Origin of the sequence: Actinomyces sp. 594, assembly GCF_019325145.1 — a bacterium.
In the GTDB taxonomy this organism is placed as follows: domain Bacteria; phylum Actinomycetota; class Actinomycetes; order Actinomycetales; family Actinomycetaceae; genus Actinomyces.
Window position 1 is genome coordinate 56,460 of sequence record NZ_PIZC01000045.1, and the last position, 57,671, is coordinate 114,130.

At 68.9% G+C, this 57,671-nt stretch carries 43 protein-coding genes and 1 pseudogene (1 of these 44 only partly in view); 21 read left to right on the top strand and 23 right to left on the bottom strand.

All coding sequences use genetic code 11. From position 1 onward, the window contains the following. From GZ998_RS07415 to GZ998_RS07455, 9 genes are all read left to right on the top strand, one after another. Window positions 1-418: ABC transporter permease (locus GZ998_RS07415; protein WP_219109473.1), on the top strand; the 418-nt coding region annotated here is incomplete at its 5' end. A 70-nt stretch (window positions 419-488) separates the two neighbouring features. Beyond that, window positions 489-1,205 (top strand): ABC transporter ATP-binding protein, encoded by a 717-nt coding sequence (locus GZ998_RS07420; RefSeq protein WP_162678699.1) that lies wholly within the window; start codon window positions 489-491, stop codon window positions 1,203-1,205. Continuing rightward, window positions 1,202-1,747, top strand: a complete 546-nt coding sequence (locus GZ998_RS07425) for an FMN-binding protein (protein WP_162678672.1) — start codon at window positions 1,202-1,204, stop codon at window positions 1,745-1,747. The genes GZ998_RS07420 and GZ998_RS07425 overlap by 4 nt, the downstream gene beginning before the upstream one ends. Window positions 1,748-1,889: 142 nt before the next feature. Next, window positions 1,890-2,363, top strand: coding sequence for a YbjN domain-containing protein (locus GZ998_RS07430; protein WP_161924455.1), 474 nt, complete (start codon window positions 1,890-1,892; stop codon window positions 2,361-2,363). Beyond that, window positions 2,360-3,046: a YbjN domain-containing protein gene (locus GZ998_RS07435; RefSeq protein WP_219109474.1), complete on the top strand. Its 687-nt coding sequence runs from the start codon at window positions 2,360-2,362 to the stop codon at window positions 3,044-3,046. The genes GZ998_RS07430 and GZ998_RS07435 overlap by 4 nt, the downstream gene beginning before the upstream one ends. Beyond that, entirely contained in the window at window positions 3,043-4,113 is a 1,071-nt protein-coding gene (miaA, locus tag GZ998_RS07440) for a tRNA (adenosine(37)-N6)-dimethylallyltransferase MiaA (RefSeq protein ID WP_219109475.1), read from the top strand. The genes GZ998_RS07435 and miaA overlap by 4 nt, the downstream gene beginning before the upstream one ends. A 25-nt stretch (window positions 4,114-4,138) precedes the next feature. Continuing rightward, window positions 4,139-5,113, top strand: a complete 975-nt coding sequence (locus GZ998_RS07445) for a diaminopimelate epimerase (protein ID WP_219109476.1) — start codon at window positions 4,139-4,141, stop codon at window positions 5,111-5,113. A 194-nt stretch (window positions 5,114-5,307) separates the two neighbouring features. After that, complete coding sequence (clpX, locus tag GZ998_RS07450) at window positions 5,308-6,600, top strand: ATP-dependent Clp protease ATP-binding subunit ClpX (RefSeq protein WP_162678675.1); 1,293 nt, start codon at window positions 5,308-5,310, stop codon at window positions 6,598-6,600. Then, window positions 6,597-6,983, top strand: coding sequence for a chorismate mutase (locus GZ998_RS07455; RefSeq protein ID WP_161924451.1), 387 nt, complete (start codon window positions 6,597-6,599; stop codon window positions 6,981-6,983). Before clpX ends, GZ998_RS07455 begins: the two co-directional genes overlap by 4 nt. 88 nt (window positions 6,984-7,071) lie before the next feature. Here the strand turns inward: GZ998_RS07455 and GZ998_RS07460 are convergent, their stop codons facing one another. From GZ998_RS07460 to valS, 7 genes and pseudogenes are all read right to left on the bottom strand, one after another. Continuing rightward, window positions 7,072-7,644, bottom strand: a complete 573-nt coding sequence (locus GZ998_RS07460; protein WP_219109477.1) for a hypothetical protein — start codon at window positions 7,642-7,644, stop codon at window positions 7,072-7,074. Window positions 7,645-7,658: 14 nt separating this feature from the next. Continuing rightward, window positions 7,659-8,840 carry a hypothetical protein gene (locus GZ998_RS07465; protein ID WP_219109478.1) on the bottom strand — a complete coding sequence of 394 codons (1,182 nt, stop codon included), beginning with the start codon at window positions 8,838-8,840 and terminating at the stop codon, window positions 7,659-7,661. Continuing rightward, window positions 8,837-9,571: pseudogene (locus GZ998_RS07470) on the bottom strand (ATP-binding cassette domain-containing protein). The gene GZ998_RS07465 and the pseudogene GZ998_RS07470 overlap by 4 nt, the downstream one beginning before the upstream one ends. A gap of 720 nt (window positions 9,572-10,291) precedes the next feature. Continuing rightward, entirely contained in the window at window positions 10,292-12,130 is a 1,839-nt protein-coding gene (locus tag GZ998_RS07480; RefSeq protein ID WP_219109506.1) for an AMP-dependent synthetase/ligase, read from the bottom strand. Window positions 12,131-12,252: 122 nt separating this feature from the next. Then, window positions 12,253-14,136 (bottom strand): long-chain fatty acid--CoA ligase, encoded by a 1,884-nt coding sequence (locus GZ998_RS07485; RefSeq protein ID WP_162678701.1) that lies wholly within the window; start codon window positions 14,134-14,136, stop codon window positions 12,253-12,255. A gap of 157 nt (window positions 14,137-14,293) precedes the next feature. After that, the gene (locus tag GZ998_RS07490; RefSeq protein ID WP_219109481.1) at window positions 14,294-16,231 is read right to left on the bottom strand and encodes a long-chain fatty acid--CoA ligase; all 1,938 of its coding nucleotides are present in this window, start codon (window positions 16,229-16,231) and stop codon (window positions 14,294-14,296) included. A 255-nt stretch (window positions 16,232-16,486) separates the two neighbouring features. After that, the gene (valS, locus tag GZ998_RS07495; RefSeq protein WP_219109482.1) at window positions 16,487-19,312 is read right to left on the bottom strand and encodes a valine--tRNA ligase; all 2,826 of its coding nucleotides are present in this window, start codon (window positions 19,310-19,312) and stop codon (window positions 16,487-16,489) included. A gap of 258 nt (window positions 19,313-19,570) precedes the next feature. Here valS and GZ998_RS07500 point away from each other — a divergent pair, with 258 nt between their 5' ends. After that, window positions 19,571-20,146 (top strand): hypothetical protein, encoded by a 576-nt coding sequence (locus tag GZ998_RS07500; protein WP_219109483.1) that lies wholly within the window; start codon window positions 19,571-19,573, stop codon window positions 20,144-20,146. 32 nt (window positions 20,147-20,178) lie between these two features. On the opposite strand, the gene GZ998_RS07505 is transcribed toward GZ998_RS07500, so the two are convergent. The 3 genes from GZ998_RS07505 to GZ998_RS07515 are packed head-to-tail and all read right to left on the bottom strand — an operon-like array spanning window position 20,179 to window position 23,981. Further along, a complete protein-coding gene (locus tag GZ998_RS07505; RefSeq protein ID WP_219109484.1) occupies window positions 20,179-20,856 on the bottom strand; it encodes a Wzz/FepE/Etk N-terminal domain-containing protein in 678 nt (225 codons plus the stop codon). 48 nt (window positions 20,857-20,904) lie between these two features. Continuing rightward, complete coding sequence (locus tag GZ998_RS07510) at window positions 20,905-22,119, bottom strand: DegT/DnrJ/EryC1/StrS aminotransferase family protein (protein ID WP_219109485.1); 1,215 nt, start codon at window positions 22,117-22,119, stop codon at window positions 20,905-20,907. Beyond that, entirely contained in the window at window positions 22,116-23,981 is a 1,866-nt protein-coding gene (locus GZ998_RS07515) for a nucleoside-diphosphate sugar epimerase/dehydratase (protein ID WP_219109486.1), read from the bottom strand. Before GZ998_RS07515 ends, GZ998_RS07510 begins: the two co-directional genes overlap by 4 nt. A 285-nt stretch (window positions 23,982-24,266) precedes the next feature. Between GZ998_RS07515 and GZ998_RS07520 the strand changes: the two genes are divergently transcribed. Beyond that, the gene (locus GZ998_RS07520; RefSeq protein ID WP_162678685.1) at window positions 24,267-25,697 is read left to right on the top strand and encodes a lipopolysaccharide biosynthesis protein; all 1,431 of its coding nucleotides are present in this window, start codon (window positions 24,267-24,269) and stop codon (window positions 25,695-25,697) included. A gap of 611 nt (window positions 25,698-26,308) precedes the next feature. Here GZ998_RS07520 and GZ998_RS07525 read toward each other — a convergent pair. From GZ998_RS07525 to proC, 5 genes are all read right to left on the bottom strand, one after another. Beyond that, window positions 26,309-28,036, bottom strand: coding sequence for an O-antigen polysaccharide polymerase Wzy family protein (locus GZ998_RS07525; protein ID WP_162679359.1), 1,728 nt, complete (start codon window positions 28,034-28,036; stop codon window positions 26,309-26,311). Then, complete coding sequence (locus GZ998_RS07530) at window positions 28,033-29,328, bottom strand: glycosyltransferase (protein WP_161924439.1); 1,296 nt, start codon at window positions 29,326-29,328, stop codon at window positions 28,033-28,035. The genes GZ998_RS07525 and GZ998_RS07530 overlap by 4 nt, the downstream gene beginning before the upstream one ends. Continuing rightward, the gene (locus GZ998_RS07535) at window positions 29,328-31,838 is read right to left on the bottom strand and encodes an ATP-grasp domain-containing protein (protein ID WP_162679358.1); all 2,511 of its coding nucleotides are present in this window, start codon (window positions 31,836-31,838) and stop codon (window positions 29,328-29,330) included. Before GZ998_RS07535 ends, GZ998_RS07530 begins: the two co-directional genes overlap by 1 nt. Window positions 31,839-31,891: 53 nt before the next feature. Continuing rightward, entirely contained in the window at window positions 31,892-32,599 is a 708-nt protein-coding gene (locus GZ998_RS07540; protein ID WP_162679357.1) for a sugar transferase, read from the bottom strand. Window positions 32,600-32,826: 227 nt separating this feature from the next. Further along, window positions 32,827-33,660 carry a pyrroline-5-carboxylate reductase gene (gene proC, locus GZ998_RS07545; RefSeq protein WP_162679356.1) on the bottom strand — a complete coding sequence of 278 codons (834 nt, stop codon included), beginning with the start codon at window positions 33,658-33,660 and terminating at the stop codon, window positions 32,827-32,829. A gap of 22 nt (window positions 33,661-33,682) precedes the next feature. On the opposite strand from proC, the gene GZ998_RS07550 reads away from it, so the two are divergent. The 4 genes from GZ998_RS07550 to GZ998_RS07565 all read left to right on the top strand — a co-directional run bounded on the left by GZ998_RS07550 (window position 33,683) and on the right by GZ998_RS07565 (window position 39,631). Beyond that, a complete protein-coding gene (locus GZ998_RS07550; protein WP_219109487.1) occupies window positions 33,683-34,657 on the top strand; it encodes a PfkB family carbohydrate kinase in 975 nt (324 codons plus the stop codon). Window positions 34,658-34,839: 182 nt separating this feature from the next. Beyond that, the gene (locus GZ998_RS07555; protein ID WP_162679354.1) at window positions 34,840-35,439 is read left to right on the top strand and encodes a hypothetical protein; all 600 of its coding nucleotides are present in this window, start codon (window positions 34,840-34,842) and stop codon (window positions 35,437-35,439) included. Between the two features lie 392 nt (window positions 35,440-35,831). Continuing rightward, a complete protein-coding gene (locus GZ998_RS07560; RefSeq protein WP_162679353.1) occupies window positions 35,832-37,586 on the top strand; it encodes an alpha,alpha-phosphotrehalase in 1,755 nt (584 codons plus the stop codon). Window positions 37,587-37,600: 14 nt separating this feature from the next. Beyond that, on the top strand, window positions 37,601-39,631 hold the full coding sequence (locus GZ998_RS07565; RefSeq protein ID WP_219109488.1) for a PTS glucose transporter subunit IIABC: 2,031 nt from the start codon (window positions 37,601-37,603) through the stop codon (window positions 39,629-39,631). An 84-nt stretch (window positions 39,632-39,715) separates the two neighbouring features. Here the strand turns inward: GZ998_RS07565 and GZ998_RS07570 are convergent, their stop codons facing one another. From GZ998_RS07570 to GZ998_RS07605, 8 genes are all read right to left on the bottom strand, one after another. Further along, the gene (locus GZ998_RS07570) at window positions 39,716-40,441 is read right to left on the bottom strand and encodes a GntR family transcriptional regulator (RefSeq protein ID WP_161925386.1); all 726 of its coding nucleotides are present in this window, start codon (window positions 40,439-40,441) and stop codon (window positions 39,716-39,718) included. Between the two features lie 196 nt (window positions 40,442-40,637). Continuing rightward, window positions 40,638-41,438 carry a sirohydrochlorin chelatase gene (locus GZ998_RS07575; protein WP_162679351.1) on the bottom strand — a complete coding sequence of 267 codons (801 nt, stop codon included), beginning with the start codon at window positions 41,436-41,438 and terminating at the stop codon, window positions 40,638-40,640. Then, window positions 41,435-42,322 carry a sulfite exporter TauE/SafE family protein gene (locus GZ998_RS07580; RefSeq protein WP_162679350.1) on the bottom strand — a complete coding sequence of 296 codons (888 nt, stop codon included), beginning with the start codon at window positions 42,320-42,322 and terminating at the stop codon, window positions 41,435-41,437. Before GZ998_RS07580 ends, GZ998_RS07575 begins: the two co-directional genes overlap by 4 nt. 40 nt (window positions 42,323-42,362) lie before the next feature. Beyond that, window positions 42,363-43,175, bottom strand: coding sequence for a uroporphyrinogen-III C-methyltransferase (gene cobA / locus GZ998_RS07585; RefSeq protein ID WP_219109489.1), 813 nt, complete (start codon window positions 43,173-43,175; stop codon window positions 42,363-42,365). Continuing rightward, window positions 43,172-44,524: a sulfate adenylyltransferase subunit 1 gene (locus GZ998_RS07590; RefSeq protein WP_162679348.1), complete on the bottom strand. Its 1,353-nt coding sequence runs from the start codon at window positions 44,522-44,524 to the stop codon at window positions 43,172-43,174. Before GZ998_RS07590 ends, cobA begins: the two co-directional genes overlap by 4 nt. A 73-nt stretch (window positions 44,525-44,597) precedes the next feature. Then, on the bottom strand, window positions 44,598-45,530 hold the full coding sequence (gene cysD, locus GZ998_RS07595; RefSeq protein ID WP_162679347.1) for a sulfate adenylyltransferase subunit CysD: 933 nt from the start codon (window positions 45,528-45,530) through the stop codon (window positions 44,598-44,600). A gap of 54 nt (window positions 45,531-45,584) precedes the next feature. Beyond that, a complete protein-coding gene (locus tag GZ998_RS07600; RefSeq protein WP_162679346.1) occupies window positions 45,585-46,448 on the bottom strand; it encodes a phosphoadenylyl-sulfate reductase in 864 nt (287 codons plus the stop codon). After that, window positions 46,445-48,166, bottom strand: coding sequence for a nitrite/sulfite reductase (locus GZ998_RS07605; protein ID WP_219109490.1), 1,722 nt, complete (start codon window positions 48,164-48,166; stop codon window positions 46,445-46,447). Before GZ998_RS07605 ends, GZ998_RS07600 begins: the two co-directional genes overlap by 4 nt. 789 nt (window positions 48,167-48,955) lie before the next feature. On the opposite strand from GZ998_RS07605, the gene GZ998_RS07610 reads away from it, so the two are divergent. From GZ998_RS07610 to GZ998_RS07635, 6 genes are all read left to right on the top strand, one after another. Next, on the top strand, window positions 48,956-49,723 hold the full coding sequence (locus tag GZ998_RS07610; RefSeq protein ID WP_161924425.1) for an SDR family NAD(P)-dependent oxidoreductase: 768 nt from the start codon (window positions 48,956-48,958) through the stop codon (window positions 49,721-49,723). A gap of 443 nt (window positions 49,724-50,166) precedes the next feature. Continuing rightward, the gene (gene ileS / locus GZ998_RS07615; RefSeq protein WP_219109491.1) at window positions 50,167-53,526 is read left to right on the top strand and encodes an isoleucine--tRNA ligase; all 3,360 of its coding nucleotides are present in this window, start codon (window positions 50,167-50,169) and stop codon (window positions 53,524-53,526) included. A gap of 357 nt (window positions 53,527-53,883) precedes the next feature. After that, on the top strand, window positions 53,884-54,726 hold the full coding sequence (locus GZ998_RS07620) for a glycosyltransferase family 2 protein (protein WP_308807182.1): 843 nt from the start codon (window positions 53,884-53,886) through the stop codon (window positions 54,724-54,726). Beyond that, window positions 54,723-55,667 (top strand): ATP-grasp fold amidoligase family protein, encoded by a 945-nt coding sequence (locus GZ998_RS07625; RefSeq protein ID WP_162679341.1) that lies wholly within the window; start codon window positions 54,723-54,725, stop codon window positions 55,665-55,667. The genes GZ998_RS07620 and GZ998_RS07625 overlap by 4 nt, the downstream gene beginning before the upstream one ends. Further along, complete coding sequence (locus GZ998_RS07630) at window positions 55,667-56,617, top strand: ATP-grasp fold amidoligase family protein (RefSeq protein WP_219109492.1); 951 nt, start codon at window positions 55,667-55,669, stop codon at window positions 56,615-56,617. Before GZ998_RS07625 ends, GZ998_RS07630 begins: the two co-directional genes overlap by 1 nt. Further along, window positions 56,617-57,671 carry the 5' portion of a glycosyltransferase gene (locus tag GZ998_RS07635; protein WP_219109493.1) on the top strand. 1,108 nt of this gene lie beyond the right edge of the window, so 1,055 of the gene's 2,163 nt are visible here — the first part of the coding sequence; it begins with the start codon at window positions 56,617-56,619; its stop codon lies off the right edge, out of view. The genes GZ998_RS07630 and GZ998_RS07635 overlap by 1 nt, the downstream gene beginning before the upstream one ends.

The window sequence follows — 57,671 nt, forward strand, 5'->3', positions numbered from 1 at the left end:
CTCCAGCGGCGACACCCGCATCATCACCATGCTCAACACCCTGTTCTGGGTGGTGGCCGTCGTGGTGCTAGGCCTGACACTCGTGGGCGTATCCACCACCATGACCGTCGTCGTCGCCGAGCGTCGCAACGAGATCGGTCTGCGCAAGGCGCTGGGCGCCTCCGAGGGATCGATCGCGGCCGAGTTCTTCGCCGAGGCCGCCCTGCTGGGCCTGGTCGGCGGCGTGGTCGGTACCGCCATCGGTTACGGCCTGGCCCTCGCCGTCGGCCTGGGTGTATTCGACCGCCCCATCGGCTTCAACTGTTGGCTGGCGGCCGCCTCCCTCGCGCTGACTACGCTGGTGGCCGTCGTCGCCGCATACTCACCGGTGCGCCGCGCCTCGCGCATCGACCCCGCGCTCGTCCTTAGAGAGGAATGACATGACCGACACGCTCGCCGAGCCGCAACCCGGCACGCGGGACTCGCAGACGGACGCGGGGGCCGCTGACATGCTGCTTGAACTGCGGCACGTGTCCAAGATCTACGGCGACCTGCACGCCGTCGATGACCTCAGCCTGCAGGTGCCGCGCGGGCAGTGGCTGTCCGTGGTCGGCTCCTCCGGATCCGGCAAGACCACGCTGATGAACATCATCGGCTGCATGGACACGCCCACCCGCGGCTCCGTGCTGCTGGACGGGCGTGAGCTCGGCCGGCTCAACGCCGCCCAGCTGACCGACATCCGCAAGCACGTCATCGGCCTGGTCTTCCAGCAGTTCCACCTCATCCCACACCTGACCGCCATCGAGAACGTCATGGTCGCCCAGTACTACCACTCCATGACCGATCAGGAGGAGGCCCTGGCAGCCCTGGACAATGTGGGGCTCGCCGACCGCGCCCACCACCTGCCCTCCCAGCTCTCCGGCGGCGAGCAGCAGCGCGTGTGCATCGCCCGGGCGCTGATCAATCACCCCCAACTCGTGCTCGCCGACGAGCCCACCGGAAACCTCGACGAGGCCAACGAGCAACTGGTCCTGGACATCTTCGCCCGCCTGCACAAGGCCGGTACTACCCTGATCGTGGTCACTCACGACGCCCACGTGGCCTCCTGCGGACAGCGGCAGATCCTGCTCAACCACGGCCGGCTGGTGGGGGAGAAGACCAATACTGCCGGCGTCGGCCGCCGGGAGCGCGACATGCTCGACTTCGGCCAGGAGGTGCAGGCATGAACCGTCCCCCGCAGCTCCCGGGCCCGACGGCGCCCGCAGTCCCCGCCCGCCGCGCTCTGGCCGCGGTAGGCGCGGTGCTGGCAACGGCCGGCCTGGCCGGATGCGGCGGCGGGGAGGCGACCCCCGCCCAGGACGAGTACGCCGGTCGCGCCCAGACCCAGAACCCGACGGCCTTCACCACGCCTTCCGCGGGTGACGCCCCTACCCCCTCCGCCACTCCCACCGGCGGCCCGTACGCCGACGGCAAGTACACCGCCAAAGAGTCTTATGGGGTCGTCGAAGGCGTCGTGGAGGAGGACTCGATCGACGTCACCCTCGAACTGGAGGGCGGCTATATCACCGATGTGTCCGTCACCGGTCACGCCCCGACCACCACCTCCAAGAACTACATCGCCGGATTCGTGGAGGAGATTGAGGACGCCGTAGTCGGACGCAGCATCGAGGACGCGCATGTGACTGCCCTGGCCGGGGCCTCCAAGACCTCGGCCGCCTTCAACGACGCCGTCGACGCCATCGCCGCCCAGGCGGCCGAGGCCCACTGACAACGAAACGCGGGGGCTGCGGGAGAGGTTGGGGCTCGGCTTTCCTGTGGTCCTCGTACCTCGTCGGGCCGCTCCCGGTGGGCGGCGCAGCCGTCCGCGAAGCCGCATGGGAAAGACTTGAGTCCCCGGCTAGGCTGGAGTCATGCCGCAGTTCGGATCCGCACACGCCGCCGACGCACCCGCCACCCCGGCGCCCGTCGACGTGGATCGGGTCATGGACTGCGCGCGGCGCCTGGGCCTGCGCTTCTTCCTCGATGATGAGGGTGACGTAGGTATTCCCTGGCGCTACGTGACTGTCCACGCCATCTTCCAGGGCGATCGCGCCCTGCAGCTGCGCGGCGTCTGGCACCGCATCGCCGATACCGAGCACTTGGCAGCGCTGCGCAGCCTGGTAGAGGACTGGAACACCACTCGCATCGGCCCGAAGGCCTACCTGACCGTCGCCGACGGCGGAGTGGTGCGCCTGCACGGGGAGGTCACCTACCCGCTCAGCGCGGGCATGACCGACGCGCAGCTGGACGAATTCGTCTTCACCGGCTGCCGCCTGATAGTCGCACTGATGCGGGAGGCGGAGGATACCTTCCCCGATCCGATCCGCGGAAGGCTGGAGCCATGAGCCGCCGCCCGCGCAGGCGGTGGGCGGATTTCATCGCCCGGCTGTTCGCCGGCTCCTGGGACCAGCACGCCCAGGCCTCCCAGGACGCCCCTTCAGCGGGGCGGGGGAGCGCGCATGGAGCCGAGAGGCGGTTGCGGCGGCCGCAGCCGGTGGAACTGTCAGACCTTGAAATCGACTACCCCGAACGTCCGGCCGCCCCGGACTCGGTCCTGCAGGGTACCGGGAGCGCGACGGATCCGACCCGTGCCGGTGGTGAGCTGACGGCGCCCCTGACGCTGGAGCGAATCGAGGCCGCCCTGACGGGCCCCATGGGGTACGGGGTACGCCGGCACCGCGAGGAGGACCATGTCTGCCTCCTGGGCACGTGGGACGGCTTCCCCTTCGTCATCGAGATCCCAGAGGGGCACCCCGACTGGCTACTGGTCTCCGGCGACTGGGAGAAGCCTGCCGCCGAGGGGGAGCGCGACGAACTGGCGGCCTCCGTCAACGACTGGAACCGCGACAAGTACTTCCCGACCGTGGCCCTGGTGGACACCCCCATAGGCCCCCTGGTACGCGCCACCTACCTGGTGGGCATGGGGCGCGGGGTCACCGACGCCCAGCTGCGCCTCCACCTGGATACCGCCCTATCCGCCTGCACCCAGGCCCTTAGCCAGGTCCGACCGCTGCTGCCGGACCTATGAGTACCAGGCCTGAGCCCGTCTACGCGGCCCCGGCGGCACCGGCGCGAGCGGACGCGGTCGGTGCCGCCGCGGTGGCGCCGGAGGGGAATCATGTGCCGGTGCGGGTGGCCGTGGTGGGTCCCACCGCATCCGGCAAGTCCGCCCTGGCCCTCGATCTGGCCGATGCCCTCGGGGGCGGTGTCGAGATGCTCAACGCCGACGCCTTCCAGCTCTACCGGGGCATGGATATTGGCACGGCGAAGCTGGGGCCGGGTGAGCGCCGCGGCTACCCACATCATCAGCTCGACGTGCTGGATGTGCACCAGGAGGCGAGCGTGGCCGCATACCAGGCTCACGCCCGCGCCGACATACGGGCCACGGTGGCGCGCGGCAACCGCCCGGTCATAGTGGGCGGATCGGGCCTGTACGTGCGTGCGGTAACCGACGCCCTCGACTTCCCGGGCACGAACCCGGGCCTGCGGGCCGCGTTGGAGGAGCGCGCGCGCCAGGAGGGGACGTCCGCGCTGTGGCGCGAGTTGCACGGTGTGGACCCGGCTGCCGCTGAGCGCATCGACCCGGGCAACACGCGCCGTATCGTGCGTGCCCTGGAGGTAGTGCAGCTGACTGGTAGGCCGTTTACCGCCACCCTGCCCCGCTACGCGGACCTGGTGCCCACCGTCCACCTGGCACTGCGCTGGGACCGGGAGGTCCTGGATGCCCGCATCAATGCGCGGGCAGAGGCGATGTTCGCCTCCGGGCTGCTGGAGGAGACCGAGGTGCTGCTTGGGCGCGGCTTGCGCGAGGGGCCGACGGCCCGGCGCGCCATCGGCTATGCCCAGGCCATCGCCGTCCTGGATGGCGCCATTCCGGTGTCCCAGGCTGTGGCCGACACTGCTGCCGCCACTCGTAAGCTCGCCTCGCGTCAGCTCAAGTGGTTCCGCCGTGATCCGCGCGTACAGTGGCTCGACGTCGTCGCCGCCGACGGCACGTGGGCGCCGGGGGAGCACGAGCGCGTACTGGCCCAGGCGCTGCAGCTGGTGCAGGCGGCGGACCGCCGGGGCAGGCCGGAGGGTGGCAGCCGCGGATAGGCGATACAGGCAATAGGGTGTCCCCATGACCATTGCCCCCGGCCTGGCCGGCCGCACGCTGATCAAGGGCCATACAGCCGGCGTAGACCTCCTCCTGCTCGTGGACCCCGAGCGGGAGGTGCCCCTCACTGCAGCCGATGTGGCCGCAGTCTGCAACCGGCACACCGGCCTGGGGGCGGACGGCCTGGTGCGGGTGGTGCGTACCGCATCCCTGCCCGGTACCGCGGCCTTCCGGGATGTTGTCCCCGAGGCCGAGTGGTTCTTGGACTACTACCGCTGCGACGGCGACCCGGTGCGGGGGGCGGCAGCCGCCTACGGCGACGCCTGTCGGCTGCTGGCCGCCGTCCTGGACGCCGAGGGGATCGTGCCGCTGGCGGATGGCTCCGCGCTCACGGTCGGCACTCGGGGCGGGGCCCGCACCGTCACCCGCCTGGCCGAGATGTGGGCCGTGGACGCTGGGCCCGCAAGCCTGGCGGAGGTGGCCGCGCCCGCCGCCGACGCCTCCGCGGAGGGGTGGGACACGGCGGTACGTATCCCCGGGCTTGAGGGCGACCGGGCGGCCCTCAGCCTGGACCTGGCCGGGCGGCACCTCGTGGTCGCGCTGGCAGAGGACAGCGAGCTCGACGCGGTCGCGCCGCCCGATGCGGGTGCGCCCGAGTACACGCCCGCGCCGGAGGCGGCGGCGAGCCTGGAGCTGGTGGTGCCGCTGGGCGAGCGCGTGGATCCGGATACCGGGGACCGGGTGGGCTTGGCGCGCGTGCGCGGGCTGGCGGACGGAACGGGCGGGGCGGTCCCGAGTGCCGAGGCGTGCTGCGCGGTCGCGGTCGCCCTGCATGAGTGGATCGGAGCCGACGCACCAACCGATTACCTGCTGCGCCTGCCCCTTGGGCAGGTCGGTGTGCACGTGGGCCAGGCCCCGCTGGCAGGGGAGACGGCGGCACGGGACGCGCTGTTGCTGACCGGCACGGTGGAGCTGGTAGGCCGGATCGCTCTCGCCTGAGGCCGCGTGGGTCCGTGTCGGCCGAGGGGCCCGCGGAGGGTGCCTCTTGCCGTGTGTTGCCTACCAACAGGATTATCTAGGAAGATTTATACGGACACACCGTTGCAATGACTATAGCCGCGGCGGCCCGCGCCCCGTAGGCTGGGACGGTGCCCGCAGCTGGCGGGCGCACCCGAAAACGGGAGGGAATCCAGGTGGCACGCAGCGCTGAGAGCGTCGACCTTCTCAAGTGCTCCTTCTGCGGCAAGAGCCAGAAGCAGGTCAAGAAGCTCATCGCCGGACCCGGCGTCTACATCTGTGACGAGTGCATCGAGCTGTGCAACGAGATCATTGATGAGGAGCTCGGCGCCTCGGGCTCGGGCGTCCCGCTTGAACTGCCCAAGCCGCAGGAGATCTTCGACTTCCTCAACCAGTACGTCATCGGCCAGGAGGAAGCCAAGCGCGCCATGAGCGTGGCCGTGTACAACCACTACAAGCGCGTGCAGATGCGCGAGCGCGCCGTGGCCGAGGGCGATGGGCTGGAGCTGGGCAAGTCCAACATCCTGCTGTTGGGACCAACCGGCACCGGCAAGACCCACCTGGCCCGTACCCTCGCCCGGCTGCTGGACGTGCCCTTCGCGATCGTTGACGCCACCGCCCTGACCGAGGCCGGCTACGTGGGTGAGGATGTGGAGAACATCCTGCTCAAGCTCATCCAGGCGGCGGACGGGGACGTCAAGCGCGCCGAGAAGGGCATCATCTACATCGACGAGATCGACAAGATCGGCCGCAAGGCCGAGAACCCCTCCATCACCCGTGACGTCTCCGGGGAGGGCGTGCAGCAGGCCCTGCTGAAGATCATCGAGGGCACTACCGCCTCGGTTCCACCGGGGGGCGGCCGCAAGCACCCCCACCAGGAGTTCCTGGAGATCGACACCACGAATATCCTGTTCATCGCCGCCGGCGCCTTCTCCGGCATCGAGGAGATCGTCCGCCAGCGCCGCCGCCGCGAGGCCGGCGCGCAGATCGTCGGCTTCGGCGCCACCCTCGCCAAGGATCAGGGGGAGGACGTGTTCGCCACCCCAGTGCGTCCGGAGGACCTGCACAAGTTCGGGCTGATCCCGGAGTTCATCGGTCGGCTTCCGGTGATCGCCACCGTCCACGACCTGGGCGTGCCGGAGCTAGTGCGGGTGATGACCGAGCCCAAGAATGCCCTGGTCTCCCAGTACAAGTACCTGTTCAGCCTCGACGGCGTGGAGCTGGAGCTCACGAAGGAGGCCATTCAGGCGATTGCCTCCCTGGCCCTGGAGCGCAAGACCGGTGCGCGCGGGTTGACCAGCATCGTGGAGGAGGTGCTCGGACAGGCGATGTTCGAGGTTCCCTCCCTGCCGGAGGTGGGGCGTGTGGTAGTGGATGCAGATGCCGTGCGCGGCACGGGATCCCCGCGTTACGAGCGCGGCAGCGGCACCCTGTCGGCCACCGCCAAGGGCAGGACGCGCACCGCATGAGCAACCAGTCGGCGGACTCTCAGGCCCGCCCGGCAGGCGCCGACGCAGGGGTGCCAGTAGAGCCGGGGTCGGCGTCGAGCGCTGCCGCGGTGCCGCCCCAGCTGGCCGCTTACCGCGCGACGATCGACAATCTCGACGCCGCCCTCATCCACCTGCTGGCGGAGCGCTTCCGGTGTACCCGGCAGGTTGGTCGGCTCAAGGCGGACCTGAGCCTGCCGCCGTCGGACCCGGCCCGCGAGGAGCAGCAGGTGGTCCGGCTGCGGGCCCTGGCCGAGGAGGCCGGCCTGGACCCGGTGTTCGCTGAGAAGTTCTTCGCCTTCATCGTCGCCGAAGTGATCCGCCACCACGAGGCCATCCGGGAAGAGCTGTCGGAGGATGACTGAAGCCACCTGTGGCATCCATTAAAGTTGCGATCGATGTAAACCTCTCCTCCCGCCAATAGACGACTCTAGTTCCGGCGCTTGGACAGGCTCAGCGCAGGATTCGGGTGCACCGAAGCCAGATGAGCCCGGTGAATAGGGCACAGGCGGCGAACAGATCCCCGGTGCTGGAGACTCGATTGATGAGCAGCAACGGGTTGCCAGCGAGAAATAGCCCCATAGTCCCGTATATTACGACGGCGATGGTAGTCCATTCGAAGCCCGCATAAGGCAGCAGCAATGCAATAAGCGTTGTGATCCACATAGCGTTCTCGATGCATATCCGCGCCACATCCCAACCGTCGGCGGCGGCGCCAACGCACCCGCTGACTGCCGTGAGCAGCCCGGCCTGTCCAAGTAGCCAGGCGATCGTGACTAGGCGTTGGCGAGGACGATCGTAGGGGATAAGGCGAGCGAAGGGATCGTGCAGCCAGCTGGCAATCACCGGAGCGGCAATCACCGGCAGATAGAAGTAACCGTAGGCGACATGCTGTCCGGCGAGTATCTCCTGATCCGATTGGAAGGTGGGAACACTGACTGAGGCAACTGCGGAGCAGGCCACAATTACGAGCAGCAGAGCGGCGGCATGCATACGGGAGCGATGCGCAATAAGTTCAATGCGCACTACTGACGGAAGCCTCAGCACGTTGACCCCAAGCCCTCGTTCCACCAGGCGATCTGGGCGTTGTCGGAGGCGTTACTCATGAAGTCCATGCCGTCCATTTCGACAAGATTATCCAGGGGCCACATCCCGAGCTTGTAGTAAAGCCAGTACATGTGATTGAAAGGATTCTCTTCATCGAGGCACCTACGCCAGTCGGCGGTGGCTGTAACCACGGCCTCTGTTGGATCTATGCCAACGGCGCCTACCTCTAGGTAAGCCGCTGAGTCATCGATCTCGGGATAGTCAATGGTGTCTTCGATGTAACTCTCGGGTCGGCTCCCCGGGGGAAGGAACTGCGCGACTTGTTCAGCCGTCTCCACCGTCTCGGGCAGCAAACGTTCGTGGTCCGGCAGGAGACATACCCGGATGTTGTCGGTCTCGGAGCACACGTACCGGTTCGTGAGCGGTTCTCCTGCAGCGGTCGGAGCCAACGTGGCTGGCGGAGCCGATACGACGAGTGTTCCGCTAACTCCAACCAGCAGCACAGCAACAACTGCGGGTGCCCGCAGGCGCTTGCGCCGCAGTTGCTTTTGACTCAAAAGTATAGCGCTCACTCCGACAGCCGTGAGAAACAGCGTCTGAAACACGAAGTGTGTTGAGACCACTATCAGCGGCAGAGATAGGTGCGTGGCCCCCGAGGGAGTGAAACCGGGCGCGGTGCCGTCCACGTCGGCCCAGTCGAGCGTTGCGGGGACAAGGTACGTGATCAGGATGATAAGCGGGAGTGAGAAGGCCGGATGCAGGAACAGGCCCAGTGCAACACTGATTGCCAAGATTGCCAGGACGGCGGCGGTGGCCGCGACGGCGGGCCAGATCGAGGCCCTGGTTGGCGTCGGATTGAGTGCTAGCGTTATCGCATAAGCCGTGGCGACTACGAGTAGCCATGTTAGCGCGCTTGGAGCCAAGCAACGGCGCACCAGGAAGCATGCCATACGCCAACCGCCGCAGCGAAGCTCCAGGGATCGTAGCGGCTCAATATTACGCCTTGCATACAGGGCCAGTGGCAAGCCCGCGAGAGTCGCGGCGGTCATACCACTTGCTCCAAGATCCCAGCCCGTCTCATTCCAGTCGCCCGCCCAGCCGTCGAGATCGGTATGGAGACTGATAGCGGTCGCCAGCAACAGGATGGCGGCTGACAGCCACGGTATACGTCTCATGCTGCCGCCTGGGCTCGGTCCAGGCAGGCCAGGTATGCCTCGTCTCCGTCGCGGGTGTCGGGTGCGAAGCGCACGAGGAAGTCATCTACTGGGCCTGCGTGCACCACCCGGCCGCCGTCGAGGACGACGACGTGCTGAGCGACCGGCAGTACATCGTGCAGCGCATGGGTGGAAACGATTACACAACGTGATCGTGACGCCGTGGTAATTAGACTGAGTATCTCGCGACGCTGAAGAGGATCGAGATCGTTGGTCGGCTCGTCTAAGAGCAGCAGCGCCGCAGGTGTGACGTTACTGGCGGCGAATGCAAGACGACGGTGCATGCCGCCGGAAAGCATGGACACCGGTTTGTCGGCGTCCTGGCTCAACCCGATCTCCTCCAGCAGATCGGTTGCGCGGCCCCGGGCCTGCGTGTGGGAACCGCCAGTAAGCCAAGCGATATGCTCAAGAACCTCGCGAGCACGCAGGTCGAGAGGAAGCTGAGGCGACTGCGGCATGAGTCATACAGCGGAGGGCTCAAGCGGTTCGGCTGCTAATGTTGCATGCAGCCGAGCGAATCTGATTCTTCCCGCCAGTACAGACAGCAGCGTCGTCTTTCCTGCTCCGTTTGGTCCTGCCAGTACGGTTACGCCTTGTGGCAATTCCAGATCGGAGACATCAAGGATGAAGTTGCCGCGCCGCGCATAGCATAGTTCGACAGATAGACCTTTGACACTCAAGTGAGTTACCATCCCGTTCTCTTCCAAGCTAGCCTGATCGTGGTTGGAGTGGGTGGGATCTGGAGGACGGAAATCTCGAAGTGGTGGCTCATCCCCTTACCGCTCTTTACGCTGTTGCTCGTGATCCCGTCGCAGTAGCGGCTTCTGTTCAGTGTGAACAGGTCGGGGTCCGGGCTGTTCGTCGCTGTTCGACGAACAATGTAGCCATAGGTTGCGCCGCATGATTTTCCGGAAGCGTCCGATATCAACCGTGCTGTTCCTGAAACCGCGGCGGTACTGTCATTGGAGGCCGAGGATGGAATTCGATGTACGTATCCACCTCTCGCTCTGCTCGTGACGTTCCAGTTGTAGGTCACTCCACTCACGGCCTTGGTGGCTGCCCAAGCTGTTGTAGGGATGCCTGCAAACATGCTGAAAGGCGAAACAGAGGTGATGATGCGTCGTAGGTTGGATCGGGACTTGACGGACGGGGACATCAGGACTCCGCGTATCAGGTGACTGTTTCAGGCTTACAAGCAACATGCTTGTCTTCTTGCTCGCCGAGCACGAAATTAGCGTGAGGCGCAGCATACGTCAAGCCCTCGACGAGACTCATCTCAGGCGCCCGCGAAAGTGGTTCGGCCTCATCCACACACTTGCCGAGAGAGTCGTGGGTTGTGGCGTTCGTCTGGTGGTGGGATGCCGCGGCGGAACGGTCCGCGTAGAGCCGGTAGGGCGGTGTAGGCGGCGGCATTACACGCGGGTGTAGAGCTCGTCGATCTCCTTGGCGAAGCGCTTGGTGGCCTCATCTCGCCGCACCTTCAGTGACGGGGTGAGCAGCCCGTTGGCCTCGGTGAAGTCGCCCGGCAGCACCGTGAAGGTGCGGATGGACTCCGCCCGGGAGACCGCCTCGTTGGCGCGGGCCACCGCCCGCTCCAGGGCTGCACGCACGCGCGGGTCCTGGGCGGCGTCGATCGGGTCCATGTCCGGCAGGCCGTGACTTGAGAGCCACAGGGGCAGCATCTCCGCGTCCAGCGTCACCAGGGCGCCGATGCAGGGCTGGTTCTCCCCGACCACCAGCACCTGGCTGACCAGCGGGTGCCCGCGCAGCCGGTCCTCCAGTACTGCGGGCGCCACGTTCTTGCCGCCGGCGGTGACAATCAGCTCCTTCTTGCGGCCGGTGATGTGCAGGAAGCCGTCGGCGTCCAGGGTGCCGATGTCACCGCTGCGCAGCCACCGCGTGCCGTTCCCACCCGCTGCCGTCGCAGGCGCCGGGTCCGTGCCCGCGCTCTGCTCGGACGCGGCGTCGGGCAGCGTCACGAAGGCCTCAGCCGTGGCCTCGGGATTGTTGTGGTAACCGCGGAAGACACCGATGCCGGTGAGCAGCACCTCGCCGTCTTCGTCCAGGCGGACGGCGGTGCCCGGCAGGGGCAGGCCGACCGAGCCGATGCGGGTGGCGGCCGGCAGGTTCACCGTGCAGGGGGCGGAGGTCTCCGTGAGCCCGTACCCCTCCAGCACCGTCACCCCGGCGCCGCGGTAGAAGTGCCCCAGCCGCTCACCCAGGGGGCCGCCGCCGGAGATCACGTGCGTGACGCGTCCGCCGAGCAGGCTGCGCAGGGTGGAGAACACCAGCCGGTCGAAGGCGGCACGCTGGACGCGCAGGCCGCGGCTCGGACCGGCCGGGGTGTCCAAGGCGCGCGAGTAGGCGATGGCGGTCTTGGCGGCGAGCCGGAACACCTTCTGCTTGGCGCCGGTGGCGCGGGCGTCGGCCGCGTTGTAGATCTTCTCGAATACGCGCGGTACGGCCGGCACGAAGGTCGGCCGGAAGGAGGCCAGGTCGGTGACCAGGTTCTTCACGTTAGGCGCGTGGCCCAGCACACCGGCGGAGGAGCATACGATCGCCATTTCCACGAATCGGCCCAGCACGTGCGCCAGGGGAAGGAAAAGCAGCGTACGCGTCTCGGGCGCCTCCAGCACCTCCGGTACGCGGGCGCAGGCGTTGACGCACAGGTGGACCAGGTTGCCGTGGGTGAGTTCGGCGCCCTTGGGGCGGCCGGTGGTGCCCGAGGTGTACACGATCGTGGCCAGGTCGGTGCTGGTCAGAGCGGCGGCGCGGGCGTCTAGCTCGGCCGCGCGCACGTCCTTGCCGGCGGTGATGAGCTCGGTGATGGCCTCCCCGGCCAGGCTCAGTACCCGCAGGTCGGCCAGCGCAGGATCTTGGTCGGCCAGGGCCTTGAGCATCGTCTCCATGGGCTGGTCCTCCACGACCACCAGTCGCACGGCGGCGTCGGTCAGGATCCAGCGGGCCTGTTCCGCCGAGGAGGTCTCATAGATGGGGACGACGACGAGCCCGGCCTCCCAGGCGGCGAAGTCCAGCAGCGTCCACTCGTAACAGGTGTGCGCCATGATCCCCAACGCGTCGCCAGGCTGCAGCCCAAGGGCGACGAGCCCGGCAGCGACCTCGCGCACCTGCTCGCGGAAGGCCTGTGCGGACATGTCGCGCCAGCGCCCGCCCACGGAGGACTTGCGGGCGATCAGTGCACCGCCGGGATTGGTGCGCACCCGCTCGGCCAGCGCCCACGGCGCCGTCATCGCGGCGTGCAGCGGCACCAGCAGCGCAGTCGACTGCTCCTGCAGGGAGGCGGCAGCAGCCGTGCCTGCTTGCCGGGTGGCTTGTGCTGAGCCGCCTGCGCGGACGGGTGCGTTTTCCTGATTCACTCCTGTGGCCCCTTCTTAGTGGTGGAGTAGATCTCGGCGATGGTGTCCGCATAGGTCTCCATCACCAGGGAGCGCTTGACCTTCAGCGAGGGGGTCAGCAGCCCGTTGGCCTCGGTGAAGTCAGACGTGAGCACCCGGTAGGTGCGAATCGACTCGGCCCGGGACACTGCCCGGTTGGTGCGCGCCACCGCCCGGTCCAGGGCGGCCAGCACCTGCGGGTGGGAGGCGGCCTCCATGACGTCCATCTCCGGAAGATTGTGGTTGGCCAGCCACTGCGGCAGCATCTCCTTGTCCAGGGTGACCAGGGCGGAGATGAAGGGCTCGCCGTCGCCGATCACCAGCACCTGGCTGACCAGCGGGTGCCCGCGCAGCCGGTCCTCCAGGATGCTTGGCGCGACGTTCTTGCCGCCCGCGGTGACAATCAGCTCCTTCTTGCGGCCGGTGATTCGCACCCAGCCGTCATCGTCCACCGAACCGATGTCCCCGGTACGGAACCAGCCGTCTGGGGTGAAGGCCTCGGCGGTCGCCTCGGGGTTGTTGTGGTAGCGGGAGAAGACGCCCAGGCCGGTGACCTCGAGCTCACCGTCCTGCCCGACGCGCACCCGGTTGCCGCATACGGGCGGGCCAACGGTTCCGATCTTATTGTGGATGTCTAGGTTGACTGCGGTGGGGCCGATCGTCTCGGTCAGGCCGTACCCCTCCAGGATGACCAGGCCGATACCTCGGTAGAAGTGGCCCAGCCGCTCACCCAGTGGCCCGCCGCCGGAGATGGCGTAGCGGGCGTTGGGGCCCAGCAGGGAGCGGATGGAGCGGTAGACGAGTCGGTCGGCCACTGCATGGGCGGCCCGCAGCTGCCGAGACGGGCCTTCTGGGGTGTCCAGGGCGCGGGAGTAGGCAATGGCCACCTTCGCCGCCCAGCGGAAGGTCCGCAGCTTGGCGCCTGAGCCGGCCTTGGCGTCGGCGGCGTTGTAGATCTTCTCCATTACGCGCGGCACCGCCAGCACGTAGGAGGGGGCGAAGCCCTTCAGATCGGGCAGCAGGGTCTTGACGTTGGGGGTATGGCCCAAGACACCCTGGCCGGCGATCGCCAGGAGCTGCAGGAAGCGCGCGTAGGCGTGTGCCAACGGCAGGAAGAGCAGAAGGCGCGTGTCCGGGGAGTTGAGCAGCTCCGGGATCCAGCGCACCCCGTTCCACCCCAGGCCGGCGGCCTGGCGGTGGGTGATCTCCACGCCCTTGGGGCGTCCGGTGGTGCCGGAGGTGTAGATAATCGAGTACACGTCCGCGCTGGTCAGCGCCGCGGAGCGCGCCTCGAGCTCATCCCGGCTCACGCCCCGGCCGGCCTCACTAATAGTGGCGATGGCGTCGTGGTCCAGAGACAGTACCTTCACGGCCGGTGTGTGGGACGCTGCTGCGCAGCGGGCGGCGGCCCCCCGCACCAGCTCGGCCAGCACGGCGCTCTCGGTCACCACCAGCCGGACGTCGGCGTCGGCGAGGATCCACTCCACCTGCTCGGCGGAGTCCGTCTCATAGATCGGCACAGACACCAGGCCCGCACGGGCGATCGCCATGTCCAGCAGCGTCCACTCATAGGAGGTGTGAGCCATGATGGCCACTGACTCCCCGGCTTGAAGCCCCATCCCGATCAGCCCGGAGGCCACCCGCGCCACGTCCTCCCCGAACGCTCGCGCCGTGACCTTCACCCAGGAGTTGCCCAGCTGCGTCTTGCGCTCGATGAGCGTGGCATCCGCGGTGCGGGCGATGCGGTCGGCCAACAGCCACGGCACCGTCCAGCTCGGCTCCGGCTCCTGCACTAGGGGGCTTACGGCTGCGCCGTCTACAACGCTGGGGCTGCCGGCTTGCGAGGCGACGCCGGTGGACATGGGGTCGGAGGAGTGTGGAGGCACTGAGCCATTCTTTCAGTAAGGGCGCCGGTTGTGCGCGGATCTGAGTGAGGAAATCCGGCGGGGCGGCTTGGAGATTTCCTCAAAGCGGAGGGCGGTAGTGAAGCTGCGGGAGAGGTGTCCGACTGTGCGGCGTCTAGGAGCCGACCCCGGCCGACCCGCCGTAGATGGCGTCGATCTCAGCGGCGAAGCGCTTCAGCGCCGCGCTGCGACGCACCTTCAGGGAGGGCGTCAGCAGTCCGTTGGCCTCCGTGAAGTCGGCCGTCAACACGCGGATCTCGCGGATCGACTCGGCCCGGGAGACATGGGCGTTGGCGCGTTGCACGGCCCGGTTCAGGGAGGCCAGTACCTGCGGGTGGGAGGACGCCGCTGAGACCGGTATGGGCTCCAGGCCGTGGCTGCGCAGCCAGGTCGGCAGCATCTCGGTGTCCAGCGTGATCAGGGCCGAGACGAAGGGGCGCTGCTCACCGACCACCACCACCTGGCTGATCAGCGGATGCCCCCGCAGGGAGTCCTCCAGCGGCGCCGGGGAGACGTTCTTGCCGCCGGCGGTGACAATCACGTCCTTGGCGCGTCCGGTGATAGTCACGTAGCCGTCGCGGTCCAGTGCGCCCAGGTCGCCGGTACGGAACCAGCCGTCGTCCGTGAAGGCCGCCGCAGTCGCCTCCGGGTTGTGGTGATAGCCTTGGAAGACCGAAGGTCCTTTAAGCAGGATCTCGCCGTCCGCGGAGATACGCACCGCCATCGGCGGCAGCGGCGGGCCGACGGTGCCGATCTTCGACAACCGCGGCGTGTTCACCGCTATCGGGCCGACGGTCTCGGTAAGCCCGTAGCCCTCGAGCACCGGTATGCCCAGGCCCCGGTAGAAGTGCGCCAGGCGCGGCGACAGTGGGGCGCCCCCGGAGATGATCCAGTCGGCGTTGTCTCCCACCAGTGTGCGGATGCGCTGGTACACGAGCCGGTCCGCGGCGGCACGCTGGGCACGCAGGGCGCGGGACGGCCCGGCCGGAGTGTCCAGCGCCCGGGAGTAGTCGACGGCGACCTTCGCCGCCCAGCGGAAGACTCGTCTGGCGGCGCCGTTGCCGGCCCGGGCGTCCGCCGAGTTGTAGATCCTCTCCAGTACCCGGGGGACCACCAGCAGGTAGGAGGGGCGGAAGGAGGCCAGGTCCGACAGCAGGTTCTTCGTATCGGGCACGTGCCCCATGACGCCCTCCCCGGAGATCTGGAATACCTCCAGGAAGCGGGCGAACACGTGCGCCAGCGGCAGGAACAGCAGCAGCCTTGAATCGCGCCCCATGCCGATCTCCGGCATCCACAGGTGCGCGTTGGAGCACAGGTCAGTGAAATTGCCGTGCGATAGTACCGTGCCCTTGGGCGAGCCGGTGGTGCCGGAGGTGTACACGATCGTGGCGGTGGACGAGGTAGTCAGGGCGGCCGTACGTGCGGCCACCTGCTCGCGGGGCACGCCGCTGCCGGCCTCGGTGATGGTGTGCAGCGCACCGGTGTCAAGCGACAGAACCGTAAGCGCGCCATATTCCGGCGGGCGCTCCAACGCGGCTGCGGCTGCGCGCACCAGTTCCGCCGTGGTGATGGACTCGGCGACCACCAGGCGCGCCTCCGTATCGCTGAGCACATAGGCGATCTGCTCGGCCGAGCTGGTCTCATAGATGGGAACGGGCACGAGCCCGGCGGTCCAGAAGGCGAAGTCCAGCAGCGTCCACTCGTAGCGGGTGCGCGACATAATCGCCACCCGCGCACCGGCCTCAAGCCCCATACCGATGAGCCCGGCTGCGACGCGCTGGACCTCGTCGTAGAACGCCTGGGCGGTCACCGTGTGCCAGGCCTCACCGATCTCCTGCTTGCGCGCGATCAGCGGGCGGTCGGCCGAGCGCCGCACGCGGTCCTCAAGCATGGAGGGGATGGTGGTGTGCTCATCGATGCGGATGAGCGTGGGGGCCTGCCACTGCAGGGCTCCCACCGGGCGGTCGCCGGGCGGGGCGGCGCTGCGCGCCGAGGTACTGGAGGATGCTGCTGCGGTAGAGGACGCCGCGGAGTCCGCGGAGGTGGGGGTCATGGTCTCTTCTTCCTGGGCCTGCGCTTTTGGCCGGCACTGGCGCAGGCGCGAACGCCCCGCCGTGGTGATGTCAACCTCACCCTACCGCTTCCACCTACCGCTGGGCGGTTACCGTAGCCGCAGGTCAGGGACGGTTTGGTGGCGGGTCCGAGCACGCGCATGCGTCCCACCGCATACGGTTCGATACGGCCCCATACAGTCCCGTACAGTCCGCCCGGCGCGGCGGAACGGCTACGGCCGCGCCGGGCGCGCCCCTTAGCGACGCTTGGCCGGCTTGGCCGGCGGCTCTCCGAGCTCGACGGCGCTCACCTGCACCTCTGGCGTGCTCGCCTCCGGCGCGGCGGCGTTGAGCGTCATCTCCCCGGTGACCTTGGCGGCCTCCAGCAGGTCGGCGCGTACCAGCTCAATGGCGGGCGCGGCCTGCTCCGTAACCGCCAGCGTCACCGCCAGGATCGGCGTCTTCTGGCTGGTCTTGGCCTCCGACTTCACCTTGCGCAGAGCCGCCAGGGCGGCCCCGGCGCGAGCGACGAGATCGGCGTCGGCCCCACCGGCGGCCTCACGCAGCGGCGCGGCCTCGGGCCAGGCGGCCCGGTGCACGGAGCCGGTGCGGTACCAGCTCCACACCTCCTCGGCAGCGAAGGGCAGGAAGGGTGCGAACAGGCGCACGAAGGTGTCCACGGCAATGGCCAGAGTGGTGCGGGCACTGCGTACCGCGGCCGGGTCGTGGGAGCCGCCCGCGTCATTGGCGCGGTCCTTGACCAGCTCGATGTAGTCATCGCAGAAGGTCCAGAACAGCGACTCGGTGGCCTCCAGGGCCCGGGAGTGCTCGAAGCCCTCGAAGGCGGTGGTGGCCGCGTTCACCACGTCCGCCAGCGCCGCCAGCAGCGCCCGGTCGATGGGCTCGGTCACCTCGGCCGCGTCCAGGCTCGGGGCGGGGGCGGCCGCCCTGGTGGCCGTGTCTGCATCCCAGGGGATGCCCATGGACAGGGCGAACTTGGAGGCGTTGAGCAGTTTGATGGCCAGGCGGCGGCCGATCTTGATCTGCGTCTCCTCGAAGGCGGCATCCAGGCCCAGCCGGGCGGAGGCCGCCCAGTAGCGCACGGCGTCCGAGCCGTACTTCTCCAGCAGGCCCATGGGGGTGACCACATTGCCCTTCGACTTGGACATCTTCTTGTGGTCGGAGTCCAGGATCCAGCCCGACAGCCCCGCATTGGCCCAAGGCAGAGCCCCGAACTCCAGGTTGGCGCGTACCACCGAGGTGAACAGCCAGGTGCGGATGATGTCCTGCCCCTGCGGGCGCAGGTCCATGGGGTAGACGCGCGCGAACAGGTCCTCGTCGGTGAGCCAGCCGGAGGCCAGCTGGGGGGACAGGGAGGAGGTGGCCCAGGTGTCCATGATGTCCAGCTCGCCGACGAAGCCGCCGGGCCTGCCGCGCTGGTCCTCGGTGTAGCCGGCGGGCACGTCACTGGAGGGGTCCACCGGCAGGGCGGACTCGTCCGGGGTGATGACGGCGTCGTAGTCGACCTCGCCGTCCTCGCCCACCCGGTACCACAGCGGGAAGGGCACACCGAAGAAGCGCTGGCGGGAGATCAGCCAGTCGTTGTTGAGGCCCCCCACCCAGTTCTCGTAGCGCACGCGCATGAAGTCGGGGTAGAAGTTCAACTCCTTCCCGCGCTCAAGCAGGTCGTCGGCCAGGCCCTTGCCGGAGGCTGGGTTGGTCCAGGCCTTGCCGCCGTTGCGGATGTACCACTGGCGGGAGGTGACGATCTCCAGCGGCTTGTCGCCCTTCTCGAAGAAGTTGGTCTGGCGCACCGTCTTGGTCGGCTCCCCGCGCATCTCACCGGAGGCGGACAGCGCCTCCACCATCACCTGGCGGGCCGAGTAGGTGGTCTTGCCCGCCATCTCGGCGTAGGCCCGGCGGCCGGCCTCGGTGGTGATCCAGTCGGGTGTCTCCGTCTCGATGCGCCCGTCCTTGCGCAGGATGGCGCGCAGCGGCAGGTTCAGGTCGCGCCACCAGTCGATGTCGGTGGTGTCGCCGAAGGTGCAGCACATGGCGATGCCTGCGCCCTTGTCCATCTCCGCCTCGGGGTGCGGCAGCACGGGGACCTCGACCCCGAAGACGGGGGAGGCCACAGTGGTGCCGAACAGGGGCTGGTAGCGCTCGTCGTCGGGGTGGGCGACCAGGGCCACGCAGGCGGCCAGCAGCTCCGGCCGGGTGGTCTCGATGCAGACGTCGGCGGTGCCGCCCGGGCCGGTCTCGATGGGGGCGCCCGCGGCGGCGGCGGTAGCGGCGGCCTCGGGGTCGACGACGTGGAAGGCCAGGCGGTGGTAGAAGCCCGGGTACTCGCGCGACTCGATCTCCGCCTGGGCGACGGCGGTGCCGAAGGTTACGTCCCACAGGCCCGGCGCCTGCGCCTGGTAGGCCTCGCCGCGCGCTAGGTTGCGCAGGAATGCGGTCTGGGCGACCTTGCGGGCGCGCGTGCCGATGGTCTGGTAGTTCTGGCTCCAGTCCACGCTCAGGCCCAGGTGGCGCCACAGGGCCTCGAACTGCGCCTCGTCCAGGGCGGTCAGGCGCTCGCACAGCTCCACGAAGTTGCGCCGCGAGATCGGCACCTGGTCGCGGGCCTTGATCGACTTGCCCTCACCGCCGGCATGCGGGGGGGTGAAGTCCGGGTCGTAGGGCAGGGAGGGATCGCAGCGCACCCCGAAGTAGTTCTGCACCCGCCGCTCGGTGGGCAGGCCGTTGTCGTCCCAGCCCATGGGGTAGAAGACGGCCTTGCCGCGCATGCGGTGGAAGCGGGCGAGGGTGTCGGTGTGGGTGTAGGAGAACACGTGACCCACGTGCAGGGAGCCGGACACGGTCGGCGGCGGGGTGTCGATGGAGAAGACCTCGTGGCGCTCGGCGCTGCGGTCGAAGGCATAGACGCCGTCGCGCTCCCAGCGCTCCTTCCAGGATTCCTCCAGACCGTCTGTGCTGACCCTCTCGGGCACGTTGGGGGAGTGGAGCTCGGAGGGCAGGAGGCGGTTCCGGGCCGGGACGGCGGGCGTGGACGCAGCGGACGGGGCGGCGGAATCAGACATGGCCCCGATTCTGTCACGGCCGGTCGGGCCTGCTCCTGCCGGCGTCGCCCGTGCGCGTGTGAGGTGGGCAACCGGCAACACAGCGACGCCGCAAGCACATTGCGAGCAGGACTCAACACCACGTCATCACGGCGACAGGAACTGCCCGCGCCGAATCACGCCGCCGTCCGATGGCAGCATGATCCACCGGATCGCGCGGGCAACCGCCGAGCCAGCGGAAGATGGCACAGCACTAGCCGGATGGGTATTGGGAAGAAAATGAGCAGCCGCCGTATGCCGGGCGCGGGGACAGCGACTGGGGGCACCTTCAACGTGTTATGGCACGGCGGCGAGCTGGCCTCCGAGCGGGTCCGCGGTACCGTGATGGACGCGGTCGCGATCCTCAGGCGCCTGGGCGTGGACCCGCGGGTGCGGATGACAGCGGGCGACCATGAGGGCTCCCACGGAAGGCCCTCCGGCGGCCGCCCCGCCCAGGCCGCATCGGCCACTCCCGCCGCCGGCCGGCACGCGGAGCCGCGGTGGGCGGACACCGTGCTGGTGGTAGACGACGGCGCGCGCTCCCCGCAGGCGCTGACAGCGCAGCTCCACGCCGCTGCCAGCGCCGGGCCCCACGTCATTTTGTGCACATTCGGCGCGGGCCGAAGACCGCCTGGCGGAGCGCCCGGCAGTGCCACCCTGGACGCGGAGGAGCTGGCTCACGCGCGGCTGGACGTGGTGGAGCTGAGCGGCTCCGACGGGGCGCTCCTGGCGGCCGCGTGGCTGGCCCTGGCCGAGCGCGCCGAGGGCCCGGCAGACGGCGCGGGCGGTGACCAGGCCCTCGCGGCTGCGCGCTGAGCCCCGGCGGATATCCCGGCGGATCGGGGGCGCTACCGGACTTCGTCGTCGGGACCAGGCGCGGGGGCCGGGGGGACCACGCGGCCGCCACGAGCGGACGGCTGCGCTTCCCGGGACCTCGCGGGACGCGCGGTGGCGAGCATGAAGGCCACGATGATGCCGATGACGGCACCCCCAACAACCCCGGCCGCCGCATAGCGGAAGGTCGAGGGGGCCTGCGTCACCGCCCCGTCCTGGGCCGGGCTGAGCAGGGCCAGGCTCACCGGGTAGTCTTCACCCTCCAGCGCTCCCAGATCGTTGGAGGCGTGCGCGACGACGGCGTCGGCCACGGCGATGGCGACCTCCGAGGAGGGTGCGGACACCTGGATCTCGATGGCCGGGGACTGGGTGACCCGCGTCGCCGAGATCCAGGCGGCCACCTCCGTCGGCGTCTGGGTCAGCCCGAGCTCCTCAATAACCTCCTGGGCCACGGCGGGTGAGGTGATCACCGGCAGGAAGCCATCGGTGGCGGAGTCGGCGACGGTGGCGGCGTAGGAGTAGCCACTCATGCCCTCCTCGGGGTCTACCTGCACCTGCACGTAGGCCATCGAGGTGGCGGTGTAGGTGGGGTCGGTGGTGGCCGCCAGCACGCCCCCCGCAACCCCGCCGACCACCGCCAGGGCGATAATCCAGGCCAGGCCTCGGCGCACGAGGGTCAGCAGTTCCTGCATTGCTTTCAGATCCTTTGCGATCGTCGATGGTTCAGCTGCGGTGGGGCCTCAGGCGGCCGAGACCGAGTTGCGCGCCGCAGGGGACTGCAGCGCGGAGGCGAGGGCCGCGCACACCTGCGCCGCATCCGCGTTGCTGAGCGCCAGGTGCAGCGGCAGTGTCAGCTCCGTGGAGTAGAAGGCGAAGGCGTTGGGGAAGTCCGCCACATCGAAGCCCAGGTCGCGGTAGGCCGTCAGCAGCGGCAGCGGCTTGTAGTGGACGTTGGCGGACACGCCCGCCTCGTACAGGTCCGAGATGACCCGGTTGCGCTGTTCCACCCCGGCCACCGGCAGCGCGGCGATCGCCAGGTGAGCGCTGGAGACCGCGCCGTCCCCGGCGTGGTCCAGCAGTGTCACACCGGTGCCCGCCAGCCCCTCGGCGTAGAGCGCGAGCAGCTCACGCCGGCGCTCCAGGGTCTGGGCGTAGCGGTCCAGCTGGGACAGTCCCAGCGCCGCCAGCGTGTCCGGGAGATTGCACTTGTAGGCGGGGGCGATCACGTCGTACTCCCAGGAGGCGCCCCGCGACTTGGCCAGGGCATCCTTCGTCTGGCCGTGCAGCGAGTAGGTGCGCACCCAGCGCTCCAGCGCCTCCCGGTCAGTGGGCAGGTCGCGGCGCCAGGTAAGTGCTCCGCCCTCCGCCGTCGTGAGGTTCTTGACCGCGTGGAAGGAGAACGCGGTCAGGTCCGCCAGCGAGCCGACGGGAAGGGAGTCCAGGCTGGCGCCCAGTGAGTGCGCCGAGTCGGAGATGATCACCGGGCGCCCCAGGGCGGCACCCAATCCGGTGTCGATGCGCCCCCTGCCGGCCAGCAGCGCGGCCAGCGGGCGGGAGTCGAAGGGGATTCCAGCCAGGTCGACCGTGATCACGGCCCGGGTGCGTGGCGTGACCGCAGCGGCGATGCGCTCCACGCTGGGGAACGGTGAGCCGGGCTCGGAGTCGACCATGACGATCTGCGCGCCTACGTGAGCGATCACGGATGCGGACGCCGTGTAGGTGTAGGCGGGGACAACCACCTCATCGCCCGGGCCGGCGCCCGCCGCGCGCAGCGCCAGCTCCAGTGCGGCGGTGGCGGAGCTGAGCGCCACCGCGCCGTCGGTGCCGCTGAGCTGGGCCAGTCGCTCCTCGAAGCGGCGGCCCACGGGCCCGGAGGTGATCCAGCCCGAGCGCAGCACCTCAACCACGGCGTTGATGTCATCGTCAGTCAGCGTGGGCGGGGAGAAGGGAATCATCGCAGCGCCTCCGCGGAGTCGGGGACGCGTAGGCCGGCCGCGGCAGAGCCTTGGGACGCCGCCTGTGGCGCTTCAGCCAGTGGGTCCTCTCCCACCGCCCAGGCGTGCATCTCCTCTACCGCCTGCGTCGCCTCCTGCTGCACACGCACATGACTGACGAGCGGGTGGAAGGGGCGCTCGCCGTGCTCGGAGTGGGCCACCAGGTCCTCGGAGAGCTTCTCGCCCGGGCGGAGCCCGGTGAACTCGATCTGGACATCCTTACCGGACTGGGCGATCAGCCGCTGGGCGACGTCGACGATCTTGACCGGCTCACCCATGTCCAGCACCATCGTGTCGCCGGGGCGCCCGAATGATCCCGCCTGCAGCACCAGCTGGCAGGCCTCCGGGATCGTCATGAAGAACCGCTCCACATCCGGGTGGGTGACGGTGATCGGACCGCCCTCCTCGATCTGGCGCTTAAAGGTCCACAGCATTGAGCCGCGCGACCCGAGCACGTTGCCGAAGCGCACCGACACGAAGCGCCTGCCGCACTCCAGCGCGGTAGCGGTGGTCATGCGCTCGGCGAGGAGCTTGGTGCGGCCCAGCACCGAAGTGGGGTCGGCCGCCTTGTCGGTGGAGATGTTGACCAGCGTCTGCACGTCATACTTCAGGGACAGCTCGATGACGTTACGCGATCCCAGCACGTTGGTCTTCCAGCCCTCCTCCGGGTACATCTCCAGCATCGGCAGGTGCTTGAGGGCCGCGGCGTGGAAGACGACCTGCGGGCGGTGCTCGGCGAAGACCGCCTCGAGCGCGTCCCGGTCGCGGATATCGCACAGGACCATGTCACGGGTGTCGAGCAGACCCTTGCCGTAGATGTCCAGCTGCACCGAGTGCAGCGCCGACTCGTCCCGGTCCAGCAGCAGCAGCTCCTTGGGGCCGAAGCGGTGAATCTGCCGGGCGATCTCGGAACCGATGGAGCCGCCGGCGCCGGTAACCAGCACGGTGCGACCGGAGAGGTAGCCGGCGATCTGGGAGACATCGGTGTGGATCTCACGGCGGCCGAGCACCTCGGCCAGGTCGATCTCCCGGATGTCAGAAATCTGCAGGGTGCGGTTGGTCAGCTGACGCACCGGCACGATCGTCATCACGCGGATGCCGTGCTCAGCGCAGCTCGTGGTTACCTGCTTGAGCCGGTCGGCGGGGAAGTCCGCCACAGCGATCACCACGGTCGCGGCTGACAGGTCCGCGCAGACGCTGATGAGGTCGTCAACGGTTCCGCGCACCGGGACGCCCAGGATCCGCAGGTTGCGCTTGGTGGGATCGTCGTCGACCAGGCCCACGGGGGTGAAGGGGGAGGCGGCGTCGAACTTGGTCAGGTGGATGATCTGCTCACCGACTCGGCCCGCGCCGACGACGACGATCGGCGCCTGGTCGCGGGCGACGCGCTGGTAGTACTGGGAAGCCTGGTACGTCGTCATCAGCCGCATGGCGAAGCGCACCGTGAGAGCCGCCAGCAGCGCCAGGGCGAAGGTCGCGGCCAGCGTGAGCGTGCGCAGGGGAGTGGCGGTGGCTGCGGCCCAGCCGGCGGCCACCACCAGCATGACCAGGGCGGATACGCCGAACTGTGCCGCTACGGCCGTGGCCTCTTCGAAGGAACCGGCGGGGTAACGGCGTCGATACGTAAGCAACCACAAGTAGCCCAGGCACAGGCTGACCGCGCCGGCGAGCGCGGAGAGGGCCAGCAGGCTTAGCGCGGCGGGTGAGGCGAAGGCGTCACCGTGCAGCCGGCAAGCCACGAACGCGGCGAGCAGCCAGAAAAGCGTGTCGATGATGGGCAGGAACAGAGGTTGGCGTTCAGGGGATGATGTGTTCGGTCGCATGAATGGTCACGTACCTCTCGGCTGGAGACCGACCCAGGGCTCAGGGCGGCACCCTCGCGACTGCGGCAACGTCGAACCCGCGGAGCTAAGGCGATTCCGGCACAGCGTCGACGTCAGGGAAGCGGAACGAGGGCCGATAACATTTAAGACGTAAAAGCGGCGGGGGTCAAACACCAATCGTTTGACGGACACGGCTCGCACAGGTCAGCATGGAGCCAGGTCATCGCAGACTGGCGCCCTGAACCCGTCTGCGCCCTGCAGCGATGACACGTGAGGAGAATCTCTGTGTCTACCGCCTCTCCGGCCGGACGTAACCTGACTCGGGGCCTGCCCTGGGTGCTGGTCGGGAACGTCCTGTACATGCTCTCCGCGGCACTGCTGACCCTGGTGCTGCCGCGCATCATCTCCGTGGCCGATTACGGACTGTGGCAGCTCTACCAGCTGTATGTCATGTACTTCGGCTACGTGACCTTCGGCTACACCGACGGCGTCTACCTGCGGCTCGGCGGCAGGCGGTGGGCGGACATGCCCGGCCCGCGCCTGTCTGCGGGCCTGATCAGGCTCTTCCTGATGGACCTGGCGGCCTGCATCGGCCTGGCGGCTTGGGTGTGGGCCTCCGCTCCGGAGCAGCAGCGGGCCGTGATCCTGTTGCTGGCCGGTCTGGGCGCCCTGTTCTACGTGCCGCGCACTCTGGTGACCGTGATCTTGCAGATCGCCGGCAGGGCGCGCGCATTCGCACTCGGGACGGTAGTGGAGCGGCTGGTGACTTTCATCGGCGTCGGCGGTGCGCTGCTGGTAGGTGTGCGCGAGGTGATCGTGTTCATCGTCTTCGACGCACTGGGTAAGGCCATGGGACTGGTGATCGCGGTGCTGATCGCACGCGGGGTGTTCCTGACGCGGCCCGACCTGAGCTGGCAGGCCACGCGGGAGTTCCTGGCGGACTGCGGGGCAGGCATGTTCGTGCTGGTGTCCAACCTGGCGGCGGCGCTGATCACCTTCGTGGTGCGCTGGGCGGTGGAGGACCACTGGGGCATCGAGATGTTCGCGCAGGTGTCCCTGGCCTTCCAGTTCACCACCATGTTCATGGTGCTGGTCAACTCGGTCTCCATCTCCGTGTACCCGCAACTGAGCAACCTTGACCGCGCCCACTACGCGGGTGCTTATGCGGCTCTGCGCTCGCGGTTCGTCACGCCGCTGGTGCTCATGCTCGGCCTGTACTTCCCGCTGGCCTGGGTGCTGCGCCAATGGCTGCCCAACTATTCGCAGGCGATTTTCTTCCTGGCGCTGCTGTTCCCGCTGAGCGTGTACGAGACCAAGAGCCGGGGACTGTCGGTGGTGTTCCTCAAGGTCATGCGCCGGGAGCGGCTGATGGCGCTGATCAACGTCGTTTGCCTGGGCCTGGCCGTGATCGGCACGTGGTGGACGGTCTACCTGTGGGGCTCAGTCACGGCTGCCGTGTTCTTGATCGCTGTGGTATCGGCGGTCCGCTCGATCGCCTCGGAGGTGCTGATCAACCGCCTGATCCGGGTGCCAATCCTCGCCGACACCCTTACCGAGCTGCTGGTGTGCGCGGTATTCCTGGCGGTGGTGGCGACTGGCGGTACGCCTGTGGGGCTGCTGGCGGTATACGCCACCCTGGGGCTGTACGGATACGTGCACCGCGATGCCCTGCCGGGTTCGGGTTCGCGGCGTCGCGGTAGGCACGTCGCTGGTTAGCGAGTACTGCCGGGACTGTGTTGTCTTCCTGCTTCCGGGGTTGTTGAGTCCTGTGGTTTGCGGGGCGGTTGGGGCTCGTGGGTTCTTCTGGGACGTCGGTACGTTGATCGTTGCGGGGGTGCCTGCGCGTTGGCGGGTCTTAAGGTTTTGGGTTGTGGCGATCGTGCTCGGGGGTCGTTTCGGGGATGACGAGGTCGTTCTCGGGCGTGCGAGGTCGTATTCGACCACCCGCCGCCGACCGAATACGACCTCATTCGCCCCACACCCTCCACATCGTGGAGGGTTTCGGGCCCACGAGGACGTTTTCGCCGCACTGGGGACGTTCTCGGGCGTGTGAGGTCGTATTCGCCGCGTGGGGGACGTTCTCGGGTTGGTGAGGTCGTACTCGGCCGGGCGCAGGGGGTCGTTTTGGGGCTGATGAGGACGTTCTCGAGCTGGCGAGGTCGTATTCGCCGCGTGGGGGTCGTTCTCGGGCCGATGAGGATGAAGGCGTTCCTCGCCGCACATGGGGCAAGGAAAGCCTATCGTCATGGTGAAAATGGGCCCTTCCGGATTTGCGGGAGTGGAGGCGGCGGTGCCTGGCGCGGGTCGCGGTGCACCCCGGGATGCGCCTACCTGCCGCTTGGTGCCGCTCGCAGGGAAGAAGGCTCGCCGACCGCAGTCGGCCCCTGCCGGCCCCGGCGGGCCGCTAACTCGGTCTCGCGTAGGAGTGCGGCGGCCAGGGACAACGTCGTCACCGCTCCAAGCGCCACCACTACGCTGGGCGTTAGCCAGCTGGCCAGGAATCCGGTCGCGCTGCCCCGGGGTGCCCACAACAGGGTCGGCACGATCATGAGCTTCAATCCGTTACGCAGCGGCTGTCCCTTGATCAGGTTGCACGCCCAGATACATACCGCTCCGTACACGGCGCCGCCCAGCAGCACGCCCGCGTAGCCGTAGTCGTAGAACAGCTCGGCGATGAAAGAGCTGCCGGTGCCCCGGCCGGTCAGGTACTGCGGTCCCAGCAGCGTGTAGGCGAAGGCATGAGTGAAGGACCCGCCGTTCAGAGCGTGCTCCACGGTGTTGCCGTGGTAGACCTGGTACCCCAGCAGCCGGGCGGGCAGCCCGGAGTGCAGGAATTCTCCCGTGTACCAGTCCCTGGGAATGAAATCCGCGTAGGTGTACGCGTTGCGCACCACCGTAGAGCTCACCCCCTGGCCGTACAAGAGCTGCAGAACCGGGTTGCGGCCCGCGGTATCAGAGGCGACCGCGCCCACACCCCGCGCCGACTCCACGGCGGTCAGCACGACTGCGACCAGCGGCACCGCGACGGCGCCGGCGATCCGGCCGATCGCGCCTATGCGCCAGGTGCCCGACGGATCTTGGCGTGCGCGCACTATCCAGTAGGCGAGGATGATAACCAGGCCGCCGACAAATGTGCCGCGCTGGCCGGTCAGCAGGCTGAGGAACAGGTAAGCCGCCCAGCCGGTAACTGCAGCCGTCACTTCGCGTCGCGGCGGGAACACCCCCAGGTGAATCGCCAGCATCAGGGGCAGCATCACCTCAATGCGGCGCAGTCCATACATGGATCCGGAGGCGTCCTCCAGATCGGAGAACTCGGTGTAGTAGGACAGGTAGCCGTTGGCCAGCACATAGCGGGCCCGCAGCCCCACTGAGATCAGCGACAGCACGAGCGTGGCCCAGAACAGGAAACGCACAATCGACGGGTCAGCCAGCACCGTGGCTCCGCGGGCGTCCAGGGCCGCGCCTGCGCGGCCGCCGCCGACGGCGCGGTCTGGACCGTGCCGGTAAGCGCGGCCGCCGCCAACGGAATCTGTGGGCGCATCGGGGCCGGGTGCAGACTCGCCACTCCGGAGCAGATGTCGTGCGCTCCCGCGCCATGCCTCCGTGGCCGTGGCACCCAGCATGATGCCCAGCAGGCTCAGTGCCAGGCACAGTTGCAGGTGCTCGGTCTGCCCCGGCGGCGCCTGGGTGGTCTCATACCGGAAGAAGTCGATCGTGATCTCGCGTCCCAGCAGCAGCAGGAAGAAGGAGACCAGGAAGGCCGCCAAGATGGTGCGACTGGCCATCCTGGCGGCGGCGAACAGGAACGCATTCAGCCACAGCAGCAGGATCAGCGTCCAGGCCACGGAGGCCTGCGTCGACAGCGCCAGGGCCACTACCACCAGGTTGCTGAGCGCCCCGACCACCACGATCCCGGGCCGCCGCCGGGCAGGGACGGCGCGGCGCCTAGACCGCCGTCGTCCCCCGCCTGCGGTGCCGGCAGGCATACTGCCGCCACCGGCCGCTGCGTCCGCAGCCGCCACGGCACCGTTCGCCGCCCTCATCTGCGTGCTCATGCCCGCCCCTGGCCGAGGCCGCGCGGTTTCACGGGGCCGGCAGGCGCGGCTCCGAGCAGGCCCGCCAGCTCGTTCGCGAAAGCGGTGTACAGGGTGCCCGCGTCGCAGCGTTCCTCCCAGGTCCGCCGGGCGCCGGTGCGCAGCTCGGCGTAGGCGTCCTCGTCCAGGCCCGCGATCTCCTCAACGGCGCTGCGCACCTGCTCCGGCGTCGGATCTGCGGGCAGCAGGATGCCGTTGACCCCGGTGCGTACCAACTCGCCGGTGCCGCCTACGTCGGTGGCGACCACCGGTATACCCGCGGACAGCGCCTCCATGATGGACACGGGCACGCCCTCGGAGGCGGAGACATTGACGAGCAGGTGGCGCGGGGCGCGCACGTATTCCTCGACCAGGTCGGCGTTGCGCACAAAGCCCCGCCACGTGAGCGTCACATTGTCCCCCAGTTTCTGGGCGGCACGCGCCTCGATCTGCTCACGGAGCTCACCCTCGCCGAAGTGATCCCATTGGATCGGCCGGGAGCTGCCCGCCAGCGCGTCGACGAGCAGGTCCAGACGCTTGACGGGCACGATCGTGGAGCAGGAGACGATCCGCAGCCCGTCCGCGCGCCTCGGCACGGCAGCGGGGACCCCGTGATCAGTGGTTCCCAGGCGGGAGACAACCGCCTTGCCCGCCGCCTGGGGGTGCCGTCCCAGAAGGTAGCGCAGACCGTGATCGGCAACCAGGTAGATACGGTCCAGGCCTGCCACGGTCTGCTCGCGCAGGGGCAGGTAGCCGCGCGGGGAGTGCTCCTCGTACAGGTCAGCACGGTGAGCGCGAGCCACGGAGACGGAGCGGCGGAAGCGACGGCGCAGCCTGGCAGCCATATAGGGCTGGTAGGCGAAGCGGTAGGAGTAGAAGACCACCTCATCGTCCGCGGCCGCACCCACCGAATCCAGGATCCGGTCGATCTGGCCGGCCTCGTGGCGGGCCCGGCTCAGGAATATGAACAGGGTCACCACCTGGGCGGGCGCCAGCCGCCGTCGGCGGGCCAGGTCAGCCAGCTCCCGGTACAGGTTGGCATCGCCCAGTACCCGCAGGGAGCCCAGCAGGTAGAACAGGCGGGAGCGGAAGGGAATCGGGTGCGCGTGCATACCCTCCGGCAGCGGCCGCACCGTGGCCCGCTGGTCCGCGCGCACTGACAAGGACATGATGTCCACGCGATCGAAACCCGTTACGTACTCCAGCTCGGTGGTCAGGAAGGGCTCCCAGTTCCCGAAGGGGAAGGCATTGGCGAGGATGACTAGCCGCTTCATCACGCCTCCTGCAGATTGAAGGACACCTGGGCGGCCAGGGCGGCCGCCCGCTGCTGGCACTGCGGCAGGTCCTGGCCGCGCACCACCACCTGGCCCAGGCAGTCGTTGGAGGAGGTGAAGCCGTTGAGGTGGTCACCGGGGCCGCGGAAAAGGGATAGGTCCTGGACCCAGTCGGGCAGGTCTCCGGGTACGGACACCGCAGTGACCGTGCCGTGGGCGTCGGGATCGGTGAGCATCAGTGCCAGGGCGGCGCCGGGCCAGGGCTCGCACCGGGCCCAGGCCTCCGGCACGGCCAGGTCCAGGGCCTCCCGGGCGACCAGCTCGTAGTAGTCCAGCCCGTGCACGGCGCTCATCAGCTCTGGCAGGCCGTTGGCACCCGCCCGACCCGTCAGCTCAATGACGTAGACCTGGCCGTCGCACGCCATCAGGTCAATGTTGACGGCGCAGTCCTCCAGCCCGAGCGCGCTGATCGCCGCAGCGGTGACGGTGCGCGCCTGGGCGGCCAGCTCGGAGTCGTCGAGCGGCACGTGGTGGCCGATGGGGATCGGCAGGCCGCCGTCGGCCAGGTCGTCGCCGTGAACGGTTACATGCAGGACCTCACCATTGTGGACGAGCGCCTGCGCACCGAACTCGCGGCCGTCCAGGAAGCGTTCCACGATCACCGTGCCGTGCCGGCTGAGGGACTGGGCACGGTCGAAGGCTGCGCGTGCCTGGGCGGCGGAGCCGACCTTGAATACGCCGGCGGAGCCCTGCAGGTCTGCGGCCTTGACCATCGCAGGCAGCCCGACGGCGTCCAGCGCGGCGGCGAGCTCCTCCGGCGCTGATACCTCCCTGAAGGGGGCGGTGGGCACGCCTCGCTCCGCCAGGCGGCGCTTCATGGCTAGCTTGTCCATACACAGGCGGGCGGCCGCGCGGCTGAGCCCGCGCAGCCCCAGCTCGTCCACCACCGCTCCCAGCGCCTCCAGGCCGGTGTCCAGGCAGCTGGTGGCGACGGCGTCGACGCCGGCCATGCGGGCCTCGCGGGCAACCGCGTCCGGGTCCAGCAGATCCACATCAATGGCCTCGTCGGCCTCCTTCAGGCCGGGCGGCGGGCCGGCGGTAAGGCTGGCGACGACGGCGGTAGCGCCCAGGCGCTTAACAGCACGGATCAGCCCGAGCTGGCCGCGCCCGGCCCCGATGATCAGTACGCGCCGCCCGCGGGCCGGCAGCTGGCCCTCCTCCGGCGGTGCGGCGGACACGGCGGACGGCGCCGCAGGATCGACCTCGATACGGATCAGGTCGCGCGCCTGCTCACAGGCGGCGACGGCGGTGGCGCGGTCGGGGCCGGAGGCGACGACCACGCCCAGGCGATCCGTGCTCGAGTGCAGCGGGGTAATCTGCTCGCCTGGCTCGGCCAGGGTAATGACGGCTTCCACTCCCGGCACGGTGCGCGCGGCTTGAACGCCGGAGAAGGCACGCAGCACGCCCTCGGGGGCGGTCAGGAAGCGAATAGCGGCAGCGCGTCCGGAACTGGCCGGCACCTCGATGCTCTCACCGCAGGCCTGCCGCAGCACCAGGCCAATGAAGTCGATGCCAGTGGATCCGGGCACCAGGTGGGAGGAGACGAAGTCCCCGGCCATCCGTGAGCCGAACTCGATGAGCACCGGCCCGGAATCGGTCAGCATCATCTCCACGTGGGCGGGTCCGAAGTGCATGTCGACGGCGGCCAGGCACTGGGCCACCAGGGAGTGCGCCGCGGCGAGGGTATCGGCGTCCAGGTCCGCGGGCTGGGTGTGCCCAGTCTCAATGAAGTGCGGGCTGCCGGTGGTGTCCTTGTCCGTGGTGGCCAGCACGTGGTAATCGCCGTCTACGCACAGTACCTCGCAGCTGATCTCCCGGCCCACCAGCAGTTCTTCGACGATCACGGCCGGTTCCTTGGAGGGTGCCAGGGCGTACTCGAGCGCACCGGGCAGATCGGCCTCGTCATTGACCTGTACCACGCCGCGGGAGCCGGAGGAGTCCAGGGGCTTGACGATGCAGGGCAGGCCCACGTGGGCCACGGCTGCACGCAGCTCATCGAGGTTGGTGGCCAAGGCGAAGCGCGGGTGGGACACGCCGGCCCGCGCGACGGCCTGCAGCATGAGGGCCTTGTCAGTGCAGGCGGCCGCCGTCTCCGGTGAGACCGCGGGCAGTCCGTGGGCCTGGGCGACGGCGGCGATCGCCCGCACCGGCCGGTCCGTGCCCACGGAGGTGACGCCCGCCAGCTCACGCTCACGCGTCAGGGCCAGCAGCCCCTCGACGTCGGTGGTGGAAACGGCGGCGAACTCGTCGGCGAGGGCGGCGCCGGGAACGTTCGGGTTGGCGTCGACGACCAGCGTGCGCATGCCCAGGCTGCGGGCTTTGCGGATCATGGGTACTTGGAGCGGGGACCCGCCCAGAATCAGCACCGGTGGGCGGGCATCCCGGGAGTTGGTGGTGCCGGCGGCGTCTGCCTGCGGCGCGGGGGCGGAGAGGGGCTCAGGGGAGGGCATGGACTGGAGTCTCCTGTCAGTGGCTGGTTATAGGGGCCGGGAAGCTGGGCGGTTCAACGTGAGGCGGGAGCAGGTGTCCGCTCGGGTTGGGGCTGCTCGGCTTGCCTGGTCCCGGAGCCGCCCTTGGCGTCTGAGTACACCGACTTACCCGTCAGCACGGTCTGAATGGTCTTGAGCACGATGCGCACGTCCAGGCCGAGGGACAGGTGATCCACGTAGTAGCAGTCGGCCGCGTAGCGCTCGGGCAGAGTCGTGGAGTTGCGGTAGAAGGCCTGGTTGTACCCGGTGATGCCGGGGCGCACCGTCAGGCGCCGCCGCTCGTCGTCTCCCATTTGGTCCAGGGGCTTGGTGGCCAGGTTGGGGCGCGGCCCGATCAGGCTCATGGTGCCGTTCAGGACGTTCAGGAACTGGGGGACCTCGTCGATCGAGGTGCTGCGCAGGAAGCGGCCTACCCGGGTGACCCGTGCGTCGTTGCGGGAGGCGACCGACGAGGAGTCGGCATTGCGGATGTCCGGGGCACCTACGGACATGGAGCGGAACTTGAAGATCCGGAATGGGCGTCCCTGCCGCCCCCAGCGCTCCTGCCGGTAGAAGACGGGGCCGCCGTCGTCGAGCTTGATGGCGGCGCCCACGCCCACCGTCAGCACCCCTAGGAGCGGCATGACGGCCAGGGCCGCGGTTACGTCGAGCGCGCGCTTGCCGTGGCGGGCGTAAAAGGTCTTGGGATGACTCCAGGTGTTCAGGGTCGCCTGGTTTGCCATGGTTTTCCCCTTTCAGCGGCTTCACCGGGCGTGGCGCGCGGGGAGGCTGCTCAGGAAGTAGTTCTCAGGAAACTGGTCAGCAGCGGTCAGGTGTCAGGAGGCGTCTCAGGAGGAATCCCGAGCGCTGGGTGGTCAGGAACAGGTGCAGCAGAAGGTAACGGTCAGGAACAGGTACGCGATAAGCCTAGCCGTTATGTGGGGTGCGCGCACGGCGCATCTGTGAGAGATTAAGCGCCCAGCGCCTGGTCCCGGGCGATGGTCGCCTCCACGCCGTCGACCACGGCGGCGGAGAATCCGGCCCGTTCGAGCGCCACCAGGCCGGCCACCGTCGTCCCGCCGGGGGAGGAAACGGCGTCAATCAGGTCCGCGGGGCTACGGCCGCGCTCGCCGCCGGAACGGGCTGTCTTCGCGGCCTCCGCCTGTATGGTCAGCGCCGAGCCCAGCACCGCCTGCGTGACGATCTCCACGGCCTGCGCCTTGGGCAGGCCGGCCGCCACGCCGCCGCGTGCCAGGGCATCGATGAACTGGAACACGAAGGCGGGGGAGGAGCCCGCCAGGGCGGTGAATGCCGAGAAGTCGCGCTCGGCCAGCAGCAGGGTGCGGCCCACACTCGCCAGCAGGGAGCGAGCCGTCTCCAGGTCAGTGTCGGTGGCTGCCGTGCCCGCAGCCAGGGCCGTCATGGACTGGCGTACGGCGGCCGCCATATTCGGCATGGCCCGAACCACTCGGGCGCCCGGCGGCAGCATCTCCGCCAGGCGCTCGGTGGTGAGCCCCGCGGCGATCGAGAGCACCAGGGGACGGTGCTGCGCCAGCGCATCGGACAGGGGGGCGAGCACGGCCGGCACCATGTGTGGTTTGACGGCGAGCACCACCACGTCACTGGCCGCCACCAGGTCTGCGGCCGCCTTCACATGCCGCGCCCCGGTGGCCTGGGCCAGGTGGGCGGCGGAATCGTGGGCGCTAGTCAGTAGCAGGTCGGTGGTGGGAGTTCCCGCCGCGATGGTTCCCCGCACGATCGCGCCCGCCATGTTGCCCGCACCGATGAAGCCGTAGACCGTCATGCCCCCAGGGTAGTCTCGCGGCGTGCCCACCACCTCGTCTGCGCCCTCGAAGGACTCGTCCGGTCCGGCTGCATCCGCAGACGGCGTTACCCGGAGGCGGGCACTGTTCGTGGTCGGCGCCGCCCTGGCGGAGGAGGTTTGCGCGGTTCCTGATCTACCGCGGCGCGGCGGGCATATGTGGGTGCAGCCGGTCGCCTCCACCGTGGGCGGCTCCGCCATGAACGTGTTGCGCAACCTGGTGGGGCTGGGCCGCTCCCCGATCCCGGCGCTCACCGTCGGTACCGGGCCGGCGGCCGCCCGCGTCGCGGAGCTGCTGTCCGCCCTTGGGCTTCGCAGCGTTCTCCCGGCCCACGCGCGGGACAACGGCACCTGCCTCACCCTGATCACCCCGGACGGCGAGCGTACGTTCCTGACCGCTCCGGGGTGCGAGACCGACTGGTCGAGAACGCGTGTGGCCACCCTGGACGTACCCGCGGGTGCCGTCGTGTACGCCTCCGGCTTCCAGCTGCTGGCTCCCGGCGGGCACCTGGCAGACTGGGCATCCGGGCTGCGCTCCGATGCCCTCCTGGTGCTAGATCCCGGCGCCCGCTGCGCCGAGCTGGTGCGCCTGCCCGCCTGGCGGGCACTCAGGGATCGTTGTGACCTGCTGACCCTCAACGGCCGGGAGGCGGCGGCCCTGATGGACGCCGAACTCCACTCGTGGCACCGGGAGGGGAGCGCGGCTGGGCCGGACAGTCCCCTGGCCGAGTGGGCGCTCCAGCACCGCTGTGACGTGGTGCTGCGGCGGGGAGCCGCAGGTGCGACCTGGCTGCCCGCCAACGGCGGTCCGCCCGTGCACGCCGCTGCCGTGCCTGTGCAGGTGGTGGACACAGACGGCGCCGGTGACGCTCACACAGCCGGCGTCATGGCCGCGCTCGCGGATGGACTCGAGCCGGCGGTGGCCCTGGAACTGGCGGCCCGGACGGCCGCCCGGGCCGTCGCGCACGCCGGCCCATGATGCTCGGTGGCTGGTGGCGCCGGGTGATGCCCGGCGCACGCGCCTGAACTGCGAGACACAGCCCGGCCACAGTGCCGGCACGTGGGCCTTCCAGGTGGTGGCCGTAGCTTCAGCCTCGCCCTGACACCACGGGGTAGGCGACAACATGCCGAGAGCACACGAGAGCGCAGAGGACTACTTACATGACCGAGCCGAGGCCCGACGACTTCGATGTCACTGCCCGTATTCCGGCCGAGGACGCCCCCGCCGCGCGCGCCGGTTCCGCCTTGGCACCGGTGGGTGCAGATGCCGGACTGACAGACCGCTGTGCATCGCCCGAGGTCGGCGGCCAGAGCACTCCGCCGGCGGATGACCCCGAGCCTCAGGCTGCGGTGCCGGCCGGCGCTTCGCCGGTATCCACGCCTGGCGCCGGCACCGGGGATAGGCGGGGACGCCCCTGGTACCGGCGTGGCTGGCTCGCCGCAGCTGCTGTGATCGCCCTCATGGCGGCCTCCTTCGGTGCTGGCTGGGGCGTCAACGAGCTGCTTTCCGGTACTGCTCCGGCCGACGTTGAACAGGGTGAGTTTGCGCCGGGGTCGGGCGGTCCGGGCGGGCAGGCGCCAGGCCGGGGCGGAGGTATGCCGGACGGGGGACAGCCGCCCTACGGCGACTCAGGGCAGACGGAAGGCGGTGCCGGCGGTGCCGGCCGGACGACTCCTGACCGCGACGGCAGCGGCGGCGACGGCACCACCTCCGAGGATGGCGGCAGCGCCGGCGTGCTGCAGGAGGGCACCTCGGCCTGACTCAGGCCTACGTGGCCGCGGCTCGACCGCTCTTCGCCGGTTCGCTCTTCGCCGGTTGTGGCTTGGCGAGTCGCGCTGCCAGCGGGCCGTGGCACGGATTGCACCACTTTCACTCGCGACGGTCTTGGAGTCTGCGCAAGATTCGCATGATTGCGCGGTTCTATGTCTCAGGGTAGCGGTTGCAACCGCAAAAGTGGTGCATTCCGTGACAGCGGTACGGTGCGACGCATTCACGGTGAGGCGGCGCCTCTCGCATATTGATACGGATGGACGGCAAGGCGGTGTGCGTCACACCTGCGTGTGGTGGCTTGCCACACCCGCACTCAGAGTGTCTACTTGTGTATACAAGTTGCCGCGCGGGTGCGGCAGCGTGAGTCACCTCGGAGCGCCAAATGAGCTTTCGCGACGCCGTCGTCTACCAGGTCTATCCGAAGTCCTTCAAGGACACTACCGGCAACGGTGTCGGCGACCTGCGCGGCATCATCGAGAAGGTCCCCTACATCGCCTCCCTGGGCGTGGACTACGTCTGGCTCAACCCCTTCTACCCCTCGCCGGGCCGGGATAACGGCTACGACGTGGCCGACTACTGCGCGGTAGACCCCGCCATGGGCACGATGGAGGACTTCGACGAGCTCGTCGCCGCCCTGGCCGAGCACGGCATCAGCCCCATGCTGGACATGGTGCTCAACCACGTGTCCACCGAGCACGAGTGGTTTCAGCGGGCCCTGGCCGGCGAGCAGCGCTACCGCGACTACTTCTACCTCCGCCCCGCCCGCGGCGAGGGGCCCGCGGGAGAGCCGGTCCTGCCCACCAACTGGGTCTCCAAGTTCGGCGGTCCCGCGTGGGCGCCCTTCGGCCCCGTGGACGACTCCGGCCGCCCGCTGGGCGGGGAGTACTACCTGCACCTGTTCGACCCCGGCCAGGCCGACCTGGACTGGCACAACCCCGAGGTGCGCGCCCGGGCGGCGGAGGTCATCAACTTCTGGCGCGCCCACGGCGTGCGGGCCTTCCGGTTCGACGTGATCAACCTGATCGGCAAGACCGAGCCCCTGGCGGACGCCCCCGCCGGCACCGATGACCGCCTGGTCTACACCGACGGTCCGCTGGTGCACGACTACCTGCAAGAGCTGAGCCGGGACAGCTTCGGCCGGGACCCGGACTCCGTGACCGTGGGGGAGATGTCCTCCACCTCCATCGCCGCCTGCGTGGACTACACCAACCCCGCGCGGCAAGAGCTGTCAATGGTGTTCAACTTCCACCACCTCAAGGTCGACTACGCCGACGGCCAGAAGTGGACCCTGGCCGAGCCGGATATCCCCGCCCTCAAGCGCGTCCTCAACGACTGGGCCCTCGGCCTCCAGGCGGGCGGCGGCTGGAACGCCCTGTTCTGGAACAACCATGACCAGCCCCGGGCCATCAACCGCTTCGGCGACCCGGAGCACTACCACTACGAGTCCGCCACCATGCTCGCCACCGCCATCCACCTGCTGCGCGGCACCCCCTACATCTACATGGGGGAGGAGATCGGCATGACCGATCCCGACTACACCCGCATCGAGGACTACGTGGATGTCGAGGCCCTGGGCGCCTACGCCGAACTGGTGGCCGCCGGGCACAGCGAGGCGGACGCCTTCGCGATCGTCCACGCCAAGGCCCGTGACAACGCCCGCACCCCCATGCAGTGGGACGCCGGCACGGGCGCCGGCTTCACCACCGGCACGCCCTGGCTGCAGCCCACCAACGCCGCTGCGGTCAACGTCGCTGCCGAGGAGGCGGGCGGGCGCATCCTGCCCTACTACCGCCGCCTGGTGGAGCTGCGCAAGACCGAGCCGGTGATCGCAGAGGGCGACTACATCCCCTGGGGGCTCGAGAGCCCCGACGTGTTCGCCTACATCCGCGAGCTCCCCGCCTCCGGGCCCGCTACCTCCCCCGCTGCCGAGGATCCCGCCCATGACGACGCCGGCACCACCCGCCTGCTCGTCCTCACCAGCTTCCGTGGTCATCCGACCACGGTCGAGATTCCCGATGAGTTCCTCACCGGAGACGTACTCATCGGGAACTACCCCACCCGGCCGCTGAGCCCCGTCATGACTCTGCTCCCGTACGAGGCACTGGCCATCATCGTCCGCACTACGACCAGGCTCTGAGAGGAGCTGTACACATGTCCTCAGCATCAGCCTCGGATACGGCGCTGGTAGCGCCCGTATCCGGCAAAGTAATCGCCCTCGCCGACGTACCCGACCCGGTCTTCTCCTCTGGGGCCCTCGGGGAGGGCTTCGGCGTGGCCCCAACCTCCGGCGACGTAGTCGCCCCGGCATCCGGAACCATCACGATGGTGGCGGAGACCGGCCATGCCGTCGGCATCGCCACCCCTGACGGCCTGGAGGTGCTCCTGCACCTGGGGGTGGACACCGTCGAGCTGGAGGGGCGCCCCTTCCACCTGACCGTCGCTGTTGGTCAGGAGGTCCGCTCCGGCCAGTCCATGGGAACTATGGACCTGGCGGCTATCAAGGCCGCCGGCAAGGACACCACCAGCATCGTGGCGGTGACCAACTCCGCCAAGGCCCTGGCCGAGCTGCGCGTCACCGCCGGGCAGGCGCAGGCCGGTGCCGGCGTGGCCACCGCCGTGCTCAAGACCACTGCCGGGGCAGCCGGCACCGTCCTGCCCGCGGCCACCGCCGACGACGGCCTGACCGGCTTCGACGCCACCGCCCGCGACATCATCGCCGGGGTGGGCCGGGCCGACAACATCCGCTCCGTCATCCACTGCATCACCCGGGTGCGCTTCTACCTCAAGGACGAGTCCCTGGCCGACGACGCCGCGGTCACCAGCGCCGACGGCGTGATCGACGTCGCCCGCGCAGGCGGCCAGTACCAGGTGGTCATCGGCGCCGCCGTCGGTGACGTGTACGACGCCGTCATCAAGCAGGTGCCCCGGCTGGCCGAGGGCGCCGACGAGGCGGAGGCGGCCCCGGCGGCCCCGAAGCCCACCACGCCCATCGGCTGGGTCAAGTACGGCTTCTCCTCCCTGATCGGCGTGATCACGGGATCCATGATCCCCGTGATCGGCGTGCTGGCCGCCTCCGGCATTCTCAAGGGAATCCTGGCGCTGCTCACCCAGTTCAACGTGGTTGACACCGGCACCTCCACCTACACCTTCATCGACGCCATGGCCTCGTCGATGTTCTACTTCCTGCCCATCATCATCGGCTTCACCTCCGCCCGCAGGCTCGGTGCGGACCCGATCATCGTGGCCATCATTGGTGGTGTGCTGACCTTCCCGTCCGTGGTCTCCATGGCCGACTCCTCTGCCGAGGACTACCACGTAATCGCCCGCATCGGGCGGACGGTGTTCAACTCCGACTTCTTCGGCATCCCCGTCTCCCTGCCCGAGGGCAACGCCTACGCCTACTCGATCTTCCCCATCATCGTGGCCGCCTGGCTGGCCAGCAAGATCGAGCCGTGGTTGAAGCGGTGGATCCCGGCGGTCGTGCGCTCCATCTTCGCGCCGCTGCTGGAGATCTTCATTGTCTCCACCCTGGTGCTGGTGGTATTCGGCCCGATCGTCATGACGATTTCCGGCGGTATTGCCCAGGGCGTCAGCTGGGTACTGGGCCTTTCGTATCCGGTAGCAGGCCTCCTCATCGGCGGCTTCTACCAGTGCCTGGTCATCTTCGGACTGCACTGGGCGGTCATCCCGATCATCTCCCAGCAGATCGCCGACCCCGGGTACTCCCCGCTCAACGCCATCGTCTCCGCCTCGATGATCGCCCAGGGCGGTGGCGCGCTCGCCCTGTGGGTCAAGGCCAAGAGCCCCCGTATCAAGCAGCTGGCCGGCCCGGCCACGATCTCAGCGCTGTGCGGGGTCACCGAGCCCGCCATGTACGGCCTGAACCTGAAGTACGGGCGCGTGTTCATCACCGCCTCCATCGGTGGCGCCGTGGGCGGTCTGCTCACCGGCCTGTTCGACGTCAACATGTGGGGCTTCACCGGCGCCTTCGTCGGCTTCCCGTCCTTCGTCAACCCAGAGGGCCTCGACGGATCCTTCACCGGCTTCTGGATCGCCTCGATCGTGACCCTGGCCGTATCCTTCCTGGCCACCTACTTCTTCGGTTTCAAGGAGTCTGACTTCGAGACCGAGCGCACGGTGGAGAAGGTACGACTGGGCAACCGCGAACCGGTGGCCCGCTGAGGGCTCCGGAGACGCATCTCCTGGACCGGCCCGGTCGGAGCGCAGGCAGGCACCTGCTCCGACCGGGCCGGTCCTTCAGTCTTGTCACCGCTGGGAGGGCAGGCGCTGGGCGGCCGAGACGAAGCCGAAGGTCCCCGGCACGTGGTGGGAGCGGGTGTACTCGAACGGTGCCCCGGAGGCGTCGAAGCCGAGGGACTCCATGACGCCCACGCAGTCCAGACCGCCCAGGTCCAGGTGACGACGGTCCAGCTCGTCCGCAGCCTCAATAGTGACCATGCGCGAGGCGGTGGTGATATGCACCCCCAGCTCGTTCTCAAGGTAGGTATAGATGGATGTCTCCGCGGCGTCGCGGGGAATATCGGGCACCACCGAGCGCAGGAAGCGGTTGTGGTCGATGATGGCGGGCCGGTCGTTCAGCAGGCGCAGCCGACGCAGGTACAGCACCTGCGCACCCGCGACCAGCCCCGAGGCCTCGGCGGCAGACTCCGAGACGGTCTCGACGGTGGAGGAGAGCAACACGGTGCGCACAGTCGTGCCGATGCGGCGGCCGGCCTCGGCCAGGGACTCAATGCCCGACAGGAAGAACAGTGAGGCCGAGCGCGGCCGGTAGATCACCTGGATGCCCTTGCCGTGAATGGGCTGAACATAACCCTGCGAGCCCAGATACTGCATCGCCTTTCGTACCGTGGGGCGGGTGGTGCCGAAGTCTGCACTCAACTGATTCTCGCTGGGCAGGAAGGAACGGAAGGGAAAGCTGCCGTCCTCTATCCGGCCGCGCAGGAACTCATAGATCTCCTGATACTTCGGCACGTTCGCATACTCGCGTCGGCGAGGCGGCTGAGAGGCGGCCACGGTGTGATCTCCTCGGTCGTGGTCTGGATGGCCCGGGAGGCCAGGTGGCATAAGCCTATGCGCCCACACTGTAGTGACGACGATGCTGAGATCGCGACTGCGCTCGTGGGACCGACGCCTTCCGGCGTAGTCGGCGGCTCAGCAACCAGGTCTACTAACTCGGGATGCAGTCGACGACGTGCCGATCAGCCGGACCGCGTGCTTCACCCCCGAGTTCAAAGTCGACTCCACTGCCGAGTCGACTGCCGAGTTCAGTGCCGACTCCACTGCCGACGGCCTCCCGGTAGCGCCGCGCGACTATGCGGGCGACCGCCGGGTGGGCGCCGATGGGTGCGGCGACGAAGCCGGCCTCACTCCGGTGCAGCGCGCGGGAGAACTTGCCCTCGGCCAGCAGGTAGGGAGCCACGGCAATGGTTCGCGCGCCCTCCTGCCGCCAGGAGGCCACCGCCTCATGGGCCGCGGGAGAGGTCTTGGCCAGGTACGCGGGCCGGACGGGAAGCCCGAGTTCCTGCGACAGTAGCGCCGCCGCCTGCTCGGTCTCCCGCACGGGCCGACGCCTGAATGAGCCCGAGCCGGCCAGCACGACGCCGTCCAGGCCGGCGGTGCCATGCCCGTGGCCCGCCGCCGCCCAGCGGAGCCGGTCGGCCACGACCTTGACGATCGCTGGTTCGGGACCCAGATGCCGGGTGGCGGTGCCGGACCCGTGCTCGGCGAGCAGGCCCGGCAGGTCATGCAGGACGTGGTAGCCCCCGCCCAGGAAGAAGGGGACCACGACGGGATCGTGCAGCCCCGAAAAGGCCTGACGGGCCGTTGGGGCTTGGAATTCCACGTAGCCGTGGCGCACGACGACTCCCGGCAGGAGGGCGGCCACCTGCGCGCTGACCCGTTCGAGGACCGGGCGCGCGCCGGGTGCGCGGGTGCCGTGTGCCAAAATCACCAGGGGACGCGCGTTCATGCGGCCTGCACCTCCGGGATGACGGTGAGGTGGCGAGCCCGGCGCACCGTGAAGGCGATAAGCGGAAGCAGGGCCGCAACCAGCGCCGACACCGTCCAGGCGGTGGCCGGGGCACTCAGACCGAGTGCCTCCAGAACCGTCACCGTATTCGTCACCACGATCAGGCCGCCGACGGCGGTTCCCAGGGTGGCGCCCGGCATCCGGGACACCGCCCAGGCGGCCAATGGGGCGGCCAGCACGCCGCCGCCCAGCAGGGCGATCACAATGCCGACGTCGATTCCGGCCGTCCCCAGACCGAGGAGGAAGCCCAATGACGCCGTCACGCTCACGATGAACTCGGCGGTGTCCACACTGCCCACCACGGTGCGCGGGGCGGTGCGCCCACGCGACAGCAGGGTGGTGGTGACCACCGGCCCCCAGCCTCCGCCGCCGGTGGCGTCTATGAAACCGCCGATCAGGCCGAGCGGCGCCAGCAGCCGCAAGGTGTGGGGGCTGGTGCGCGCGGCGGCGCCGGTTGACGGCCGGACGGCGAAGCGCACCAGCACGTAAACGCCCAGCACCAGCAGGATGGTGGCGGTCACGGGCGTCGCCGCGGCCGTGGTCAGCCGGGACAGGACGGTCGCGCCCAGGAAGGCGCCGACGGCGCCGGGGACGGCGAGGCGAGCCACCAGCGCCCGGTCGGTGTTGCCAAGACGTAGATGGGAGACGCCGGACATGAGCGTGGTCCCGATCTGGGATAGGTGAACGCTGGCGCTGGCCAGCGCCGGGCTCAGGCCTACGGCGAGCAACAGCGAGGAGCTGGTGACGCCGTAGCCCATGCCCAGGGTTCCATCCACGAGTTGTGCGACCAGCCCGACCAGGGCGAGGAGGATGAGTGCGAACATGATGATCCTTCAGGGCCGTCGGGGGTCGTCGCCGGGCGCATTACCCGGGGACGATCCGCGTGTTCCATGCGGGGCTGACGGTGACGACGTCGCCGATGACGATGACCGCCGGAGCGGTGACACCGACGCTGACGGCGACGTCGGGCAGACATCGCAGCACGGTGGTGGTTACTCGCTGATCGGGTAGGAAGCCGCGTTCGATGACGGCGGCCGGGGTGTCGGGATCGGCCCCCGCCTCCAGGAGGATCGTGGTCGAGCGACTAAGGTGCGCCACACCCATCAGGAGGATCAGCGTGTGGTCGCGCCGGGCCGGAACCGTGGATACCAGTTCCTCGTGAGCGGTGACCATGGAGAACCCCCGGGCCAGGCCTCGGTGGGTCACCGGGATACCCGCGGCGGCAGGCACGGCAATGGCAGACGTGACTCCGGGGACGATCTCGACGATGATGCCGGCCGCCCGGCAGGCCGCCGCCTCCTCACCGCCGCGGCCCAGCACATACGGGTCGCCGCCCTTCACCCGCGCTACGCGCTGCCCGGCGCGGGCCCGGTCCACCAGCACCGCGTCGATCTGCTCCTGCGGCAGCAGGTGATGACCCGGGCGCTTGCCCACGTCGATCACCTCGGCGCCGGGGCCGGCGGCGTCCAATAGCCGGCGCGGGGCGAGACGATCGATGACGATGACGTCGGCCCGTCGCAGCAGGTCCAGCCCACGCACCGTGATCAGTTCCGGGTCTCCGGGGCCGGCGCCGATGAGCGCCACCCAGCCGGTGCCGGGACGGTCGGTATCCGGGACTCTTTCAACTTCCGGCGCGAGCGGCCCGGCTGTGCCCGCGGCTGTACTCGCCCGGTTCATGCCGCCAGCGGTGCAAACGCCCGCTCGTCCTCCAGGCGCACCATGCCCGCCGCGAGTGTCCAGCCGTCGAAGGGGTCTACGAGCAGGAAGGCGCCGTCGCTGCGGGAATGGGCGTAGTCGGCGACGGGAAGCGGCTCGGACAGGCGCAGGCGGACGGAGCCGATGTCATTGAGGGCCAGGGCCTGCGCGGGCGCGGCGGTGAGGTCGTCGAGATCGAGGACGCCCTCGACGGCAGTGATGATCGCCTGGACGGTACGCGTCCCGTGCTTGAGGAGTACCCGGTCGCCCGACCTGGCGGGCCGCTCGGACAGCCAGGCGACGCGGGCGGCCAGGTCCCGGCGCAGCTGCGGCGGGTCGGTGGCGGCGGCGAGGAGATCACCGCGCGTGATGTCGATGTCATTGTCCAGTCGCAGGGTCACCGACTGGCCGGCGTGCGCCTCGGCCAGGGCGGTGTTTGCGAGGTCGATGGCGGCGACTCGGCTGCGGCGCCGCGAGGGGAGAACCACGATCTCCTCGCCCACGCGCACCGATCCCGCGGCGATCCGCCCGGCGTAACCGCGGTAGTCGGACAGGCCCTCCGCCGCGGCTCCTTGCGGCCGGATGACCAGCTGCACGGGCAGCCGGAAGGCCCCGTCCGTCGGCGTGGTGTCGGCCGGGATGGTTTCCAGTAGCTCCAGGAGGGCGGGTCCGCGGTAGAAGGGGGTTCGCGAGGAGCGGCGCACCACGTTGTCCCCCTCCAGGGCGCAGGTCGGCAGTGCCCGCAGGTCCGTGACCCCCAGCTCGGCGCCGGCGGCGCCCAACTCGGCGACGATCGCGTCGTAGACGTCGGCGGAGAAGTCCACCAGGTCGATCTTGTTGACGGCGACCACCACATGTGGGACGTTCAGGAGCGCCGCCACCGCCAGGTGCCGACGGGTCTGCTCCACCACGCCGTGACGGGCGTCGACGAGCAGGACCACCACGTCGGCGGTCGATGAGCCGGTGACCGTGTTGCGCGTGTACTGCACGTGGCCGGGGCAGTCGGCCAGGATGAAGGAGCGGCGGGGGGTGGCGAAGTAGCGGTAGGCGACGTCGATGGTGATGCCCTGTTCACGCTCCGCGCGCAGGCCGTCGGTGAGTAGGGCCAGGTCGGCGTGGGTCAGGCCGCGGTCCAGGCTCACCTGCTCGACGGCGGCGAGCTGATCGCGCAACACCGACTTGGAGTCGACCAGCAGCCTGCCGACCAGGGTCGACTTGCCGTCGTCGACGCTGCCGGCGGTGGCCAGGCGCAGCAGCCCCGTGGTCTTGGACGGTCGCGGGGTGGTTTGGTCCGCTGCGGTGGGGGCGTGCTCGGAGGGGGTGTCGGTCATGGGTTTCTCCAGGGGTGTGTGGCGGCGGGTGTATGGGGTGGGATGGGTGTCGGAGCGGGAGCTGGAACAGGAATCAGAAGTAGCCTTCGCGCTTGCGGTCCTCCATGGCGGACTCCGACAGGCGGTCGTCCGCCCGGGTGGCGCCGCGCTCGGTGAGTGTGGAGGCGGCCACCTCGACGGCGATCTCGTGGTTGTTGGCCGCCGTGGAGTCCACGGCGCCGGTGCAGGACATGTCGCCGACGGTGCGGTAGCGCACGGTGCGGGTGGTGACTGTTTCGCCCTCGCGCGGCCGGGTTACCGGGGTGACGGCCAGCCACATGCCGTCACGTGAGAAGACCTCCCGCCGGTGGGCGTAGTACAGGCTCGGCAGGGCGATGTCCTCGCGCTCGATGTAGCGCCACACGTCCAGCTCGGTCCAGTCGGACAGGGGGAAGACGCGTAGGTGCTCGCCGGGGGAGTGACGCAGGTTGAGCAACCGCCACAGCTCGGGACGCTGGTTGCGGGGGTCCCACTGCCCGAACTCATCCCGCAGCGAGACGATGCGCTCCTTGGCGCGCGACCGCTCCTCGTCGCGGCGGGCACCGCCGATGACGCCGTCGAAGCCCTCGGACTGGATGGTGTCCAGCAGCGGGCGGGTCTGCAGCGGGTTGCGGGTACCGTCCGGGCGTTCGCGCAGGCGGCCGTCGTCGATGTAGTCCTGCACCCGGGTGACGAGCAGGCGCGCTCCGGCGGCGGCGACGGTCTCGTCGCGGTAGGCGAGTACCTCGGGGAAGTTGTGGCCGGTGTCCACGTGCAGCAGGGGGAAGGGCAGCGGTGCCGGCCAGAAGGCCTTGCGGGCCAGGTGCAGGATGACCACGGAGTCCTTACCGCCCGAGAACAGCAGCACCGGGCGCCGGCATTCGGCGACCACCTCCCGGATGATCCCGATCGCCTCGGACTCGAGGGCGTCGAGGTGATCCGCAGGGGCGGCGGTAACGCTGGTAATGCTGTCAGTGGCTGTGCTCATGTGGCTCTCCAATCGGTTTCGCGGCTTGGTGTGCAGGGGCGTGCGGACGGGGCCTCACAGGTGGATGCCGCACTCGGTCTTGGCGAATCCGGCCCAGCGTCCGGAGCGGGGATCCTCTCCCGGGGCGACGCGCCGGGTGCAGGTCTGGCAGCCGATCGACGGGTAGCCGTCCGCCAGCAGCGGGTTGACGACGACGTCGTGTGCGGTCGCGTACTCCAGCAGATCCTCGAAGCTCCAGGCCGCCAGCGGGTTGAGCTTGACGATCCGGTGGGTCTCATCGAAGGCGACCAGCGGGGCGTCGGCGCGGGTGGGGGAGTCCTCCCGGCGCAGGCCGGTGGCCCAGGCCTCATAGCCGGACAGGGCTCGTGCCAGGGGCGCCACCTTGCGCAGGTAGCAGCACCTGGTGGGGTCCCGCTCGTACAGGCGCGGCCCGTACTCGGCATCCTGTTGGGCGATGGTGAGTTCGGGCAGGACGTCTATGACGGTGACGTCCATGGTGCGGGCGACGGCGTCACGGGTCTGCTCGGTCTGGGGGAAGTGGAAACCGGTTTCCAGGAATAGTGTGTCCACGCCGGGCATGCGGGTGGCCACCACATGCGGCAGTACGGCGTCCGCCATGGAGCAGGCGACGGCCAGCGAGTCGGGGAAGGTTTCGGCCGCCCAGGCGATGACCGCCTCGGCCGAGGCAGTAGGGCCCAGCCGTGCGGCGCCGTCGGCCGCGATGCGGCGCAGCTCGGCTTCGCTGCGGCGGGGAGCCTGCGCGGAGCGTGGGCGGTTGGCGCCGCGCGCGATAAGTCGGCCGTAGGGATTGACGGCCGGGGCTGCCGTGGGGGCGGTCGCCGGGGCGGCGTTGGCGGTCAGGGTGGGGATGGTGGCCGTGCGCAGCCCGGCCAGGGGCGCGATGCTGTCGGTGGTCATACCAGTTCCTCCTGCGGTGCCCGCTGTGCCCACTGGGAGAAGCTCTCCTCCGGGGCGCGTGCGGCCGCGTAGCGGCGCACGACGCGTTCGATGTAGTCGGTCAAGTCGGTGGCGGCCACCTTCAGGCCGCGCACGGTGCGTCCCAGCTCAGCCTCGTTGTGGCCGGCGGAGGCCAGGCCGCCTCCCAGGTGCACCTGGAAGCCGGGTACCTGCTGACCGTCGACGCTGATGATCTGGCCCTTGAGGCCGATGTCGGCGATCTGGATGCGGACGCAGGAGTTGGGGCAGCCGTTGACGCTGATAGAGATACGGCGGTCGAGGTCGAGGTCCGCCAGGCGCGTGTCGAGCTCGGCGCTCACCCGCGCCGCCAGGGACTTGGTCTCCACGATTGCGAACTTGCAGAACTCCAGGCCGGTGCAGGCCAGCAGTGAGCGGGTCAACGGCCCCGGATCCGGGTTGATGCCGAGTTTCCGCAGGCCGACTACGGCCTCGTCCACGCGCTGCGCGGGCACGTCCAGCAGCAGGATGTTCTGCAGCGGCGTCGTACGTACACGATCGGAACCGACCGCCTCGGCGAGGTCGGCCAGCCCCAGCATGGTGTCCCCGGACAGGCGCCCGACCGGAGGCTTGCCGCCGATCCAGTAGCGCCCGTCCTTCTGCCGGTGGACACCGATGTGGTCCGCCTCGCCCACCGGCGGCGCGGGGGCGGGACCGTCCGCCAGCTCGTAGCCCAGGTACTCCTCCTGCAGGACGCGACGGAACTTCTCCGGGCCCCACTCGGCCATGAGGAACTTCAACCGGGCCTTGTTACGCAGGCGGCGGTAGCCGTAGTCGCGGAAGAGCCGGATGGTGGCCCACCACACGTCGGTGACCTGGTCGGGCCGCACGAATGTGCCCAGGCGCTGTCCGAGGAAGGGCGCGGTCGACAACGCGCCGGCGATCCACAGGTCGTAGCCGGGACCGAGCTCGGGGTGCTCCACGCCCACGTAGGCGATGTCGTTGATCTCGTGGAGGATGTCCAGCGTGGGGGAACCGGTGAAGGCGGTCTTGAACTTGCGAGGCAGGTTGGCAATGTCTGGGTTGCCGAGGAAGGTGTCGCGGATCTCGGCCGCGGCGGCGGAGGGGTCGATGATCTCGTCGGGGTCGATCCCGGCCACGGGGGAGACGAGGAAGCCGCGCGGGGTGTCGCCGCACGCCTCGATGGTGGTCAGGCCGACCTCCTCCAGTCGGCGCCACAGCTCGGGTACGGACTCGATCTGGATCCAGTGCATCTGGAGGTTCTGCCGGTCGGTGACGTCCAGGGTGCCGCGGGCGAAGTCGTTGGCGGCCTGGCCGAGGACGCGCATCTGCCGCACGGACAGGGATTGGCCGTCCATACGCACCCGCTGCATGAAGTACCGGTCGGACAGCTCGGCGGGGCTGAGCTGGGCGGTACGGCCTCCGTCGATGCCCTGCTTGCGCTGTGTGTACAGGCCCCACCAGCGAAAGCGGGTGTGGAGGTCGTCGTCCGGGATGGCGTCGAACCCGGCTGCGCCATAGGAGGACAGGATGCGGTCGTGCGCGCCGAGCGGATCGCCGTCCTGCTTGACGACCTCATTGGGGTTCAGGGGCTTGCGGCCGTCGATGCGCCACTGGCCGTTGGAGCGGCCGGCGCGCGGCGGGCGGATAGTGCGGCCGGCGGGGGTGTCGCTTGCGGACGGGTCCTTGATCGTGCTCATGTCTCCTCCAGGCTGGTGGTGCATGAGCGTCCGGAGTCATTGGTTCGGGGACTCGCTCCGGATCGGTGTCTACAAGTGGCTGCCGGTTATTGGCCGGGAATTGGTCCACTTGCTGCCGCGCGGCTCCGGACGCCTCAGTGCGCCGGATTCCGTGTGCGGCGAAGCCGCGGTGGTCAGGCGCTTAGCGGGCCTGACAGCACATGACTCGAGTGGAGCGCAGCAACGCCCCGCGGGACTCCGCGGCGGCGAGCAGGGGATGCGCTTGGGTCATGCCGTGCACCTTAGGGGCGCGGCGGAGGGGGACACAACCGTGCGGCCGGATAGTGAGACGACGTCGGCGATGACGGTTCTGTCATTGGCGTACCCCCGAGTGCTTGGGGTAGGCCTGCCCGCGGCGGCTCTCCGTTGCTGCTCGTTCCGGTGCATGGCGGCCCAAAGTGTCCAGGATCGGCATAAACGACTCCGACGTCGCCGTCGGCCGTGGGCAGAACGTTGCAATCATGCGGTTTTCAAATCCGGCCTGGGGGTCGTCGGCGGCCTTTGTGCCGAATCCGGACATTCCGACCCACGGCGGGAGCGCCCGGGCACACAACACCCACCAGGCGCACCACACCCGCACACCGCAAGCACGGAGAATGGCGGGCACGCCTCGACGCCGCGGCTCATCACCCACAAAAAGGCGCCTCGGAGGACAGCACGCGTTTCCGGGACGCGATCGCGTGCGCCCTGCTCACAAGGCTCGCTTCTCAGCCGGCGGCACGGGTACGCCGCCTGTTGCATCATTGGGGCATGAGCACGAGTACTGCCCCATCCACACGCAGGGCCGTGATTACCGGCGCCTCCACCGGTATCGGCGCCGCCACCGTCAGGCGGCTGCGCTCCAACGGCTGGCAGGTGGTGGCCACCGCCCGGCGCGCGAAGCGGCTGGAGGCGCTGGCGGAGGAGACCGGCTGCGCCTGGGTGGCGGCCGACCTCCAGGTGCCCGATGACGTCGACCGCCTCGCCCGTGAGGTTCTGGCTGACGGGCCGGTAGACGCCGTGGTCAACAACGCCGGTGGAGCGCTGGGCGTCGACCCCGTGGCCCAGGGCGACCCGCAGGAGTGGGCGACCATGTACGAGCGCAATGCGCTGGCGGCGCTGCGGGTGAGCCAGGTCTTCCTGCCGGGTCTGCGCGAGCGTGGCGGGGACCTGGTCTTTCTCACCTCCACCGCCGCCCATGACACCTACCCCGGAGGGGCCGGGTATGTCGCGGCCAAACACGCCGAGCGGGTCATCGCCAACACTCTGCGCCTGGAGCTGGTGGGAGAGCCGGTGCGCGTCATTGAGATAGCTCCGGGCATGGTTGCCACCGAGGAGTTCTCCCTCAACCGGTTCCACGGCGACGTCCAAGCGGCGCGCCAGGTCTATGCCGGGGTGGCCCAGCCGCTGACCGCGCAGGACGTGGCCGAGTGCATCGCCTGGACGCTGGAGCTGCCCTCCCACGTCAACATCGACTCCATGGTGGTACGGCCCCGGGCCCAGGCCTCCAACACGCTGGTGGCGCGCGAGGGGGCGTGAGGGGCCGGGTCCCGCTTCCCAACGGATTAACCGACGAGACAGGTCCTCCGCCTCCCCGTGCCACGGTCCGCGGGCTCCCCTGTCGCCTGCGCCTGACGCCGGTGTGGCCAGCACGACTCCGTCTGGAGGCCTCCGGGGATGGCCGGGTGGGCACCGCGCGGTTACACTCACCGCCACAGGCGCCGACCCGGCCATCACCGGCGAGCCTCCGGAAGAACCGGACTGCGTTCACATTGTGTACGCGGCCCCCAGTAGAACCGGACGGGACAGCCCGTCACAGCTGCGAATCAAGCGGTCCGCACCGGCGCTGCCGGAGCGGGCAAGCGAGGTGGTACCGCGGTGCGGCACCGCCGCCGGGTACCGGCGGTCGGAGCGGCGTCGTCCTCGTGGATCCCGCGCCCCAGTGGCGCAAACGACTACGAGTGAGACGCGAGGCAAGACAAATGGCCGAAGAGCCCACCGCCGCCCAGCACCCGGGCGCCGCTTTCTACCCCCTGCACCGCCCCGGCCAGAAGGTCGAGCCGTCCCCCTCCTTCCCGGCGATCGAGGAGGACGTCCTGGACTACTGGAAGCAGGACGGCACCTTCCAGGCCTCCATCGACGCCCGCCCCGCGCTGGACGACAACGGCCACTCCAACGAGTTCGTCTTCTACGACGGCCCGCCCTTCGCCAACGGCCTGCCCCATTACGGGCACCTGCTGACCGGCTACGTCAAGGACGCGGTCGGCCGCTATCAGACCCAGCAGGGCCGCCGCGTGGAGCGCCGCTTCGGCTGGGACACGCACGGCCTGCCCGCCGAGCTGGAGGCGCAGCGCGAGCTCGGCATCGACGACGTCACCGAGATCACCCGCCCCGGCGGCCTGGGCATCGAGAAGTTCAACGAGGCCTGCCGCACGTCGGTGCTGCGCTACACCAGGGAGTGGGAGGACTACGTCACCCGCCAGGCCCGCTGGGTGGACTTCGAAAACGACTACAAGACCCTCGACCCCACTTACATGGAGTCGGTCATGTGGGCCTTCAAGACCCTGTATGACAAGGGCCTGGCCTACCAGGGCTACCGGGTGCTGCCCTACTGCTGGCACGACCGCACGCCACTGAGCAACCACGAGCTCAAGATGGATGACGACGTCTACCAGGACCGTCAGGACAACACTGTCACGGTGGGCCTGCGCCTGGAGCAGCGACTGGATGCTGCCCACCCCGACGCCGCCCCGGAGCTGGCTCTGATCTGGACCACCACTCCGTGGACCCTGCCGTCCAACTCCGCCGTCGCCGTCGGCCCCGACGTCGACTACGTGACCGTCCGCGTGGACGCCGACCTCGACTCCCCGGTCGCCGGGCAGGATGTGCTGCTCGCCCGCGACCTGCTGGGAACCTACGCCCGTGAGCTGGGTGAGGACCCGCAGGTGCTGGCCACCTACAAGGGGACCGACCTGGTCGGCGTGCGCTACGTGCCCATCTACGACTACTACGACGACGCCGCCCACCGTGCGGAGGGAGCCGCCCCCGGGGCGGCGGCCTGGCAGATCATCACCGCCGACTACGTCACCACCACCGAGGGCACCGGCCTGGTGCACCTGGCACCCGCCTTCGGTGAGGATGACATGTACTCCTGCCAGCCCTACGGCATCGGCACGGTCATCCCCGTCGACGACGGCGGCCTGTTCACCTCCGAGGTCCCCGACTACGCCGGCAGGCACATCTTCGACGCCAACAAGCCGATCATCGCCGACCTGCGCGATGGCACCGGCCCACTGGCCCGCCGCGAGGCGGCCGTGCGCGCCGTGCTGGTGCGTCAACAGTCCTACGTGCACTCCTACCCGCACTGCTGGCGCTGCCGCAAGCCGCTGATGTACAAGGCCGTCTCCAGCTGGTTCGTGAAGGTCACCGCCATCCGCGACCGCATGGTCGAGCTCAACCAGGAGATCACCTGGGTGCCCGGGCACGTCAAGGACGGCATCTTCGGCAACTGGCTGGCCGGCGCCCGCGACTGGTCCATCTCCCGCAACCGCTTCTGGGGCTCGCCCATCCCCGTGTGGGTGAGCGACGACCCGGCCTACCCGCGCACCGACGTCTACGGCTCCTTCGCGGAGCTGGAGCGCGACTTCGGCGTGGAGGTCAAGGACCTGCACCGGCCCTTCATTGACACGCTGGTGCGACCCAACCCGGATGACCCCACCGGCAGGTCCATGATGCGCCGCATCCCCGACGTGTTGGACTGCTGGTTCGAGTCCGGGTCCATGCCCTTCGCCCAGGTGCACTACCCGTTCGAGAACGTGGACTGGTTCGAGTCCCACAACCCGGGCGACTTCATCGTGGAGTACGTCGGGCAGACCCGCGGCTGGTTCTACACGTTGCACGTGCTGGCCACCGCCCTGTTCGACCGCCCCGCCTTCACCACCTGCGTCTCCCACGGCATCCTGCTGGGAAACGACGGGGCGAAGATGAGCAAGTCCCTGCGCAACTACCCTGACGTCCAGCAGGTCTTCGACCGCGACGGGGCCGACGCGATGCGCTGGTTCCTGCTGTCCTCCCCGGTGGTGCGCGGCGGCAACCTGTCCGTCACCAACAAGGCCATCCGCGACACGGTACGCCAGGTGATGCTGCCGCTATGGAACACCTGGTACTTCTTCAGCCTGTACGCCGCCCAGGCCGGGGAGGAGGGCGCCTGTTACCTCACCGAGGGCGTGGACCTGGCTGATCCCTCGCTGTTCGGTCCCAAGGGATCCCTAGACGTGATGGACCGCTATATCCTGGCCCGCACCAGGGATCTGGCGATCACCGTGGCGGCGCAGATGGATGCCTACGACGTCACCGGTGCAACTCACACGGTGCGTGAGTTCATCGACGTGCTGACCAACTGGTACCTGCGCACCTCCCGCGCCCGCTTCACGAGTGCATCGGCTAGTGCGTCCCGCCCGGCATTCGACACGCTTGCCACCGTGCTGCGTGTGCTCATGCAGGTGATTGCACCGCTGGCCCCGTTGCTGGCGGAGGAGATCTACCGCGGGCTGACCGGGGAGCGCTCCGTGCACCTGGCGGACTGGCCGGTCCTGCCCGAGCACGTGGCCGATCCCGCGCTCGTCAGCGCGATGGACGAGGCACGCGATGCGGTCTCTGCGGCGCTGAGCCTGCGCAAGGCCGAGAAGCTGCGCGTGCGCCAGCCCCTGCGAACCCTCACCATTGCCACCGCCGACCCGGCCGGCCTGGCGCCCTTCGCGGGGCTGATTGCTGACGAGGTCAACGTCAAGCAGGTGCGGGTGGTGGACGCCACCGAGGCCGGCTACGAGCTGACCGAGGAACTGGCCCTCAACCCGCGCGCCTTCGCGCCGCAGGTCCGCAAGCTGACCTCCAAGCTCTTCGCCGCGGTCAAGGCGGGGGAGTGGGAGGTCACCGCGGACGGCGACGTGCGCTTCGGCACGGTCCTGCTCGACGGCGTCCCGGTGATCCTGGAGGCCGAGGACTTGGCCTTCACCCTGTCCACGCGGATCGAGGTCAGCGACGACGCCCTGTCCGCCACGGTGCTGCCCTCGGGCGCCTTCGTGGTGCTGGACACCGCGCTCGACGCCGACCTGGAGGCCGAGGGCTGGGCCCGTGACCTGGTCCGGCTGCTCATGGACGAGCGCAAGGCTGCCGGGCTGAACATCGGCGAGCCGGCGCGCGCGACGCTGACTGTGCCGGCGGACAAGCAGGCCTGGACCGGCGCCCACCTGGACCTGATCAAGCGGGAGGTCAGCTGCGTGGAGCTGCAGGTGGTTACCGCCGACGTCGACGCCCCCAGCGCCACCGTGGCGCGGGCCTGAGGCGCGTCTCGCCCGCGGCGGGGGCAGCGGCTGCCCCCGCCGCGGTGCGAGCGGCAGCAGGCATAGACCAGGCGACTATTGGATCGTGCCTATGAATTATGCCTGTATATATTGGTAATCCTTAATTAGTGACTTAGGGGTTGCTTTTTTAGGGGTGGAACCGTGACCGGTCTGCCTATGAAATCGCTATACAAGCACGCTAGCCTCTGTACTGCGAACAGATCGCACCCGAGAAAAGAAGTGTCCGCCAGGCCCTGACGCGACGCCTCATCCCTGACCCGATTCTCCCAACACGTATCTGCCAGGGATTCTCATTCCCTGCCGGGCTACCGCCCGTCAAGGTTGTTCCATTTAAATGTGGAGGAATCGGTGACTCGCAAAAGCCCGCCGTTGCGCCATAGCATCGTCCCAGCCGAAGAAAAAAAGCTTAACGACGAGCGCAAGCCGCTTGTCTCGGTGATTGTGCCCGCGTTCAACTCCGAGCGGCATATCAACCAGGCGCTGGACTCCGTCCTGGCCCAAAGCATGCCGGACCTTGAGGTGCTGGTGGTCGATGACGCCTCCCGGGACCGCACGCTTGCGCTGGCTCAGGAGCGTGCCGCCGCAGATCCCCGGGTGCAGGTGCTCGCGCAGCCCGCCAACCGGGGGGTGGCCCAGGCCCGCAACCTGGCTCTTGCCCGGGCGCGCGGCCGGTACATCGCGTATCTGGACGCGGACGACCAGTGGTCTCCCCGCAAGCTCGAGCGCCAGATTGCGTTCATGTCTGCGCGCGGGCTGGCGGCCTGTATCGCCTCCTACGAGACGATCGAGGAGGACGGCACGCACCGCAACTACGTGCACGTTCCAGAGTCGATCGGTTACAGCGAGTTTCTGAAGAATACGCTCACCTGCACGCTCACCATCCTGTTCGACACCGAGCGCGTGGATCCCGGCCTGCTCGTAATGCCTGACCTGCGCCGCGGCCAGGACGCCGCTACGTGGCTGCAGGTGATGAAGCGCGGGTACCGGATCTACGGGCTGGACGAGTGCCTGGCGAAATACCGCAAGACTTCCGGGTCCTTGTCCAGCGACAAGGTGAAGGCGGTAAAAAGAACCTGGAACCTCTACCGCAATGTAGAGGGCATCTCCCGCACTTACGCGGCCTACTGCCTGTCATGGCAGCTGTTTCATGCCGCGCTGAAGAGGAGAAAAGGCAAATGACTGTGAAGGAAATGACCCAGTCGCTGCTGTCCAGCCGGGCGGAGGCGGGGCTGCGGCAGAGGATCTACCGCCACAACTGTGCTCTGCCGCTGAGGCGTTACCGTGCAGAGCTGGAGCGGTGGTACCTGTTGTCGACCGGGCATCGTTGCAACCTGGACGATCCGCGCACCGTCGGCGAGAAGATCCAGTGGCTGAAGCTGTACGACTCCACGCCGCTGAAGGGGCGGCTGGCGGACAAGTTCCTCATGCGCGAGTGGGCCGCCCAGCGCGTGGGCTCCGAGTACCTCGTCCCGTTGCTGGGGGTGTGGGAACGCGCCGAGCAGATCGACTTCGCTGCCCTGCCACGCGCCTTCGTGCTGAAGGCGACGCACGGCACCCGGTGGAACATCGTGGTGCCGGACGCACGCAAGCTGGATACGGTCGCGGCGAGACGCCGCCTGGCGGCGTGGCTGCGCACCCGTGCCGCCATGACCGGCGGCTTCGAGCTGCACTACGAGTACTGCCAACCACGCGTCATCTGTGAACCGCTGCTGCGAGACGACAGCGGAGGCCTGCGCGACTACAAGGTGATGACCTTCAACGGCAAGGTGCAGTTCATTGTCTGCGTCTCTGGCCGCTTCACCCCCACGCCGAGCATACGCACCTACCTTCCGGACTGGAGCAGGGCGCCCTTTCATTACGGGGGAGACCCGGGGCCCGCGCAGTCGCTTGAGAAGCCTGCGGGCTTGGCGCAGATGCTTGAGATCGCCAGCGCAATCGGGGGCGACTTCGCCCTGGCACGGGTGGACTTCTACGAGGTGGAGGGGCGTGTGTATCTGGGCGAGATTACCTTCACCGATTCTAATGGCTTAACTTGGTTCGCGCCCAAGCGCTACAACGTGGAGCTGGGCGACCGTATCGTGCTGCCTGATAAGAAGCCGTTTCGGGGGGTAATGCTGTAGTGACTGTGAAGGACTTGGCCCGGAATCTACTTCCCGGCGCTGCACAAGACATTCTGCGCGACGCCGTCTACCGGCGTAACTGCCGCCTGGAGCCGCGGCAGTACCGGCAGGCCCTTGAGCGCTGGTACCGGCTTTCGACCGGCCGTACCTGCGACCTGGATGATCCGCGCACCTTTACGGAAAAGGCGCAGTGGCTGAAGCTGTATGACTCGACGCCCGTCAAGGGGCGGCTGGCGGACAAATTCCTTATGCGAGAAGTCGTCGCAGCCAAAATTGGCGGAGAGTACCTGGTGCCGCTGCTCGGGGTCTGGGAGTCGGCTGACGATATCGACTTCGATGCGCTGCCCGACAGGTACGTGATCAAGGCTACCCACGGTTCCGGCTGGAACATCGTCGTGCCGGATAAGCGGCGTCTGCATGAGGCCCGCTCACGGCGCCAGCTGGCCCGCTGGCTGGGGCGGCGCATGGCCATGACGGGCGGTTTCGAGCTGCACTACGAGTACTGCGAGCCACGTATCGTTGCCGAGCAGTTCCTGCAGGATGAGAGCGGGGGCCTGCGCGACTACAAGTTCGTGGCCTTCGATGGCGAGGTCCAGTTCGCCATTACCGTTGACGGCCGTTTCACCGGCGAGCGCATGCTCACCTTCCTGCCTGACTGGAGCAAGGCCCCGTTCCGCTACAACTCTCGCTACGACGACGGCGTAGCCGAGGACGTGCTGCCCCGCCCGAAGCGCCTGGAGGAGATGCTCGCCATCACCACAGAGCTCTCCCGCGGGTTCTCCCTGGCGCGGGTCGACTTCTACGAGGTTGCCGGCCGCCTCTATGTCGGCGAGGTCACCTTCACCAGTTCCAACGGGTTGCCCCGCTTGGCCCCGGCGGCCTACGACGCGGAGCTGGGAAGCCGCATCACTCTTCCGGCGAGGCAGCCGTTCCGGGGCGTGATGCTGTAATGCGCACAAGGAAGATCGGGGTAGTCGGGCGCGTTGACCCCTCCGGCGCGCTACTAGACGGCCAGACCGTCAAGACCCGCACCCTCTACCGCCACCTGGTGTCCCACTACGGTGCTGAGAGCATCCTGACGGTAGATACCCGCGACTATCGCCGCCGCGCTCCCCAGGTCGCCCGGGAGCTGGCGCGGTGCCTGCGAAGCTGTGATGACGTCGTCGTACTCCTGTCTGCCGGCGGCCGACGCGCCCTGTTCCCGATTCTCGCGGCTGCCGCGCGGCTGCGCGGCAAGCGCATCTACCACAGTCTCATCGGAGGCAAGCTTGCCGCTGACGTCGCGAGGGACGGCGGTGGCAGGCTGGTCAAGCAGCTCAACAGCTTCGCCGTCAACTGGGTTGAGAGCCGCGCCCTGGCGGACAGGCTGCGCGAGCTCGGCGTCATCAACGCGGTCTACCTCCCCAACTTCAAGGACCTGAGCATCCCGCCAAGCGCGTCCCCCGTACCGGACGACCGCCCGGTGCGGCTGTGCACCTTCAGCCGTGTCACGCCCCTGAAAGGCATTACGAACGCAATCCAGGCGGTCTGCGCCATCAACGCCGACGCCGGCGAGGACAAGGCCGTCCTGGACATCTACGGGCCGCTGGACCCCGACTATGCGGAAGAGTTCCGCAGGCTCGTCAATGCTCATCCGTGCGTCCGCTACGCGGGCCAGGCGGCCCCCGACCAGGGAGCCAGAATTCTGCGCGATTACTACGCGCTGCTCTTCCCAACGCAGTGGCCCGGTGAGGGCGTGCCCGGAACCATTATCGACGCCATGGCCGCGGGGCTGCCGGTGGTGGCCAGTAGGTGGCCGTATTACAGCGAGATGCTGCAGGACGGTGTCACCGGGCTGAGCTACGACTACGACCAGCCGGGCCAGTTGCGCGAGGCGCTGAGCCGATTCCTCGCGCTGCCCACGGCCGAGGTAGGAGCCATGCGCCGCGGCATCCACGCCCGCGCCGCCAACTACTCCTCCCAGGAGGTAGTTGCGCAGATCATCCGCACACTCGACGCCGGTGC

Excerpts from the sequence above, each read along its gene's own strand:
- GZ998_RS07420 (WP_162678699.1), top strand. The coding sequence starts at position 489 with ATGCTGCTTGAACTGCGGCACGTGTCCAAGATCTACGGCGACCTGCAC.
- GZ998_RS07425 (WP_162678672.1), top strand. The coding sequence starts at position 1,202 with ATGAACCGTCCCCCGCAGCTCCCGGGCCCGACGGCGCCCGCAGTCCCC.
- GZ998_RS07430 (WP_161924455.1), top strand. The coding sequence starts at position 1,890 with ATGCCGCAGTTCGGATCCGCACACGCCGCCGACGCACCCGCCACCCCG.
- GZ998_RS07435 (WP_219109474.1), top strand. The coding sequence starts at position 2,360 with ATGAGCCGCCGCCCGCGCAGGCGGTGGGCGGATTTCATCGCCCGGCTG.
- miaA (WP_219109475.1), top strand. The coding sequence starts at position 3,043 with ATGAGTACCAGGCCTGAGCCCGTCTACGCGGCCCCGGCGGCACCGGCG.
- GZ998_RS07445 (WP_219109476.1), top strand. The coding sequence starts at position 4,139 with ATGACCATTGCCCCCGGCCTGGCCGGCCGCACGCTGATCAAGGGCCAT.
- GZ998_RS07455 (WP_161924451.1), top strand. The coding sequence starts at position 6,597 with ATGAGCAACCAGTCGGCGGACTCTCAGGCCCGCCCGGCAGGCGCCGAC.
- GZ998_RS07465 (WP_219109478.1), bottom strand. The coding sequence starts at position 8,840 with ATGAGACGTATACCGTGGCTGTCAGCCGCCATCCTGTTGCTGGCGACC.
- GZ998_RS07480 (WP_219109506.1), bottom strand. The coding sequence starts at position 12,130 with ATGACGGCGCCGTGGGCGCTGGCCGAGCGGGTGCGCACCAATCCCGGC.
- GZ998_RS07485 (WP_162678701.1), bottom strand. The coding sequence starts at position 14,136 with ATGTCCACCGGCGTCGCCTCGCAAGCCGGCAGCCCCAGCGTTGTAGAC.
- GZ998_RS07490 (WP_219109481.1), bottom strand. The coding sequence starts at position 16,231 with ATGACCCCCACCTCCGCGGACTCCGCGGCGTCCTCTACCGCAGCAGCA.
- valS (WP_219109482.1), bottom strand. The coding sequence starts at position 19,312 with ATGTCTGATTCCGCCGCCCCGTCCGCTGCGTCCACGCCCGCCGTCCCG.
- GZ998_RS07500 (WP_219109483.1), top strand. The coding sequence starts at position 19,571 with ATGAGCAGCCGCCGTATGCCGGGCGCGGGGACAGCGACTGGGGGCACC.
- GZ998_RS07505 (WP_219109484.1), bottom strand. The coding sequence starts at position 20,856 with ATGCAGGAACTGCTGACCCTCGTGCGCCGAGGCCTGGCCTGGATTATC.
- GZ998_RS07510 (WP_219109485.1), bottom strand. The coding sequence starts at position 22,119 with ATGATTCCCTTCTCCCCGCCCACGCTGACTGACGATGACATCAACGCC.
- GZ998_RS07515 (WP_219109486.1), bottom strand. The coding sequence starts at position 23,981 with ATGCGACCGAACACATCATCCCCTGAACGCCAACCTCTGTTCCTGCCC.
- GZ998_RS07525 (WP_162679359.1), bottom strand. The coding sequence starts at position 28,036 with ATGAGCACGCAGATGAGGGCGGCGAACGGTGCCGTGGCGGCTGCGGAC.
- GZ998_RS07530 (WP_161924439.1), bottom strand. The coding sequence starts at position 29,328 with ATGAAGCGGCTAGTCATCCTCGCCAATGCCTTCCCCTTCGGGAACTGG.
- GZ998_RS07535 (WP_162679358.1), bottom strand. The coding sequence starts at position 31,838 with ATGCCCTCCCCTGAGCCCCTCTCCGCCCCCGCGCCGCAGGCAGACGCC.
- GZ998_RS07540 (WP_162679357.1), bottom strand. The coding sequence starts at position 32,599 with ATGGCAAACCAGGCGACCCTGAACACCTGGAGTCATCCCAAGACCTTT.
- proC (WP_162679356.1), bottom strand. The coding sequence starts at position 33,660 with ATGACGGTCTACGGCTTCATCGGTGCGGGCAACATGGCGGGCGCGATC.
- GZ998_RS07555 (WP_162679354.1), top strand. The coding sequence starts at position 34,840 with ATGACCGAGCCGAGGCCCGACGACTTCGATGTCACTGCCCGTATTCCG.
- GZ998_RS07560 (WP_162679353.1), top strand. The coding sequence starts at position 35,832 with ATGAGCTTTCGCGACGCCGTCGTCTACCAGGTCTATCCGAAGTCCTTC.
- GZ998_RS07565 (WP_219109488.1), top strand. The coding sequence starts at position 37,601 with ATGTCCTCAGCATCAGCCTCGGATACGGCGCTGGTAGCGCCCGTATCC.
- GZ998_RS07575 (WP_162679351.1), bottom strand. The coding sequence starts at position 41,438 with ATGAACGCGCGTCCCCTGGTGATTTTGGCACACGGCACCCGCGCACCC.
- GZ998_RS07580 (WP_162679350.1), bottom strand. The coding sequence starts at position 42,322 with ATGTTCGCACTCATCCTCCTCGCCCTGGTCGGGCTGGTCGCACAACTC.
- cobA (WP_219109489.1), bottom strand. The coding sequence starts at position 43,175 with ATGAACCGGGCGAGTACAGCCGCGGGCACAGCCGGGCCGCTCGCGCCG.
- GZ998_RS07590 (WP_162679348.1), bottom strand. The coding sequence starts at position 44,524 with ATGACCGACACCCCCTCCGAGCACGCCCCCACCGCAGCGGACCAAACC.
- cysD (WP_162679347.1), bottom strand. The coding sequence starts at position 45,530 with ATGAGCACAGCCACTGACAGCATTACCAGCGTTACCGCCGCCCCTGCG.
- GZ998_RS07600 (WP_162679346.1), bottom strand. The coding sequence starts at position 46,448 with ATGACCACCGACAGCATCGCGCCCCTGGCCGGGCTGCGCACGGCCACC.
- GZ998_RS07605 (WP_219109490.1), bottom strand. The coding sequence starts at position 48,166 with ATGAGCACGATCAAGGACCCGTCCGCAAGCGACACCCCCGCCGGCCGC.
- GZ998_RS07610 (WP_161924425.1), top strand. The coding sequence starts at position 48,956 with ATGAGCACGAGTACTGCCCCATCCACACGCAGGGCCGTGATTACCGGC.
- ileS (WP_219109491.1), top strand. The coding sequence starts at position 50,167 with ATGGCCGAAGAGCCCACCGCCGCCCAGCACCCGGGCGCCGCTTTCTAC.
- GZ998_RS07625 (WP_162679341.1), top strand. The coding sequence starts at position 54,723 with ATGACTGTGAAGGAAATGACCCAGTCGCTGCTGTCCAGCCGGGCGGAG.